Raw genomic sequence first — 43,934 nt, forward strand, 5'->3', positions numbered from 1 at the left:
GGTTGGAGGAGCGGTTCGGCACATAGACGCGCGGCAGCGCGCCCAGCGTGGCCGGGCCGAGATGGCCGGCGCCGGTATGGCGGTAGATGTTGACGGGCGGCGTGGGCTCGCTGCAATCTTCGGGACAACTGTCAGCCCAGGCCCGGACAGGCAGCAGCGCAAGCAGCAGGACTGCCGCACGGGTACTGGTGTGACGCAAGAACGTTCTGATCATCGGGATGGCTTGTCGTGAAGGCCGGCCGAAATTGCCGCCGCGACCCATAGCTTGGGTTTTGCCGCCGATCCAGAGGCTTTTCTTAAGGCTCAGGCGGGGTACACGGCTCAGCGCCGTCCCAGCAAACTCTTCATGCGGTTGCGCAGCAGGCGGGCCATGTTGCGGGTCTCGCGGTAGAGGTGCAGCTGCGAGGCGGCCTGGCGGGCGAGGCGGTCGGCATCCGGCGTCAGCCCGATCACCAGCGAGCCCATCGGCTTGCGCTCGCTCCACAGCCGGCTCATCACCGGATGATCGGGCACGGCGCAGGAATCGGTCATCATGATGTTGGGATCGTCGAGATGCTGCTTGGTCACCTCGATCATCAGCAGCGTGCCCGGCGAATAGGTCGCCAGCGTCTCGTCATAGGCGGTCTTCCAGGTGTAGGCGACGCCGGCCTCGACGAAGACCACCAGGCAGGCGATGGTGCGGCCGTCCAGCGTCAGCGAATGAATGCGACACATGTCGTGCTCGGCCAACCGGTGCACGGCCTCGCGGGCGAAAGCGGCGCGGAAGCGGTCGATGGCCATGGCGGTGCGCTCGCGGCCTTTCCAGCCGGACGCTTCAAGCGTCAGAAAACTTTCGATGGCATGGCGGATTTCGTCCGGGCCGCGCGCCACGATGTGTTCCAGTTTGCCGAGATCGCCCAGGCGGCGCTTCAGGCGGCGGAATTCGCGATGGTGATGCGCGCGCAGCGACGCCTTCAGATAGGCCTCGCCGTCGAGCGTACTTTCGAGCACCGGCCGGTCCGCCTTGCCGGTGGTAACCATGGTCAGGCCACGCGTCTCGGCAACGGTGGCAAGCACGCTGGCCAACGGGCCGTCGAGCCGCATGTCGGGCAGCACGAAGACTTTCGGCAGCTTCAGATGCGGCCGCGACAGCATGCCGAAGAAATCCTCGACGACGCCGATCGGGTCGTCGTGGTCGACCAGCGGCGTGCCGATCGGGCCGAACGGGCTCGACCATGTGCGCATCACCGGAACGCCGAGCGGCACGGCCGGCCGTTCGACCGAGAACGGCACCAGCAGGCGCAGGCGGTTGCGGTATTCGTCGCCGTCGCGGATCACCGCCAGCTTGACCTCGCGATCCTCCAGCCGGGGCATGGCCGGCGCCAGGAAGCGTGGGTTGAAGAAGACGTTGGGTTCGATCGTGCGGGTGCACAGATAATCGAGCTCTTCGACCAGCTCGAAACCGGCCGAAGCAGGATAGATCGCCAGCTTGCGCTGCGGCCGGTTGTTGGCGAGGATTTCCAGATGCGCCGGATCGGCGTCGCGCGCCAGGCCGGCAAGGCCCGACACCATGGCGCCGGCGGGACCGCCACTGGTTTCCTCGATCAACGGGATGGCGGCCATCAGGCGGCTCTCTTGGCTGCGGGAACGAAGATCAGCATGACGATACCAAGCTTGCGCCAGACGGTGAAGGACAGAGCGCTCGCCTCGAAGACCATGGCGAGGCTGGTGGCGATCGCGGCCCCCCACAGGCCGAAGAGCGGGATCAGCACGATGTTGAGGCCGATGTTGAAGGCCAGCGTCATGGCGTAGACGGCGGCGCAGATGTTCTGGTTGCCGCTCATCGTCAAAAGGCTCTCGCACGGGCCGACGGCGGCGCGCGCCACGACGCCGAACACCAGCAGGAACAGCAGCGGATAGCCGGCGGTGAATTCGGGACCGAACAGCACCAGCATCGGCTTGCCGAGCGCCAGCACCAGCAGCGCCATCAGCAGCGAGGGCCAGAACGTCCACGACACCGTCTCGCGGGCAAAGGCGGCGAGCTTGTCCGGCTCGCCGTGGGTGAACTGCGCATAACGCTGGGCAACGCCGGCCTTGACTGAGAAGTACACGAAATGCACCAGCGCCAGCGTCTTGACGGTGGCGAAATAGACGGCGACGTCGTTGGGCTGGAGATAGGCGCCGACCATCAGCACATCGGCATTGGTGAGCAGGAAGAAGAAGCTTTCGACCAGGAAGATCGGCAGCGAGACGATGAACCACTCAGCAAAATGCACCTTCATCGGCCCGGTCGGGATGTTCTTGCCCATGCGCGAGGTGACGCCGATGAGCTGACCGAGCGTGGTGGCGTAGGTGGCGGCGATCGAGGCGAAGATCGCCGTCCTGGCGTCGGGCGCATAGCCCATCGCCAGCATCAGCGCCATCAGCGCCAGGATCAGCACCGGCCGCACCAGATAGGTCGGCGAGAGCGCAAACAGTGCCCAGGAATTGGCCCGCGACTGGCCTTGCAGCAGGTCGCCCATGGCAATCATCGGCAGGCAAAACAGGCCGAGGATGAAAGGGATGACGTAGTAGCTCTCGATCCAGTCCGCGCTCAGCCACACCCCCAGTGCGCCAAGGCCTGCGATTGCGGTTGAGGCAATCAGCACGAACAGGCGGCTGGCGACCACGATGCCGCGCAGCTCGTCCAGCATGTTGCGTTCGCGGTATTCGGGGATGAAGCGGATGACCGAGGTGTGGAAGCCGAGGCAGGCGAGGTTGCCGACGATGACCATCGTCACCCACACGAGGACGAAGATGCCGTATTCGAACGAGCCCATCCAGCGCGCCATAAGCACCTGGCTGATGAAGGCGATGACGGCGCTGACGATGCGGATGGCAAAGGCGATAAGCGACATGCGCCCGGCTTCGCCGCGCTCGTCGGCGGTGAGCAGCACCGCATCGATGCGCCCAAGCAGCGGCCCCATGCGCAGCGCCAAGCGCTGCGGCAAGAACCGCCCGGCCGTCGTCGCCGCGGAAAAGCGCACCCCGATGTCTCTCCGTTTTCCGCCTGTTCCCAAGGTTTTCGGTGTATCCGAAACACCTTAAGAAAGGGTGGGCAGGGACTTCCTTCTCCCCGTCACTATACGGGGAGAAGGTGCCGGCAGGCGGATGAGGGGCGGCGCATTCAGTCGGGGCAGGCGTCGTGCGTGATTTTCGTGGTGCGATGGTTGGCCGAGCCGATAAGGGCCTCGTTATCACCACTGGAACATTTACCGCGGATGCCCGGCGTGAGGCGGTGCGCGACGGAGCTCCGGCCATCGACCTGATCGATGGCGACGGACTGTGGGACCTGCTCAAGGAGCAGAAGATCGGTGTGCGAGTGAAGATGGTCGAGGAAGTGACCGTCGACGAAGGTACTTTCGCAGGTTTTTGACATCAAGCTCGCACGATCTCTCTCTGGCTTGCTGGCCATTCGCCAACGGCAGCGCTGCCCCTCATCCGCCCTTCGGGCACCTTCTCCCCGTGAAACGGGGAGAAGGCTTAAAAAAAGGCGAGCGCACGCCGGGGAAGACTGGGGAGCCGGTCGGCGTTGCGCTCGCCCCTCCCCCCGCCAAGGGGGAAGGCTGGAGCATGATCCCGAAAAGTGGAAACGGTTTTCGGAGAAGATCATGCTCAAACAGAGAGATAGAGCCCCATCCCGATACCATCGGGATGGAACAGGCTCTGATACCGGGGTGTATCCGGTGCCCGAGGTGCTACATGAGGAGCGTTACATCCCCTTCATTGCGTCGCACGACACGTTCGGGTTCATGTCGCCGAAGGCGCCGGTCGGGTTCTGTTTCCAGGCCCAGACATGCAGTTCGTAGAACGGGCCGAGGCCGTAGCGGTTGGGGGCGCTGTTGAAGTTGAACAGCTGGCCTTCGAGCGAGGCCGGACCTTTCGAGGTGATGTATTCGACCGCTATCAGCTTCAGACTGCCATCGGCCATCGGCTCGTACATCACCGCCTCGGGCTTGGCGACGTCGACGGCATCGTCCTTGAGATAGGCGCCGTTGACATAGTGGATGCCCATGGCGCCTCCGGTGATGCCGCTGGCGCAAGGGATCGGTGCATAGCCTTCGGCTGTGGCAGCCGCCACATTTTCGAAACGGCTGTTGGCGGCGCGCACCTTTTCGGCCAACGGATTGGCGTCGTGTGCCTGGGCGGCGGCACCGGCCGCGATCGAGATGGCGGCCAAGGCCGCGAAGCGTGTCGTCCAAAGAGTTATGGTCATGGTCTTTCCATTCGTTTGTTGATGCTTGAGGCGATGGCGGCCGATCGGGCCTGCCAAAACGCCGGCAGCGTTGGTTCAAGGATTTGGGGACCGAGTTTGTCCGTCCCGGTTCATGTAATGGGTTGTGCGGCGCCGGTTGCCGAGCTTCCGGCCGCCGCGTGCAAAATCAACGATCCCAAAAGTAGTACTGCCAATATTCCTGCGGCACTTCCCGTTCCGAGAGCCCGATGTCGCGCCTCAGATAGTCGCCTTCCGGGGGCAGGCGCCGCCTTTCAGACAGATACGCAGGCAGCTTCTTCGCGAACCGCCATAGACGGCGGAGCAGGGAGGCTGGCCGTCCAGCCTCTCCCACGACAGGCGCGGTTTCACTGCCCGGCATCCCGTCAGGCAGTTCACGAATGCCGCCAAGGGAGGTTTGATGGCCATCGTTGTACCAGCCAAGCGGACGGTCAGAGGTAAAAGTATGGGTCAAGAACCCGCACCTCCGTGATCTTGTCGACCGGCAGCGAGTTTTTCTGGGCGGTGCTGCGGATCGCTTCGGGCGAGGGCGCTTCGTAAATGCAGAAGCTGCGCTTCTTGTCGGGCGTGACGAAGGACTGGATCCAGGTGACGCCCTTTTCGGCATTGCGCATGACGACGCCGCCCACCGCTGTGGCGCCGATGTCGGTCATCGGTATGTTGAGGCCGTCCGGAAATGTGCGTTCAATCAGATAGCGAGGCATGGAAGGCTTCCTTTTCCATTGATTCACGCTCGATCGGAGCGCGGCTGGACGTTGACCATGCCGGCCCGGCCCGCGCATCGGAACGATTCCCCATATTTGGCGGGACGATTCCCTATATTGGCGTCGTTCTTTGTGGAAAGGGGCACGGTAATGTGTGCAAAGTCACATTGCTGCGCTTTCTTCACGGGCTATCGTGAGCGGCCCGCCATGGTGGGAAAACTCCGATCATACGAGACGACGATGATGCTTCTGGAACGGCAGATGCAGCTGCAGCAGCTGGAGACCTTGCTTGGCGATGCAATAGGCGGCCATGGCCGCGTCGCGGTGCTGGCGGGGGAGGCTGGCGCCGGCAAGACGGCGCTTGTCGAGGCGTTCGCGGCCCGTGTCGGGCAGAGCGCGGCGACGTTGCGCAGCGCCTGCGAGGACCTGTCGATCCCCGATCCGCTGGGCCCCCTCTACGATCTGGCCCGCGAGGCGCAATGGGCGCTGCCGCGCGCCATCGACGCCCGGCATGGGCAGAGATTGCCGCTGTTTTCCGACGCGCTCGACGCCTTCGCGGCAAAGGGACCGAGCCTGCTGGTGATCGAAGACCTGCATTGGGCCGACGATGCGACGCTCGATTTCGTGCGCTTCCTCGGCCGGCGTATCGCCAACACCCAGATTCTGCTCCTGGTGACCGCGCGCGACGATCGCAGCGAAGCCCAGGTCCGGGTTCGCCGCGCGCTGGGCGAAATCCCGGCCGGCAGCGTGGCGCGCATCGACGTGCCGCTGCTCAGCGAGGCGGCCGTGCTGTCGCTGGCCGATGCGGCCGGCCGCGATGGCGACGCCATCTACCGGGCGACCGCCGGCAATGCCTTCTTCGTCACCGAGTTGTTGTGCGCTGAAAACGAAACGGCGTTGCCGGCAAGCGTGCGCGACGCGGTGCTGGCGCGTGCCGAGCGGCTGTCGCCCGGGGCCCGCGCAATGCTTGACGCGGTCTCGGTGTTTCCGCGCCGGGCCGACGCCTGGGCTTTGCAGGGCCTGTGCGGCGTCGCCAGCGCCGGCCAGCTTGCCGAATGCGTCGCCAACGGCCTGCTCGACGATCTCGGCGACGGCTACGCGTTCCGCCACGACATCGCCCGCCGGGCCGTCGAAATGATGCTGACGACATCGCACAGGCGGCAGTTCAACCAGCGTGCCCTGGCGGCGCTGCTCGAAAATGGCGACGTCTCCACGGGCCGCCTGGTGCATCATGCGGTCGAGGCGCACAATCTGGACGCGGTGCGCGAACTGGCGCCGATCGCCGCGCGCGAGGCATCGCGCGTCGGCGCCCATCGCGATGCGGCCGGCTACTACGAGATCGCCTTGCAGCAGGCCGACAGCCTGCCGGTCGTGGAACGCGCGGAACTCTATGAAAGACATGCCTTCGAATGCCACCTCATTGGCAAGATCGCCGACGCGCTCGTGTCGCAGGGAGAGGCACGCCGGTTGCATCAGGCCGACGGCAACAGGCTGAAGGAAGGCGACAGCCTGAGATGGCTTTCCAGGCTGAGCGAAATGAGCGATGACCGCGATGCCGCTGTCGCCTTCGGCGCCGAAGCGGTGGCAATGCTGGAAGCCGCCCCCGCCGGTCCGGAACTTGCGATGGCCTATTCGAACCTTTCCCATCTGGCGATGCTGTCGGAAAGGGTGGAGGACACGCTGTTCTATGGCGAGAAGGCAGCTGCGCTGGCCGAGCGCATGAACCGCCCCGACATCGCCTCGCATGCCCTCAACAATGTCGGCTGCGTCGAGCAGTGGCTGGATCCAGCTGCCGGCCGCCTGCGCCTCGACCAAAGCCTTGAAATTGCGCTGCAGGGCAATTTCCAGGAGCACGCCGCGCGCRCCTTCACCAATCGCGCCTGTTTCGAGATCACCCAGATGAGCTACGACGCGGCGCGGCCGGTGCTTGAAAGCGGCATCCACTATTGCACCGAAAACGACCTCGGCACCTGGCGCGACTATCTCAGGGGCATGCTGGCCGATGTACAGCTGCGCCAAGGCCAATGGGACGAGGCCGCCGCGACAGCAACCGACGTCATCGACAACGAGCGGACAACCACGGCGGGCCGGCTCCCGGCGCTGCTGGCGCTGGCGAAACTGCGCCTGAGGCGCGGCGATCCGTCGGCCGAGCCGCTGTTTGCCGAGATGGCGCGGTTCGTCGGAAGTGGTGCGGACCTGCAGATGGTGAGTTCCTACGCAGCGCTGATGGCGGAGCAGGCATGGCTGGGGCTGGGCGACAGGCAAGAGGCACTGGCGCTGATCGCCCGCGCCGAAACGCCGGTGCGCTCGCGCGCCCATGTCGGCGAACTGGCGCTATGGCGAACATTGCTCGCTCCCGACATGCCTGCCGGCGATACTGCCGATATGGCAACGCCATACCGGCTGCTTTTGACCGGCGACTGGCGTTCGGCTTCGGCATTGTGGGTCGAATTGAATGCGCCCTACGAACGCGCTCTGGCGCTCACCCTTGGCGACGATGAGGGGCAGCGGCTGGCACTGGAGATATTCGATGGTCTGGGGGCAAAGCCGGCCGCCCAGCGGCTGCGCGAAATCATGCGCAAGAACGGCATTGGCGGCATTGCCCGCGGCCCACGCCGCTCGACGCGCGCCAACCTCGCCGGCCTCACCTTGCGCCAGATGCAGGTGCTGCAGCTGATCGAACGCGGTCTCTCCAACAAGCGGATCGCCGAGCAGTTGACGATTTCGCCGAAAACGGTCGATCACCATGTCTCGGCGGTGCTGGGCAAGCTGGATGCGGTGTCGCGCGGTCRGGCGACGGCGGCGGCGAGGGATTCTGGGTTGTTGTGAGGGTTGTTTAGCCAGCTAGATTAGCGACCGGTGGCGCTGCCCCTCATCCGGCCCTGCGGGCCACCTTCTCCCCGTGAAACGGGGAGAAGGGAAGGTGTGTCAGGCAAACGCGCCGTGGCAGTGCTTGTATTTCTTGCCGGAGCCGCAGGGGCAGGCTTCGTTGCGGCCGACCTTGCCCCAGGTCGCCTGGTTGTTCGGGTCGCGGTCTTCGGGAGCGACGATGGCATTGCTCTCCTGGCGGACCAGAAGCGCGGTCTCGCCGCCGCCAAAATCGTCCTCGCCGGTGGTGCCGTCAATGTGGCTGCCGAACATGTCGGGCGCCTCGGGTGGCGGGGCTTCGGCCGCCTGGCGGACCAGTTCGACGCGCATCAGCTGCGCGGTGACGGCCTGGCGCAGATTGCCGAGCAGCGCCTGGAACAGCTCGAAGGCCTCGCCCTTGTATTCCTGCAGCGGATCGCGCTGGGCGTAGCCGCGGAAGCCGACGACCGAACGCAGATGGTCGAGGTTGACGATGTGCTCGCGCCACAGATGGTCGAGCGTCTGCAGCACCACCGAACGTTCGACATAGCTCATCACGTCGGGGCCGAAACGCTCGGCGCGCTCCTTGGCGGCGGAGTCGGCGGCCTCGGTCAGGCGCTCGCGGATGTCGTCCTCGGCAATGCCTTCTTCCTTGACCCAGTCCTCGACCGGCAGGTCGAGATTGAGGAATTCGGCGACCTCGGACTTGAGGCCGGCGACGTTCCACTGCTCGGCATAGGCATTTTCGGGGATGTTCTTGGTGACGATCTCCTCAATGACGCCTTCGCGCATCTCGGCGATCGTCTCGGACAGGCCTTCGCCGTCCATCAATTCGATGCGCTGCTCGAACACCACCTTGCGCTGGTCGTTCGAGACGTCGTCATATTTCAACAGGTTCTTGCGGATGTCGAAGTTGCGCGCCTCGACCTTCTTCTGCGCCTTTTCCAGCGCCTTGTTGATCCACGGATGGATGATCGCCTCGTCTTCCTTGAGGCCGAGCTTCTGCAGCATGCCGTCCATGCGCTCGGACCCGAAGATGCGCATCAGGTCGTCCTGCAGCGACAGGAAGAATTTCGAACGGCCGGGGTCGCCTTGTCTTCCTGAACGACCTCTAAGCTGGTTGTCGATGCGGCGCGATTCATGGCGCTCGGTGGCAAGCACGTAGAGGCCGCCGGCGGCCAGCGCCTTGTCCTTCAGGCGCTCGACATCGGCGTTGATTTCCTTTTCGCGCGCCTCGCGCTCGGGGCCGGCAGGCATGTCGCCCAGTTCGTCCTCGATGCGCATCTCGGCATTGCCGCCAAGCTTGATGTCGGTGCCGCGTCCCGCCATGTTGGTGGCGATGGTGATGGCGCCGGGCTTGCCGGCCTGGGCGACGATGGCCGCCTCACGCTCGTGATGGCGGGCGTTCAGCACCTCGAAATCCTTGAACCCTTCCTTGCGCAGGCGCTCGGCCAGCTGCTCGGATTTTTCAATGGATGTGGTGCCGACCAGCGTTGGCTGGCCCTTGGCGCGCGCTTCCTTGATCTCCTTGACGATCGCCTTGTACTTCTCCTCGACCGTCCGGTAGACCTCGTCGTCCTCATCCTTGCGGATGACCGGCAGATTGGTCGGGATCTCGGTGACTTCGAGGCCGTAAATGTTGCCGAACTCCTCGGCCTCGGTCAGCGCCGTGCCGGTCATGCCGGACAGCTTCTTGTAGAGGCGGAAATAGTTCTGGAAGGTGACGGAGGCCAGCGTCTGGTTTTCCGGCTGGATCGCCACATGCTCCTTGGCTTCGAGCGCCTGGTGCAGGCCTTCCGAATAGCGGCGTCCCGGCATCATGCGGCCGGTGAACTCGTCGATGATGACGATCTCGCCATTGCGGACGATGTAGTCCTTGTCCTTCTGGAACAGCTGGTGCGCCTTCAGCGCGTTGTTGACATGGTGAACGATCGCGACGTTCTCGACGTCGTAGAGCGACTCGCCCTTGAGCAGGCCGGCCGCGCGCAGCAGGTTCTCCAGCTTCTCGGTGCCTTCCTCGGTGAAGATCGAGGTCTTCTGCTTCTCGTCGATCTCGTAGTCGGCCGGGCCGAGCTGCAGCATGAAGGCGTCGATGGTGTTGTACATTTCCGAACGGTCTTCGRGCGGACCGGAAATGATCAGCGGCGTGCGCGCYTCGTCGAYCAGGATGGARTCGACTTCGTCGACGATSGCGTAGTTGTGGCCGCGCTGCACCATCTGGGCGCGTTCATACTTCATGTTGTCGCGCAGATAGTCGAAGCCGAGCTCGTTGTTGGTGGCATAGGTGACGTCGGCGGCGTAGGCGACGCGGCGCTCCTCGTCGGAGAGACCGTGGACGATGACGCCGACCGAAAGGCCGAGGAATTTGTAGACGCGGCCCATCCATTCGGAGTCGCGCGTGGCGAGATAGTCGTTGACGGTGACGACGTGGACGCCCTTGCCGGCCAGCGCGTTGAGATAGACAGGCAGGGTGGCGACCAGGGTCTTGCCTTCGCCGGTGCGCATTTCAGCGATGCCGCCATTGTGCAGCACCATGCCGCCGATCAGCTGCACATCGAACGGGCGCATGCCGAGCACGCGGCGCGCCGCCTCGCGGGCGGTGGCGAAGGCCGGTATCAGCAGGTCATCGAGAGTGGCGCCGTTGGCGATGTCCTGGCGGAATTTCTCCGTGCGAGCCTGCAGCTCGGCATCGGACAGCGCCCGCATCTCGTTTTCCATGGCGTTGATCGCCTCGACACGCGGCCGGGTCGCCTTGACGCGGCGATCGTTGGAGGAGCCGAAAACCTTACGGGCGAGACCGCCGAGACTGACCATCCAATGGTCCTTTCGATAGAATTCTCAATCTAAGATGGGCACCGGCCGGCCCCATCAATTCCGCGTGAAACGCAGACAAACGCAAAAAGCGCCCGGAAAACGGTTCTGGACGCAAAGTCGTTGGACAGATAAGAGGGGGCTCAACTGATGTCAACGCCGCGTTAGCCCTATGGGCAGCGCCAAATTCCGCCACAATCCGGCTGATCTGCAAGCCCGACCAATCCCCCTTGGAGTTAATCTTGATGTCCTTACTGTTTCGCCGTGCGTCGCTCGCCAGCCTTGGCCTGGCCCTCGGCCTGTCGGCTCTGTCGCTGTCTCCTGTCATGGCCCAGGAAGCCGCTCCCGCCGCGGCCGATGCTGCTGCAGCCGCGCCGGCAGCCGCGCCCGTCGATCCCAATGCGGTGATTGCAACCGTCAATGGCGAGAAGCTGACCGAGGCGGACCTTGGGCTTGCCGAGGGTGAGCTGTCGCAGCAGTTCGCGCAGTTGCCGCCCGAGCAGCGCCGCGCCGCCGCCCTTTCGGCGGCCATCGAGATCCGCGTCATGGCCGCCCAGGCGGTCGCCACCGGGCTCGACAAGGATCCCGAATTCCAGCGCCGCATGGCGTTCCTGCAGCAGCGCGCGCTGCATGGCGAAATGGTCGAGAAGGGCGTCGTCGACAAGGTTACCGACGCCGAGGTGCGCGCCCGCTACGACCAGGAAATCGCCAGCACGCCGCCTGTCAATGAGGTTCATGCCCGTCACATCCTCGTGAAGACGAAGGAAGAGGCCGAGGCAATCATCAAGCAGCTCGACGGCGGCGCCGATTTCCAGAAGCTCGCCAACGAGCACACCAGCGATCCCTCGGGCAAGACCAATGGCGGCGATCTCGGCTGGTTCGGCCCGGGCCAGATGGTGCCGGAATTCGACAAGGCGGCATTCGCGCTCGACGTCGGCAAATACACCAAGGAGCCGGTGCAATCGCAGTTCGGCTGGCATGTCATCAAGCTCGAGGACAAGCGCGTCAAGCAGCCGCCGGCGTTCGACGACGTCAAGGACCAGGCCAAGCAGGCGGTGATCCGCGACAAGTATTTCGCGCTGGTCAAGCAGCTGCGCGCCGCCGCCAAGGTCGAAATTCCCGACGCCAATTTGAAGAAGGCCGTCGACACGATGGAAGCCGGCAAGTAAGGCCAGCCTCGAAAAGCATGCAAAAGGGCGCCGTTTGGCGCCCTTTTTTTTGTTTCGAGTCTTCCGGCGGAAAGTCAGCGATAGTGGGTGGACGCCTTGAACGCCGCCGGATCGCCGGCAGCAAGGGCGCCGCTGAATTCGGGAATGCGCAGCAGAAGCATCATCGCCCAGAACAGCGGCCAGTCCGTCCAGCGGCAAAACGCCGTGCCGACGGCCTGTGCCGTCTGGCGGTTTTCCTTGAAGGACGTTTTCACCGCCCGCCAGGCGAGGCCAAGCCTCGAGCGCCGCCCTTTCGTCAGCAAATCCATGCGCGCGAACTGGTAGCCCTTGTTGCGCCTGACGTCCCAGATGAAACCCAGCCCCTCATAGGCGTGGATCGAGACCGCCTCGGTGGCTACTTCCATGGTCACGCCATCCCTCAGCATTGCGTGCTGCCGCAGATGCGAGGAGACGAAAGGCCCATGATCGGCTTCGAAGCGATAGCGTTCGAGAACCGGTCGCCGGTACAGCGCGCCATTGTTGCTGACATGGATGATCTGGCCGCTGCGGTTGCGGCGTTCGATGAAGCCGCGGTCGAGCAGCGACATCACCCGCATCATCATGGTGTCCTTGTCGTAGGTGGTGCGGCCGGAAATCGCATCGATCTCAGGATTTTTCACGACAGCTTCGTAAAGGATCGCCAGCCATCCGGGCCGCGTCAGGCAATCGGCCTCGACCACGGCGACGAGGTCATGGCGGCAATAGGCGAGTGCCGCGTCTTTCAGTTGCGAGGACTCGTCGCTGTCATGCGTCGCGACGATCACCGAAGGGCAGGAAAAGGCCGGTTTTCCAGATGGTGCGGCCTCGATTGCCGATGCGTGGCCATGCGGCAGCATGATGATGATTTCGCTAGGCACGCCGCGCGCATCACGCGCATAGGCGCGCACTGCCCGGCGCAGTTCGTCATCGCCATCGGGTGTCAGATAGTCGGAAACGATGATCAGGCTGACGGGCAGAACCGGTACGGCGTTTTCGGTCAAGTTGCCCCCCCGGCGGTTGTCGGCGATCAGCGAGAGATGCCTGACGTCACATAGCGGACGGTGGCGCGGATTGTCACCTCGTCTTCGTCGAGACGGTTGGTCAAAAGGTGTTTCCAGGCGTAGGAAGCCACGAGGTCGGCGACCAGCGCCGCATCGACATCGGCCGCAACCTCGCCTCGTACCTTGGCGCGCTCGATGATCCGGGCGGTGTGGGACCGACGTCCATCGGCATAGCCGGTCAGGGCCACGGCCGCCGCTTCATCGGACTGCGCTTCGGCCACCAGCGACCGGAACACGCTGCCCGAGGATGTGTCGCGCCAGTGCGAGAAGAGGTTTTGAAGGAAACCGACGAGATCGTCTTCGAGATTGCCGGTATCGGGGACGGCGACGCGCTTTTGCCGCTTGTAGACCTCCAGCAGCAAGGCCGCCTTGCTCGGCCACCAGCGATAGATCGTGGGCTTTCCGGCGCGTGCGCGCCGCGCCACGGCTTCGATGGAGAAGCCGGCATAGCCAGCCTCCACCAGCACGGCCTCCGCGGCTTCGAGAATGGCCTCGGCGCTGTCGGGATTGCGCCGCGCCCCGATCGATCTGCGCGCCGGATCCTCGCCCATTGATGTCCTCGCCAACTGCTTTCGCCGGCAATATAGGTGAGCCGGCAGTCAAACGAAACGGCCCGTTTCCAGCGAGTTGTGGAAGCAGGCCCACATTCGCCCTTCGAGGAAATTCAGTTCATCGCTTGCGAGGTTTCGGAGGCGATCCGCCATTGGCCGTCGCTTTTGACAAGGCCGAGCGTGACCTTGGCCTTGCCGGTCATACGCGCCAACGATTTGTCCTTCGGCTGGTAATCATAGCTCATCGCGAACACGGCTTCGGCGCGGTCCTCGCCCTGTGGCGTCACGCCGAGGCTGCCGGGCTCGAGGCTGAACGACCAGGATGCAAATTGCGCGAACCAGTCGGTCTTGAGCTTGACGACGGCGTCGCTGTCGTAGCGCGTGCCGAAGATGGTGGCGGAAGGGGCATAGAGCCGCTTGACGGTCTCGCCGATCGCCGCGGCATCGGGCGCCAGATAGTCGTCACGCAGGAATTTCTCGATGGCGGTCTTGTCGTCGCCGACGGAGCGTTCGAGTGCCGCGACCTTTGTCTCGGGTGCCGGAGCGACCGGGGGCTTCTGCGCAACCGTTTCGCCGCCAGGCACGAACTCAAACCGCTCGAGCAGCGAACCCTGTTCCCAGGGGCGCTGTCCCTCGCGGGTTTCGGAAACCACGTCGCGGCGCACCGCGATCATCATGTCGTTGATGCTCTGGCCAGGTTCGGCCATGTGCCGCAGCAGGGCGGCGGCAAACGGTGAATTGCGCCCGGTTCCGTCCATGGCGACAGCGCCCGGCGCGGTTGAGAAGGCGATGAAGGAGCCGCGCGTCGAATCGAACTGCGCCAGGCCGGCAAGCGCCGTCGCCGAGCGCGTGGTGGCGGTGCGGCTGAGACTACGGGCAAAGGGATTGTTGCGGCAGGCATCGAGAAACACCAGGCTGACCTTGGTCTGCTGTTCCATGATGTCGAGGACTTCGTCGATGGGCACGGCTTCGAGCTGCAGCTTGACCGGCATGTCGAGCCGCGCGTCGACCGGCACGATGTAGTTGCGCCCTTCGACCTGCAGGCCGTGGCCGGCATAATAGAACAGCCCGACGCCCGCACCTTGCAGCGCATCGGAAAACTCGCCGATCTTGCGCTCGAGCTCGCGCTTGCCGAGATCGTTGCCTTCGATAACGTCGAAGCCGATCGAGCGCAGCTTGCCGGCAATGTCGAGGGCGTCGTTGACCGGATTGGCGAGCGTGCCGGCTTCGGCATAGGTGCCGTTGCCGATCACCAGCGCCACGCGCCGTTCCGGCTGCGCATCGGCGCTCAGGACCAAAAGCCCCATAAGCGCCATCGCCAAGATCACCAGCCTGCCCATGGCCGATATCATAACGCCAGAGGCCCCGGTGACGCCAACGGATTTGAAATGCAAGCTTAATCCAAGCTGGCTTGCCGGCACCGGCGGCCAAGAAAACGCCCTTGCGCCGGGCCGTGGTATCGGGCAAACCGGCCTTCCCCAGCGTTTTTCCGTCGCCCGAGGTCCCCAATGTCCGCAACGATTTCGCCGCTCGCGCCGAAGAAATATCCCAAAATGCCTGCCATTGAGGGCGTGCGCATCGCCACCGCCGAGGCCGGGATCAAATACAAGAACCGCACCGACCTTTTGGCCATGGTCTTCGACGCCGGCACCGCTGTCGCCGGCGTGTTCACGAAATCGAAATGCCCCTCGGCGCCGGTCGATTTCTGCCGGCAGAACCTTGGTTCCGGCAAGGCGCGGGTGCTGGTCGTCAACTCCGGCAACGCCAACGCCTTCACCGGCAAGAAGGGCCGCGCCTCTACCCAGCTGACCGGCGAGGCGGCGGCCAAGGCCGCGGGCTGCACGCCTGGCGAAGTGTTCCTCGCCTCCACCGGGGTGATCGGCGAGCCGCTCGACACCACCAAATTCAGCCATTTGCTCTCCGGACTGGTCAAGGACGGCAAGCCGGACCTGTGGACCGAAGCGGCCAAGGCCATCATGACCACCGACACCTATCCGAAAGTGGCGACCGCGACGGTCAAGCTCGGCGACGCCGACGTCATCATCAACGGCATTTCCAAGGGCGCAGGCATGATCGCGCCCGACATGGCGACGATGCTGTCCTTCATCGCCACCGACGCGCCGATCGCCGCCCCGGTGCTGCAAGATTTGTTGTCGCGCGGCACCGCCAAGACCTTCAATGCGGTCACCGTCGACAGCGACACTTCGACCAGCGACACGCTGCTGTTGTTCGCCACCGGCGCTGCGGCCAAGCGCGGCGCGCCCACCATCAGCGATCCCAAGGATGCGCGCCTCGGCGCCTTCCGCCGCGCACTTGGCAAGGTGCTGAAATCGCTGGCGCTGCAAGTGGTGCGCGACGGCGAGGGCGCCCGCAAGCAGGTCGAAGTCACCGTCACCGGCGCGAAATCGGCGCGCTCGGCCAAGCGCATTGCGCTGTCGATCGCCAATTCGCCGCTGGTCAAGACAGCGGTTGCCGGCGAGGACGCCAATTGGGGCCGCGTCGTCATGGCCGTCGGCAAGGCCGGCGAACCGGCCGATCGCGACCTTCTGTCGATCTGGTTCGGCGACAACCGGCTGGCGCATGAAGGCGAGCGCGACCCCAACTATTCCGAGGAAGCGACCTCGGCCTATATGAAGCGCGACGACATCCGCATCCGCGCCGATATCGGCATCGGCCGCGGCAAGGCGACGGTGTGGACCTGCGACCTCACCAAGGAATATGTCGCCATCAATGGCGATTACCGGAGCTGATGGAATTGGCTTCCAGGCATCCGGCAAGCATGCTCGCCATCGTGCGCCGCTACGAGGCGGCGGGTTTTCGCGCCTGGCCGGCGGCGGCCGTCCACTATGACGGCACCTGGGTGGTGCGGCTGACGGCCGGCCATCCGGCCAAGCGGCTGAACTCGGTCAACCCGCTCGATCCCGGCGATACCCAGCACATAGCCGAGCGCATCGGCCGCGCCAGCCGGCGCTTCGACGCCTATGGCAGGCCGCTCACCTTCCGCATCTCGCCGCTGTCGGGGCCGGACCTGGCCAGGCATCTCGACAATGAGGGCTGGAGCACATTCGACGAATCGCTGGTGATGCGGCTGCCGCTGGCGGATGCGCAGCTGGCGCCGGCCATGGACCAGATTCCGCTGAAGGACATCAGCCGCTTTCTCGGTGCGTCGCTCAAGGTCAGCGGCTCGGATCCATCGCTGCGGCCGGGCCTTTCGGAAATCATCGGCGCGATTCAACCCGAGGTCGGGCTGTTTGCGTTCGAGGAAGCGGCCGACCCGCTGGCTGTGTTGATCTGCGTCCATGACGGCGATCTTGCCGGCCTGTTCGAGATCGCCACCGACAAATCGGCGCGCAATAAGGGCCATGGACGCAACCTGATCCTGTCGGCGCTGAAGTGGGCCAGGCTGCGCGGGGCGCGGGAAGCCTGGCTGCAGGTCGAGGCCGGCAATGTGCCGGCGCTGGCGCTCTATCGCTCGCTCGGCTTCGAGGAAGTCTATCGCTACCACTATCGCCGGCCGCCAGGCGCATGAGCGAGATTGCCAAAGGTAAACGCCTGCTGCTGGTCGCCGCCTGCGCGCTGGTCGATACCGATGGCCGCGTGCTTCTGGCGCAGCGGCCCGAGGGCAAGCAGCTTGCCGGCCTGTGGGAGTTTCCGGGTGGCAAGGTCGAGCCCGGCGAGACGCCGGAACAGTGCCTGATCCGCGAGCTGCAGGAAGAGATCGGCATCGAGACCGACATACCCTGCCTGGCGCCGCTCACCTTCGCCAGCCATTCCTACGATGATTTCCATCTCTTGATGCCGCTCTTCGTCTGCCGCCGCTTTCGCGGCATCGCACAGCCGAAAGAGGGGCAGGCGTTGAAATGGGTGCGGCCAAAGCAGATGCGCGACTATCCGATGCCGCCGGCCGATGCGCCGCTGATCCAGTTCCTCATAGACCTGTTGTGAGCAGAAGCCGTTTCGCCGGCCTGATTTAGCCAGCGTTAATGGAAGATTTATCTCATCGTGAAAAATTGTCACGAAGCGGTGTCTGGCCGCCTATCGATTTCGCTGGGGAGCGATTGCATGAGCCTCGACAGGGAGTGGGATTCGATCCGGCCGGATCGCAGCTTTCGCGCCGCCAATGCCGGCATGAGCGTATTGCGCATCACGCTGCTGTTCGGCTCGGCCGCGGTGGCGCTGGCCCTGATTGCGGTTCCCGTCCTCGACAAACAGACGCGATCGTCCAGCCGCGATGCTGTTGCAAACGGGCTGGACACGATGAGCACCGGTTCGATCGGCTCGCGCGCCACCTATACGCTGCGCAGAAGCGTGCTGCAGCCCTCACCCAACTCGGTCTGCGTCATCCGCGCCGATGGCCGGCGCAGCGGTGACTGCTGACGAAGAAGGTCAACAAAAGCTTATTGATTTCCTTAACGCAGGCCCCGTTTCATCGCCTGTTAAGCTTATGCCGTTAACCTTTCTTAACAGGTCGGCGGTATGGTCGTGACAAGAGGGATCAACGATCATGAAGACATTGTTGCAGCGATTCTTGGAAGACGAAACAGGCGCTACGGCCATTGAATATGGCCTGATTGTCGCCGTGCTGTCGCTTGCCATCGTCGGCGGCATCGGCAAAGTCGGCAATGCGATCCAGTTTCTGTTCAGCGACACCAACAGCAAGCTTGCCAACGCCTTCGCCGAGCACTGATCCGGAGCGCCGTCACCGCCCGTCGGGATTTTCCAGTATCGTTTTCAGCGAGACCTTCGCCGAGCCCGGTTTCAAGGGCTTTTGCTGCGAGGCATCGGGTGCCCAGCCCGACATCCAGACAACAGAGAAACTTGCCCTGATCCGACCGTCGGCGTCCGAAAAGCGTTCGGCATAGATTTCGGCGGCACGGCCAAACAGCTTCCGCGCACCCGGCCGTCGGCTGCGATCGGTCAGCGCGCTGGTTTCGCCCATCGCCCTGAGATCGGCAGCGAGATCGAACAGAGTGTCGTAGCGGACGGTCAGCGTTTCGACGTCGGCCACCGGCAGCGCAAGGCCGGCGCGCTGCAGAAGTGCGCCGGCGTCGCGGACATCGGTGAAGGGGATGACACGCGGGCTGGCGCCGCCATAAAGCTCGGTCTCGGCGGCGAGCAGGCTTTCGCGCAGTTCTGAAAGTGTGCCGACGCCGGCGAAGGCGCCAAGGAAAAGCCCGTCGGGCCTGAGCGCCCGGCGGATCTGCACCAGCATGCCGGGAATGTCGTTCATTGCCTGCAACGACAGCAGCGAGACGGCGAGGTCCAGGCTTTCCGGCGGAAACGGCACGGTCTCCAGCGGTGCCAGCAGCCCTGGCCGGCTGTCCAGAAACATTGGGTCCGCCTCGACGCGCACGATCTCCGCTGCCTTGCCGCTCGCAGCAACCACATCCGTTGCGGCCGGCGTCTGGCAAAACAGCACGGCGGCCTTGCCGAATTTGCGCTCGACCGCGCCGAGCCGGTCAGCGAGGTCTTCCGCTGCCCGCCGCATCAGAAAATCGGCGCCGGCCACGGGATGGCCCAATGCCCGGCGCTTGTGTGTCAGCCAGAGCTCTGTATCGATGATGGGCTGCAAGGCAAACATCCCTGTTTGTCCGCCTTGTGATATGGTGGCGCGGACGACAAACCACGTGGCCGATCCGGTGATGGAGATCAAGAGCCTCGCTCAAACCATGTTGAAACGGGCGGTGTTGGACTGGCCGGCACGGATGCTGTTCCCGCCGGTCTGCGCCGGCTGCCGCAGGCATGTCTCGCAGCCGGGCGTTTTGTGCGGCGCCTGTTGGCCCAAGCTCAGGTTGCTGGAGCGGCCGTGGTGCGCGGTGATGGGCACGCCATTCACCCACGACATGGGCGAGKGGTTCCTGTCGGCCGAAGCGATCGCCGATCCGCCGCCTTTCGAGCGGGCGCGGGCGGCCGTGGCCTATTCGGGCGTCGCCCGCCAGATGGTGCAAGGGCTGAAATACCAGGACCGCACCGATCTGGCGCCATGGATGGCGCGCTGGATGCTGCGCGCCGGCGCCGAACTGATCGCGGACGCCGACGTCGTCGTGCCGGTGCCGCTGCACTGGCGGCGCTTTTTCAGGCGCCAGTTCAACCAGTCGGCGGAACTGGCAAGGGCTGTTTCGCAGCTCAGTGGGTTGCGTTTCTCTCCCTCGGCGATCCGGCGCGTCAAACTCACGCGCCAGCAGGTCGGGCTGGAGCGGCAGGAGCGCGAGGACAATGTGCGCGCCGCCTTTCGTGTGCCCACGGAAGCGGAAATCGAGATCGCCGGCCGCCGCGTGCTTCTGGTCGACGATGTCTACACCACCGGCGCCACCGTGCGCTCGGTCGCCAAGGCATTGAAAAAGGGCGGCGCCGCAGGGGTCGACGTGCTGACCTTCGCGCGTGTCCTGCCGGGGGACTTTCGGGCCGACGAGTCCGCGACTATATAAGATCGGGGAAAGACAGGATTGCAGGCTGATGCTCGATGTGACGATCTACACCCGCATGATGTGCGGCTATTGCGCGGCGGCCAAGCGGCTGCTCGATCGCAAGGGTGTTGCCTACACCGAGCATGATGCTTCCTTCTCGCCGGAATTGCGCCAGGAAATGATTTCGCGGGCGCACGGGCGAACCACCTTTCCGCAGATTTTCATCGGCGACACACATGTCGGCGGTTCCGACGAACTCCACGAACTGGAGGCGCGGGGGCAGCTGGACAGGCTGCTTGCCAACGGCTCGACGGCACGGACCGGTTCGTAGAACCGCTCCGTTTTTTGTTTTACGCAATTCCGGACGGAAAACCGCGACACACTTTTCCTGGAATTGCTCAAAAGGGACATGACAATGGGTGTTTTCAAGGCGGCGGCGATCCAGATGCGTTCGGGCGAGAGCCCCGAACGCAACGCGGTCGATCTGGAACGGCTGGTGCGCGAGGCGGCAAGCCTTGGTGCCACCTACATCCAGACCCCGGAAATGACCGGCGCGCTGATCCGCGACAAGGAAGCCAGGGCGGCCTCCTTCACGTCGGAAGACAAGGACATTATCGTTTCGACCGCGCGCAAGCTTGCCAGCGAACTCGGCGTCTTCCTGCATATCGGCTCGACCGCCATCCTGCGTGCCGACGGCAAGCTCGCCAACCGCGCGCTGCTGTTTGGACCGGACGGCGCCACGCTTGCCACCTACGACAAGATCCACATGTTCGATGTCGATCTCGACAATGGCGAGAGCTGGCGCGAATCCGCTGCCTATGAGCCGGGCACCGAGGCCGTCGTTACCGAGATAGATGGCGCCAGACTTGGCTTCGCCGTCTGTTACGATCTGCGTTTTCCGCAGCTGTTCCGCGCCGAGGCGCAGGCCGGCGCCGATCTGCTTTCCGTGCCCGCCGCCTTCACCCGCCAGACCGGCGAAGCCCACTGGCATGTTCTGCTGAGGGCCCGCGCCATCGAGAACGGCGCCTATGTCGTCGCCGCGGCGCAAGGTGGTGTGCACGAGGACGGCCGCGAGACCTATGGCCATTCGCTGATCGTCGATCCATGGGGCCGCATCATCGCTGAGGCGGCGCATGCCGAGCCTGGCGTGATCGTTGCCGAGATTGACACCGCACAATCTTCGGCTGCGCGCAAAAAAATCCCCAACCTCAAGAACGCGCGCGATTTTGCCGTCAATGCCGGCACGGCAGAAGTGCCGCGGCTGAGGGGCGCAGCTTCGTGATCCGCTTTGCCCTGATCTGCGAGCATGAGCACGAGTTCGAGGGCTGGTTTCGCAGCAATGACGATTTCGACACGCAGAAAAAGCGCGGCTTCGTCGATTGCCCGAGCTGCGGTTCGCACAAGGTGCAAAAGGCGCTGATGGCGCCGGCGGTCTCCACCGCCCGCAAGCAGGAAACGATCGCGCTGGCCATGGGCGAAGCGCAGAAGCAGGCTTTGGCGCAGCTGAAGGCGATGGCCGAGAAGGTGCGTGAGAATGCCGACTATGTCGGCGACAAATTCGCCGAGGAGGCGCGCAAGATCCATTTCGGTGAAACCGATGCGCGCGGCATCTATGGCGAAGCGACGCTGGACGAGGCCAAGAGCCTGGCCGAGGACGGCGTCGAGTTCATGCCGATCCCGAGTTTTCCCGACGAGCGGAACTGAGCGATCAGCTCACGGCTTCGATCAATTTGCCAAGCAACCGGGCAAGCGTCTGACGTTCATCGCCGCTGAGGCCGGCGAGGATTTCGTGCTCGTTGGCGACGTGGGCGGTCAGGGCCTCGTCGATCAACGCCAGGCCCTTTTCGGTGAGTTGAACGACGATGCCGCGTCGGTCGTTGGGGTGGGGGCCGCGCAGGATCAATCCTACCTTTTCCAGCCGGTCGAGCCGGTTGGTCATGGCGCCCGACGTCACCATCGTCGCCTCGTAGAGAGCGGTTGGTGTCAGCGCATAAGGCTGGCCGGAACGCCGCAGCGTTGCCAGCACGTCGAATTCGCCGGCCTGCAATCCGAAACGGGCAAATAGCGGGGCGAGGCGGTCGCGGGCGACCAGCGACGAGGCTTCATTCAGCCGTCCAAGCACCAGCATTGGCGAGACGTCCAGATCCGGCCGTTCGCGTTTCCATTGCTCGACCGCCTTTGCCGCGCGATCCATTTGTCTTACCATTAAATATCTTTACGTTAAGAATCTTTGTGCTATGCTACCTCAAGATACAAGACCGGCGCAGCGCCGCAAGTGCCAATTTCGCAAGTGAGTGGACGGGACTATCCGATGAAATTGCTCTGGGAATCGGCGCTCGGCCTGCTGGTCGTCACCGGCGGCCTGCTCGGCCTGACCCTGCCTTTCGGCAAGCTGGCGACGGCTGCCGGCGTTCCGGCCATGGTCTGGGCCTTCGTCATATCGTTCGGCGCCGGCACCGTGCTGCTGTGTGCTTTGCTTGTCAGCGGCCAGCGCGTGCGGCTCACCCCGCACCGGCTGCGCTATTTCTTCATCACGGCCGCCGTATCCTATGCCGCGCCCAATTTGTTGATGTTTTCGGCTATCCCGCATCTCGGCGCCGGCTACACCGGCATCATGTTCACGCTGTCGCCTGTCGTCACGCTGGTGTTTTCCATCCTGCTCGGCGTCCGGCGGCCCAACATGCTCGGCATCATCGGCATCGCCGTTGGCTTCATCGGCGCGGTCATGGTGGCGGTGACTCGAGGCGAGGCCGGCCAGCCGGCTGATGTCTTCTGGGTTCTGGTCGGGCTCATGATCCCGGTCAGCCTTGCTGCAGGCAACATCTATCGCACCGTCGACTGGCCTGAAGGCACCGGCCCGATCGAGCTTGCGGTCGGCAGCCATCTGGCCTCGGCAACGCTGCTGCTGATCGGAATTCTGGCACTGTTCGGCGTCGGCGCCTTCGCCCCGCTCGCCAGCGTGCCGCTGGTCGTCGTCGCGCAGGTTGCGTCAGCTTCGGCGATGTTTGCTTTCTTCTTCCGGCTGCAGGCGGTCGGCGGACCGGTCTATCTCAGCCAGATCGGCTATGTGGCGGCGGCCGTCGGGCTGTTTGCCGGCACGATCTTCCTCGGCGAGCACTATCAGTTGCTGACCTGGGCCGGTGCGGTCATCATCACCATCGGCGTGATCATCACCACCAAGGCACAAAGCCAGAAGGCGTAGCGGGTTAGATCTCGTTCGCGTCGAAGCGTTTGCGCAAGGTGGGCGGGGCGACATTTCGCCAGGCCGTTCGAATTGCGCTGCGAAACGTCTGTTCGTCGCAGGCTTCGAGCATGATCGACGTCCAGCCCTTTTGGCCCCAACCGCCGGGCACCGGCCTGAAAACCGACGGTTCGGCCGCCGCCATCATCTCTTGCTGGTCGCGGTCGAGCTTGACGACGGCACGGTCGGCTTCGGGCAGCGACACGAAGATGCGGTTGCGGACGCGGAAGTCAGCCTTGCCGAAATGCGATTTCTCGACCGTTTCGGGAAGATCGAGCGCGAGCTTTCGGGCCTTCGCTATGTCCACGGCCGCCAACGCTCCTTCGTTCAGACCGACCCCTTCTCGGCCAGCACCATGTAGTTGACGTCCATGTCCTTGGAGCGCTGCCAGCGGTCGGCGAGCGGATGGTAGATGACGCCGGTGCGGTCGATGACGGTCATGGCGGCGCTGCCCAGCGCCTTTTCCAGCTCTTCCGGCCGCACCAGCTTGCCGAACTGGTGGGTGCCGCGCGGCAGCCAGCGCAGCACATATTCAGCGCCGATGATGGCCAGACCGAGCGCTTTCAGCGTTCGGTTGATGGTGGCCACGAACATGATGCCGCCGGGCTTCACCATCTCTGCGCACTTGCCGATGAACAGGTCGATGTCGGCGACATGCTCGACCACTTCCATGTTGAGGATGACATCGAATTTCTCGCCGGAATCGGCAAGGTCTTCCGCGGTCGTCGCGCGGTAGTCGACCGTGACGCCGCCTTCGGCCGCGTGCAGCTTGGCCACCTCGATGTTGGTTGCCGACGCGTCGGCGCCGACCACTTCGGCGCCCAGCCTGGCCATCGGCTCGCACAACAGCCCGCCGCCGCAGCCAATGTCGAGGAAGCGCAGGCCTTCGAAGGGCCGCGCCGCGCGCGGATCACGGCCGAAACGCGCCGCCACCTGGTCCCTGATATAGGCCAGCCGGACCGGGTTGAACTTGTGCAGCGGGCGGAATTTGCCGTTCGGGTTCCACCATTCGGCGGCAAGGGCTGAGAAGCGTTCGACTTCTCCGGCATCGATCGTCGATCGACGGGGCTCTGGCATGGGGCGGGTCTCCTAGAGCTCTTTATTCGGGCGCAATTTCGGACGGAAAACCGGTTCCCACTTTTCCTGGAATTGCTTGGGAGCGTTAGGAAGTCGGGTGTGAGGCCGCGAATGTCAAGGCAACAATTTTCCTTGCTGACATGGCGGCACACCCTGTCAGGGGCATGTCAGCTGCCAAACGCCGCGATGAAACACGGTTGGCCTGGCGGGCGAAAGAGGAGCATCGTTTTTGAAATCGAATTCGATGGAGTGGATCCATGACATTAGCGCCAGCATCGATTCTTTGGTGTCGGCTGGATGTAGAGGGCCACGATTCCTGCCTGCTTTCGCAGGCCGAGGACGGCTACAGCCTCAAAGGGGCAGGCCATTTTCGTCCAGGATGACAAGCCATGCTGCCTTGCCTATGAGGTGGTCTGCGATGCCGGCTGGCACACAAGGGCAGCCCGGGTGGATGGCTTTCTCGGCCTGCGCGAACTGCACTTTGTCATCGAACGGGATGCCGCCGGCCAGTGGACGCTGAACGGTGAAGTCCAGCGGGACGTCGCCGGCCTGGTCGACGTCGATCTCGGTTTCACGCCGGCATCGAACCTGCTGGCGATCCGCCGGTTCGACCTCGGCGTCGGCCAGGCAACACCGGCGCCGGCCGCCTATCTGACCTTCCCCGAGCTCAAGCTGACGCGCCTTGAACAGAGCTACCAGCGGCTCGATGAAGGCCGCTACGCCTATGCCGCGCCGATGTTTGGTTACAACGATATCCTCGTGGTTTCAGCGGCGGGCTTCGTCGTCAGCTACCCCGGCCTGTGGACAAGCACGGCTGCTTCGGCCTGACGGCGGCTGAGCCGCCGCCTATTTCGCGTCCAGCACGTCGCGCAGTTTTGTCGCCAGTTGCTCGATGTTGAAGGGCTTGGCCAGGAAATGCACGTCATGGTCGAGCACGCCATTGTGGACCACGGCGTTCCTGGTGAAGCCGGTGGTGAAGATCACCTTCAGCTGCGGCAGGCGCGCGACCGCTTCCTCGGCGAGCTTGCGGCCGTTCATCACCGGCATGACGATGTCGGTGAACAGAAGTGCCACGCCCGGATTGTCCGCCAGTTTCTGCAAAGCTTCCTGGCCGCTGCCGGCATGGATGACGGTGTAACCGAGTTCGCGCAGCGCATCCGTGGTCGAAGCGCGCACGCGGGCGTCGTCCTCGACAACGAGGACCGTCTCGGTGACCGCGGCGAGATTGTCACCTCGGGCGGTTGGCAGGACCGCCTCTTCCGCACCGAAGAAGCGCGGCAGATAGAGCTTGATCGTCGTGCCTTCGCCGGGTTCGGAATAGATCTTGACGTGGCCGCCCGACTGTTTGACGAAGCCGAAGACCTGGCTCAGCCCCAGCCCAGTGCCCTTGTTGACCGGCTTGGTGGTGAAGAACGGCTCGAAGGCCTTCTCCATGACGTCCGCCGACATGCCGGCGCCGGTATCGCTGACCGCGATCATCACATACTGACCGGCTTTGACCTCGGCATGGGTGACGGCGTAGCTGTCGTCGAGATGGCTGTTGGCGGTCTCGATGGTCAGCTTGCCATTGTCGTCCATGGCGTCGCGGGCGTTGACCGCCAGGTTGAGGATGGCGTTCTCGATCTGGCTTGGATCGGCATGGGTTTTCCACAGGCCGCCGGCCAGCACGGTTTCGATGCGGATGGTTTCGCCGAGCGCCCGCCGCAACAGGTCCGACATCCCGGTAACCAGACGATTGGTGTCGACCACTTGCGGCGCCAGCGGCTGCTGGCGCGAGAAGGCAAGCAGCCGGGACGTCAGATTGGCGGCGCGCATCGCCGCGTCGGCTGCAGCCTCAATGAATTTCGCGACGTCGTGCTCGCCGCGCGCGAGCTTGCGCTGGGCGAGGTTCATGGCGCTGATGATCACCGCCAGCATGTTGTTGAAATCGTGGGCGATACCGCCGGTCAGTTGGCCGACCGCCTCCATCTTCTGCATCTGGCGGATCTGCGATTCGGCCGTCTCGCGCGTCCGGATCTCGTTGCCGAGCTCGATGTTCTTGCGCATCAGCTCTTCCTGGGCGAGGGCTACCTCGCGGAAACGGCGGCGCGACAGCCGGATCGTGTAGGCGCCAAGCAGAAAAATCGCCAGCAGAGCTGCAAATGAGCCGATACGCAGCCAGTTTTCGACCCGGTCGGTATGTTCGTCGCGGGCAGCGATTGCCGCGCCGCCGATGCGCCGGATGGTGTCCATGCTGGCCCTGATCTGGTCCATGGCCGCCTTGCCCTGGCCGCCGCGAACCAGTTCCAGCGCTTTGGCCGCATCCCCGCGATCGTAAAGCGCAATCGTCTGCGCCAGTTCGGCCTGCTTCAGCGAAAGCACGTCCTTGATGCGATTGATCTGCTGGACGAGTTCGTCGTCCGGCGCGGTCATGCTGTCGATGCGGGCAAGCTGGCCCGGTATGGCTTCGACCGCCTGCCGATAGGGCTGAAGGTAGGATTTATCGCCGGTCAGGAGATAGCCGCGCTGGCTGGTTTCGGCGTCCTGCGCCAGCGACAGCAGGCCGGACAGGGATTCCTGGTATTCGATGGCCTCGCGCGCCGCTTCGCGATTGGCCCTCTGCCCCTCGACCAGCACGGCGCGCGTGCCGACGATCAACGCCAGCACGGCGAAGCCGATGAAAAGCGGCAGCGATTGCCATCTCATGGCACGCCGAAGACGAGCAATCATTTGATATGCCGGACCAAAAGCAGTTCCCCGCGGGCAGCTTTTGGTAAGCGGCGGCGGGGCGGAACGCAATATGCCGTCGTCATGAAGCCGGCAATCCGTGGCCAGCCTTGCGAAACGGTGATCATTTGGCTAAGGAGGCCGCGCATTCAGCGGCCGGCTTCTGTCGGACGCTTTCTTCCCCTTTCGGCCCCGGGCCGGCTTCAGTCAAAGGCATTTCGCTTCCATGGCGCGCATCGTGATGAAATTCGGCGGGACCTCCGTCGCCGACATCGCCCGCATCCGCAATGTGGCGCGTCACGTCAAACGCGAGGTCGATGCCGGCCATGAAGTGGCCGTGGTGGTGTCGGCCATGGCCGGCAAGACCAATGAACTGGTCGGCTGGACGCGCGAAGCCTCGCCGATGCATGACGCGCGCGAGTATGACGCCGTCGTCGCCTCGGGCGAACAGGTCACCGCCGGCCTGCTGGCGATCACGCTGCAGAATATGGGCGTGCATGCTCGCTCCTGGCAGGGCTGGCAGATCCCGATCAAGACCGACAATGCGCATGGCGCGGCGCGCATCCTCGACATCGACGGCGCGTTCCTGATCAAGCGCTTCGGTGAGGGCCAGGTGGCGGTCGTCGCCGGTTTCCAGGGCATCGGCCCGGACAATCGCATCGCCACGCTCGGCCGCGGCGGCTCCGACACCAGCGCGGTGGCCATCGCCGCGGCGGTCAAGGCCGACCGTTGCGACATCTACACCGATGTCGACGGGGTCTACACGACCGATCCGCGCATCGAGCCCAAGGCGCGGCGGCTTAACAAGATTTCGTTCGAGGAAATGCTCGAAATGGCCTCGCTCGGCGCCAAGGTGCTGCAGGTGCGGTCGGTCGAGCTTGCCATGGTGCACAGGGTGCGTACTTTCGTGCGGTCGTCCTTCGACGATCCCGATGCACCCGGAATGGGGGATTTGCTCAATCCTCCGGGAACGCTCATTTGCGACGAGGAAGAGATCGTGGAACAGCAGGTCGTCACCGGAATTGCCTACGCCAAGGACGAAGCGCAGATTTCGCTGCGCCGCGTCGGCGACCGCCCGGGCGTTGCCGCCGGCATTTTCGGCCCGCTGGCCGAGGCCAACATCAATGTCGACATGATCGTCCAGAACATCTCCGAGGACGGCAAGTTCACCGACATGACCTTTACCGTGCCGTCGGGCGACGTCGACAAGGCGCTGGCCGTGCTCGAGCGCCTGAAGGCCTCGATCGGCTATGACGTCGTGCAGTCCGAGGCCGGCATGTCGAAGGTCTCGGTCATCGGCATCGGCATGCGCAGCCATGCGGGTGTCGCCGCCACCGCCTTCAAGGCGCTGGCCGACAAGGCCATCAACATCCGCGCCATCACCACCTCCGAGATCAAGATTTCGATACTGATCGACGGTCCCTACACCGAACTGGCGGTTCGCACTTTGCATTCCGTCTACGGTCTGGATAAGCAGTAGCAAGACTGAATCAGTTGTTGCGTGAGTGCCGGGCGCAGCCGAAACTGCGCCGGCAAGAAGCCCATTGGAGAAGAAGCCGCGATGCGTGATACGGCCAGTGGCCCGCGCGTTCTGCTGAAACGGCTCCGCGAGCTCATGCAGGAGCCGCTGGAGCCGCAGGAGCGGCTTGACCGGATCGTGCGCGACATCGCCTCCAACATGGTCGCCGAAGTCTGCTCGCTCTACGTGCTGCGCGCCGATTCCGTGCTCGAACTCTACGCCACCGAAGGTCTGAACCCGAACGCCGTCCACTTGGCGCAGCTGCGGCTGGGGCAAGGCCTGGTCGGCACGATTGCCGCCAGCGCGCGGCCGCTGAACCTCTCCAATGCGCAGGAACACCCGGCCTTTGCGTACCTGCCGGAGACGGGCGAAGAGATCTATAATTCTTTCCTCGGCGTGCCGGTGCTGAGGGCAGGGCGCACGCTGGGCGTGCTCGTGGTGCAGAACAAGACCATGCGCCACTACCGCGACGACGAGGTCGAGGCGCTGGAAACCACCGCCATGGTCATCGCCGAGATGATCGCCACCGGCGATCTGGCGCGCTTGACCCGGCCCGGGCTGGAACTCGACCTGCGCCGTCCCGTCAGCTTCACCGGCCTGTCCTTCAACGATGGCGTCGGCCTAGGCCATGTCGTGCTGCACGAGCCGCGCATCGTCGTCACCAATTTGTTCAACGAGGACAGCGAGGAGGAGGTCCGCCGGCTGGAGACCTCACTCGGGTCGCTCAGGCTTTCCATCGACGACATGCTGGAGCGCCGCGACGTCGCCTTCGAGGGCGAGCATCGCGAGGTGCTCGAAGCCTATCGCATGTTCGCCAACGACCGCGGCTGGGTGCGCCGGCTGGAGGAGGCGATCCGCAACGGCCTGACGGCGGAAGCAGCGGTGGAGAAGGTGCAAAGCGACATGCGCGCCCGCATGCTGCACATGACCGATCCCTATCTGCGCGAGCGGATGAGCGATTTCGACGACCTCGCCAACCGGCTGCTGCGCCAGCTGATGGGCCGCGGGCCGGAGGATGTCGCGGCGTCCTTGCCGAAGGACGCCATCCTGGTTGCCCGCTCGATGGGTGCGGCCGAACTGCTCGACTATCCCCGCGACAAGCTGCGCGGTGTGGTGCTGGAGGACGGCGCCGCGACAAGCCATGTTGTCATCGTCGCGCGCGCCATGGGCATTCCGGTCGCCGGCCAGATGAAGGGCGCCGTTTCCATGGCGGAAAACGGCGATGCCATCATCGTCGACGGTGAGGAAGGCACGATCCATCTCAGGCCGCAGCCGGACCTCGAAGCGGCTTATGCCGAAAAGGTCCGCTTCCGGGCGCGCCGGCAGGAAGTCTACCGCGAGCTGCGCAAGAAGCCGTCGATGACCAAGGACGGCGTCCAGGTCGATTTGCTGATGAATGCCGGGCTGGCCGTCGACCTGCCGCAGCTGGCCGAGGCGGGCGCTGCCGGCATCGGCCTGTTTCGCACCGAATTGCAGTTCATGGTCGCCTCGACCTTCCCCCGCGCAGAGGCGCAGGAAAAACTCTACCGCGACGTGCTTGATGCGGCGCGCGGCAAGCCGGTCACTTTCCGCACCATCGACATTGGCGGCGACAAGGTGCTGCCCTACTTCAAGGGCGCCATCCAGGAAGAAAACCCGGCGCTCGGCTGGCGCGCGATCCGCCTGACGCTCGACCGGCCCGGCCTGCTCAGGACGCAGATTCGCGCTCTGCTCAAGGCCTGCGGCGGGCGCGAACTGAAGCTGATGCTGCCGATGGTGACGGAGCTCGGCGAAATCGCCCAGGCGCGCGAGATCATTGACCGCGAAGTCAGGCATCTCTCGCGCTTTGCCCATCATCTGCCGACCAGCCTGAAACTCGGCGCCATGCTGGAAGTGCCGTCGCTACTGTTCCAGCTCGACGATCTGATGAAGGCGGTCGATTTCGTCTCTGTCGGCTCCAACGATCTGTTCCAGTTCGTCATGGCGGTCGATCGCGGCAACACGCAGCTGTCCAACCGCTTCGACACGCTGTCGGCACCGTTCCTGAGGGTGCTCAAGCAGATCGCCGACGCCGGCGCGCGCAATCACACGCCGGTGACGCTGTGCGGCGAACTCGCGGGAAAACCCATCTCCGCCATGGCGCTGATCGGCCTCGGCTACCGCTCGATCTCGATGTCGCCGGCCTCGATCGGCCCGGTCAAGGCGATGCTGACCGAACTGCCGCTGGAGGAATTGCAGGCCTTCTTCGACGACAATCTGATGGCGCCGGCGCATGGGCTGCCGATGCGGGCGCTGCTGCAGGCCTTTGCCGACGACCGCTCGATCCCGCTATAGCATCCGCCATGGTCAATCTTCCCCGCGAACGTATGGATCAGGTCGTCAAGCGTTTCGAGATGCTCGAAGCGCAGATGTCGGCCGGCCCGGCGGCCGATGCCTATGTGAAGATGGCGTCGGAGTATTCCGAGCTGCAGGAGATGGTTGCCAAGGTCCGGGAATTGCGCTCGGCCGAGCATGAGCAGGCCGACCTCGAAGCGATGCTTGCCGATAAACGCACCGATGCCGAGATGCGGGCGCTGGCCGAGGCCGACCTGCCCGGGGTCGAGGAGCGTATCGAGGAGCTGCAGAAGGATATCCAGATCCTGCTGTTGCCCAGGGATGCCGCCGACGACAAGAACGCCATCCTCGAAATCCGCGCCGGCACCGGCGGCGATGAGGCGGCGCTTTTCGCCGGCGACCTGTTTCGCATGTATGAGCGCTATGCCGCCGAACGCGGCTGGCGCTTCGAGACGGTGTCGGCCAGCGATGGCGATGCCGGCGGGTTCAAGGAAATCATCGCCACCATTTCCGGCCGGGGCGTCTTTGCCCATCTGAAATTCGAATCGGGCGTGCACCGGGTGCAGCGCGTGCCGGCGACCGAGGCCAGCGGGCGCATCCATACCTCGGCGGCGACGGTGGCCGTGCTGCCGGAAGCCGAAGAGGTCGACATCGACATCCGCGCCGAAGACATCCGCATCGACACGATGCGGGCCTCAGGTTCCGGCGGCCAGCACGTCAACACCACCGATTCGGCGGTGCGCATCACCCATCTGCCGACCGGCATCATGGTGGTGCAGGCGGAGAAGTCGCAGCACCAGAACCGGGCGAAAGCCATGCAGATCCTGCGCGCGCGGCTCTATGACATGGAGCGCAGCAAGGCGGACGAAGAGCGCTCCGAGGCGCGCAAATCGCAGGTTGGGTCAGGCGACCGCTCGGAGCGCATCCGCACCTACAATTTCCCGCAGGGGCGCCTTACCGATCACCGCATCAACCTGACGCTCTACAAGCTCGACCGGGTGATGATGGGCGAGCTGGACGAGGTCATCAATGCGCTGATCGCCGACCACCAGTCGAAGCTGCTCGCCGATATCGGCCTCGATGGCTGACATCCTGCCCGGCACGCTCGGGCCGCTGCTGCGGGCAGCACGGGAGCGGCTTGCCGCGGCCGGCATCGCCGATCCGGCGCTGGACGCCAGGCTGATCGTCGAACATTTTTCCGGTACCGACCGCACGCAGGCCATCGCCGAGCCGCAAAGGGCGGTCGACGCCGGTGCGCTCGCTGCAGTTGATGCCGCCTTGCGCCGCCGCCTCGCCGGCGAGCCGGTGCACCGCATCCTCGGCTATCGCGAATTCTACGGCCTGCGTCTTGGGCTGTCGCCGGAAACGCTGGAGCCGCGGCCGGATACCGAAACGCTGGTCGAGGCGGTCCTGCCTTTTGCCAGCGAAACGGCCAAAAGGCTGGGGGAATGCCGCATCCTCGATCTCGGCACCGGCACCGGCGCCATTGCGCTGGCCTTGCTCAGCTTGGTCCCGGCGGCGACCGCTACTGGTGTGGATATCTCGCAAGACGCGCTCACGACCGCGGCCCGCAATGCCGAGCAACTCGGGCTGGCCGGCCGGTTTGAGGCCCTGCACTCCGACTGGTTCGCAAAAGTTTGCGGCCGATACCATGTAATTGCCGCAAACCCTCCCTATATACCGTCTGAAGACATTGGAAATCTGCAGGACGAGGTCCGCGATTTCGATCCGCACAGAGCCCTCGACGGCGGTGTGGACGGTCTTGGCCCCTACAGGATCATCGCCGCCGAGGCGGCAAGGTTTCTGGAAGCACAAGGCAAGATTGCAGTCGAGATCGGCCACACGCAGCGCAATGAGGTCAAAGACATATTCACGGCAGCCGGCTACAGGCTGGCCGGGGCATTTGTCGATCTCGGCGGAAACGACAGGGTTCTTATGTTTGAACAGGGAAAGCCTTGACGCAGTGCAAAAAAGCGCTTGGCAATGCCGGGGAATGCGGCTAGGGTCCGCCTTAACCGGATGAGACGAAGCAGGCAGTGCTCTTAGCGATTCGGTTTTCCTTGGAAATAGCTGCCTTCTTGCGCAAACGACGCCCAAGCTTCGTGCGGGAATCGTCCGGCAAGTGATGTAACCGGAACAGGATGACACGTGGCGCCAACGCAATTGATGCGGGCGAACGCCGGTGAAGAAACGAAACGGCTGGCTGCATGAGCGCCTCCGTTCGTGAAACGTTTTTCGAAAATTTCAAAATGAAGAGAGTCTTATGAGGCCACAACAGCAGAACAGGCGCATGCGCGGTCGCAACAACAATGGCGGCGGCGGTGGCAACAACAATAACAACAACAACAACCGCAAGGGCCCAAATCCCCTGACGCGCAACTACGAGAGCAACGGCCCGGACGTGAAGATCCGCGGATCGGCTCAGCAGATCGCCGAAAAATACGCCACTCTGGCCCGTGACGCGCAAAGCTCCGGCGACCGGGTTATGGCGGAAAACTACCTCCAGCACGCCGAGCACTACAATCGCATCATTGCCGCCGCCCAGGCGCAGTTGCCGATCCAGAATGCTCAGCAAAACCGCGACGATTTCGACGACGACGAAGATCGCGACGATTTCGACAATGCCGGCAACAACAATGGCGGCGAGACGCAAGCTCCGCAGGCCAACCACGGCAACGGTCCGCAGCCGACGATCGAAGGCACGCCGGCCGAGCTGGCGTACGGCCAGGAGAACGGCCGCGAGAACAACAATGGCCGTGACAACAATGGCCGCAACAACAACGGGCGCGACAACAATGGCCGCAACCGCGACCGCCGCCCCAATGGTTATGGCCAGAACGAGCAGCGTGGCGACTATGCCCAGCGCGGCGAGCAGAACGGCCAGCGCGGCGAGCAGCAGCGCTTCACCGAAACCCCGGTGCAGGCGGAGGCCGTTTCCGCGGTCGAGCCCGAAGCCGAGACCGGTTTCTCGGAGCCGGCGCCGCTGTACGAAAACCTGTCGCCGGCGGCTCTTGCCGCCCGGGCCGAACTCAATGAGGCTGCTGCCGAGAACGGCGCCGCCCGCCGCCCGCGGCGTCCGCGCCGCCCGCGCACCAATGCCGATCAGGTCGGTGACGATAAGTCTGGTGGTGACTTGGTTGGTGCCGACCAACCGAACCGCGCCAGCGAGACCGCCGCAGCCACCGAGGTGGTGGATGCGGCGCCGGCTGAAAGCCCTGCCGTCGACCCGTTCGTCGTCGACGCCAACAACTGACCGGACAAGACGTCAATCGATGCAAACGGCGGAGAGAAATCTCCGCCGTTTTCGTTTGCTTAAAGCGCGTCGCGCTTTAAGTTTTTTGTTTTAATGCATGTCGTTGTCCCAGAACCGCCGGACACTTCTGGGCGACATGCATTGGGCATGCAATATCCTGTGCGGCAAGTCTTGAGCGGCAATGGCTTGCGCCCCATATCTGGCGTGAACTGGACCCGGCTCGGATGAGCGGGTCCGTCACCGCAATCGGATCCGGTGCCGCAAAGCGGGCCGGTGATGGAAGGAGACAGATATGAACCTCGAGAAATACTCCGAGCGCGTCCGCGGATTCATCCAGTCCGCCCAGACCATGGCGCTCTCGCGCAATCACCAGCAATTCACCCCCGAACACATGCTCAAAGTCCTCGTCGATGACGATGAGGGTCTGGCCGCCTCGCTGATCGAGCGCGCCGGCGGCAATATCCGCGACGTCAAGCTCGGCGTTGAAACCGCACTTGAGGCCATGCCCAAGGTGGAAGGCGGCAACGGCCAGCTTTATCTGGCGCAGCCGCTGGCCAAGGTGTTTTCGACGGCGGAAGAACTGGCCAAGAAGGCCGGCGACTCCTTTGTCACCGTCGAGCGGCTGCTGCAGGCGCTGGCCATGGAGAAATCCGCCAAGACGGCCGATATCCTGGCCAAGGCCGGTGTCACCGCGCAGGCGCTGAACCAGGTCATCAACGATGTCCGCAAGGGCCGCACCGCCGATTCGGCGAGTGCCGAGCAGAGCTACGATGCGCTGAAGAAATACGCACGCGACCTCACCGCCGATGCTCGCGCCGGCAAGCTCGACCCGGTCATTGGCCGTGACGACGAGATCCGCCGCACCATCCAGGTGCTGTCGCGGCGCACCAAGAACAACCCGGTGCTGATCGGCGAACCCGGCGTCGGCAAGACGGCGATCGCCGAAGGCCTGGCGCTGCGCATCGTCAATGGCGACGTGCCGGAATCGCTGAAGGACAAGCAGTTGATGGCGCTCGACATGGGCGCGCTGATTGCCGGCGCCAAATATCGCGGCGAGTTCGAGGAACGGCTGAAGGCCGTGCTCAACGAAGTCACCGCAGCGGCCGGCGGCATCATCCTGTTCATCGACGAGATGCACACGCTGGTCGGCGCCGGCAAGGCCGATGGCGCCATGGACGCGTCCAACCTGTTGAAGCCGGCGCTGGCGCGCGGCGAACTGCACTGCGTCGGCGCGACCACGCTCGATGAATACCGCAAGCATGTCGAGAAGGACGCGGCCCTTGCCCGCCGTTTCCAGCCGGTTTTCGTCGACGAGCCGTCGGTGGAAGACACGGTTTCGATCCTGCGCGGCCTGAAGGAAAAATACGAGCAGCACCACAAGGTGCGCATTTCGGATTCGGCGCTGGTGGCGGCGGCCACCTTGTCCAACCGCTACATCGCCGACCGTTTCCTGCCGGACAAGGCGATCGACCTCGTCGACGAAGCCGCGTCGCGGCTGAGGATGCAGGTCGATTCCAAGCCCGAGGCGCTGGACGAGATCGATCGTCGCATCATGCAGCTCAAGATCGAGCGCGAGGCGCTGAAGGTCGAGACCGACGACGCCTCGAAGGACCGGCTCGCCCGTTTGGAAAAGGAACTTGTCGGCCTCGAGGAGGAATCGACCGAGATCACGACCAAATGGCAGGCCGAAAAGCAGAAGCTTGGGCTCGCCGCCGACCTGAAGAAGCAGCTCGAAGAGGCCCGCAACGAGCTTGCCATTGCCCAGCGCAAGGGTGAATTCCAGCGCGCCGGCGAGCTTGCCTATGGCAAGATCCCGGAGTTGGAGAAGAAGCTGAAGGAAGCCGAAGCCCAGGACGGCAAGGCCGGCATGGTCGAAGAGGTGGTCACGCCCGACCACGTCGCCCATATCGTTTCGCGCTGGACCGGCATTCCGGTCGACAAGATGCTGCAGGGCGAGCGCGACAAGCTACTGCGCATGGAAGACGAGATCGGCAAGCGCGTCGTCGGCCAGGGCGAGGCGGTGCAGGCCGTGTCGAAAGCCGTGCGTCGTGCCCGTGCCGGATTGCAGGATCCGAACCGGCCGATCGGCTCGTTCATGTTCCTCGGGCCGACCGGCGTCGGCAAGACCGAACTGACCAAGGCGCTTGCCAATTTCCTGTTCGACGATGAGAGCGCCTTGGTGCGCATCGACATGTCGGAATACATGGAAAAGCACTCGGTCGCCCGGCTGATCGGCGCGCCTCCCGGCTATGTCGGCTATGAGGAAGGCGGCGCCCTGACCGAAGCGGTGCGGCGCCGGCCCTATCAGGTCGTGCTGTTCGACGAGATCGAGAAGGCGCATCCCGATGTCTTCAACGTGCTGTTGCAGGTGCTCGATGATGGACGGCTCACCGACGGGCAGGGCCGCACGGTCGACTTCCGCAACACGCTGATCATCATGACGTCGAACCTCGGCGCCGAATATCTGGTCAATCTCGGCGAAGACCAGGATGTCGACGCCGTGCGCGACGAGGTGATGAATGTCGTCAAGGCGTCGTTCCGGCCGGAGTTCCTCAACCGCGTCGATGAGGTGATCCTGTTCCACCGGCTGCGCCGGCAGGATATGGGCCGCATCGTCGAGATCCAGCTCAAGCGGCTGGAAAGCCTGCTCGTCGACCGCAAGATCACGCTGTCGCTCGACCAGGAATCGATCGACTGGCTGGCGGCCAAGGGCTACGACCCGGCTTATGGCGCGCGGCCGCTGAAGCGGGTGATGCAGAAGGACCTGCAGGACCCGCTGGCGGAAAAGATCCTGCTCGGCGAGATCCTCGACGGCTCGACCGTGAAGGTCACAGCCGGCTCCGACCGGCTGAATTTCCGGTCCAAGCCCACCGTGGTGGCGACCGAAGCCGCAGCCTGATACCGCGCCGCGCGTCCTACCGGGACGCGCGGCATTTTCCTATGAAATAACAATCCTTTGGCGGGTGCAGATGACGCTGGACGACTACAACAGCCTCTGCGCCTCGCTGCCGCAGACCACCCATGTCGTGCAGTGGGGTGGTGCCCATGTCTGGAAGGTCGGCGGCAAGGTCTTCGCTATCGCCGGCCATGACCGGGAGGGCCAGGTCTTCGTCACCTTCAAATGTTCGGAAATGGCCTATGACATTCTGAAGGACCAACCCGGCTGCCGGCCGGCGCCCTATCTAGCCTCGCGCGGTATGAAATGGATCCAGCGTCAGACAAGCCAAAGCATGGATGATGATGCGCTGAAGGACTATATCGGCGAAAGCCATCGCCTCGTCGTCCTCAAGCTGACGAAGCAGATGCGCAAGGAACTGGGCCTGTAGCGAACCTGAAATCCGCCATCTTCATGCCCGGTTCATGTTGGAAAGCTTATGTTCTGGTTTGCTGGCGAAGGGGTTTGCCTGCAGGCTTTTGACGGTCAGGGCGGTCCTTGTGCATCCAAACGGTGGCGAGAGCGTTCTGAAGGGATACTGCCGGGGCGGCGGCAATTAGGGACCGGAGAGTTTGACCACCATGTTCCGCACGATCTTTGCCTTTTCGGTGCTCGCCTCGGGGCTTGCGTCCAGCGCCATGGCATCGCCGACGATGGATAATGCACTGCCGGTGGTTCGCGCTGCCGATACCGCCGGCATTGTGCTCGCCCAGGAAGGCAATCTCGACATCTACTACGACGCCAGAGGCAACCGCGTCATTGTCGATGCCGACACCGGCAAGGTCATCGCCATCCAGCCGCCGCAGACCAGGCTCGACCGCCGTGCGCTGCGTCGCCAGATGCGGGCGCGCGAACTCGGACGCGCACCGGTCGAGGATGACGACCGCTATTATCTCGACGATCCCGAGGACATGGCGCGTTTCCGCCGCAAGCAATTGGAAGAGCAGGGGCAAATCCCCGGTCCGCCGATTGAGGAATACGATCCCAACAGCGACCGATTCCTTGGCGGCTATCCGCAGGATGACGCCACTGATGATGGCGACGTCTATCCGGAAGCGCCGAAGTCGGCCGAGCCGCGCCCCGTCAAGCGCCAGCCGCTGAACGAAGCCTCGATCGACCCGGCGGCGCCCGGCGACCAGGCCGCCCTGCCGCCCAAGACCGATGGCGGCAAGACTGTCGTCGATCCCTCGCTTTCACTCGGCGCGCGCCAGGATGTGGCTGCCTTGCAGGTGCTGCTCGACCGCGCCGGCGCCTCGCCCGGCGTCATCGACGGACGCTTCGGCTCCAATGTCGACAAGGCGCTGGCCGCCTACAACCAGATCACCGGCAGCAATCTGCGCTCGACCGACGCGGTCGGCATCCAGGCCGCGCTGGCGCAAACCGGCGGCGATGCTTTCGCCAATTACACGATCACCCCTGAGGACGCGGCCGGCCCCTATGTCGCCTCGATACCGGAAGACTACAGCCAGAAGGCGCAGCTCGACCGCATGGCCTACACCTCTGTCACCGAGGCCTTGGCCGAACGCTTCCATATGGACGAGAATTATCTGAAGGGACTCAATCCCGAGGCCGACTTCAACCGTCCCGGCACCATCATCAAGGTCGCCAATTTCGGCAGGCTGGTCTCCACCCCGGTTGCCCGCATCGTCGCCGACAAGGACAAGAAGCAGGTGTTCGCCTACGACGCCGGCGGCAAGCTGGTCGCGGCCTATCCCGCCACCATCGGTTCGGCCGACACGCCATCGCCGACCGGCACGCATACGGTGTCGCGCGTCGCGCTCGATCCGAACTACACCTACAATCCCAGCATCAATTTCAAGCAGGGCCAGAACGACAAGATCCTGACCATTCCGCCGGGGCCGAACGGTCCGGTCGGCTCGGTGTGGATTGCGCTGGACAAGCCGACCTACGGCATTCACGGCACGCCCGATCCCTCCAAGATAGGCAAGACCGAAAGCCATGGCTGCGTGCGCCTGACCAACTGGGATGCGCGCGAACTGGCCAAGCTCGTCTCGCCGGGCGTGACGGTGGAATTCGTCGGCGGACCAACAATCGCAGATGTCGGCGGCGGGACCTCAACCGATGAGTTTACGCAGCAGTGAGGCGCGCGGCGCGGCGGCATAGATGAGCTGTACCAGCAGGATGAAACCGATGCTGAGCAGCGGCGTGATCAGGCACAGCGCCGCGCCGGCCGCCCACAGCGCCTGTGCCTTGACGATACGATTGTAGACCGTGCGGCGCGCTTCAGCGTCCACATCCTCGGCGATCATGCCGTTCCTGTCGGCATACCACCAGCTGGCGAACAGCGTCACGCCCAGCATCAACAGGTTCAGCCAGTAGGCGATCACCGCCGTTTTGAACTCGAGGAAATCGGCCAGCAGGTCGGTCGAGAACGGCAGCAAGGCGATGAAGGCGAGAAAACACAGGTTCAGCGTGGCCAGCCGCCGGTCTGACCTGGCGATCAGCCCGTGCTGCGCCTGCTGGCCGAACCAGAAGATGGTCAGCGTCAGGAAGCTCAGCGCATAGGTCAGGAAGCGGGGCGCGAGTGCTGCGATCGCCGAAAGCAGCTCGCCCTCGGAGTGGACCGCTTCGTGCGCCGGCACGCGAATCTCAAGCACGATCAACGTGAGCGCGATGGCAAAGACGCCATCGGTGATGCCGACAACGCGCCCGCGCGCCTCCACCGATGGTTCGAGCGGTCGTTTCATGCGGCTTCCCCTTGCTTTGCGCGTTGCAAGAAACTTAACACGCCATGTGCCGGTTGCATCCATTGAGGTGGTTCCTGCCCATGCGGTCAGGTCGAATCTGGTTTCAAGGACTGCGGAGCTCTGGCTGGTTGTTGCCAGGGCATCGGCGGTCTAAGCAGGCGCTCATGAAGTCTCCCAGCGAAGCCGCAGCCGTTCCCCTGACCAGCTCTCTTTCCAATGGTTCACTTTGCCCGCCGGCGCAGCGCAAATTCGTGCTGGTCGCGGCGATCCTGGCATCCGCCCTCGGCTTCATCGACGGTTCGATCCTGGCCATCGCCATGCCGGCCATGCGCGTCGACCTCGGCGCCAGCCTGGCCGAGGCGCAGTGGATTTCCAATGCCTATGCGCTGACGCTGTCGGCGCTGATCCTGGCCGGGGGTGCGGCCGGCGACCGATTCGGCCTGCGCCGTGCTTTCGTCGCCGGCATCGCTTTGTTCATTGTCGCTTCGCTCGCCTGCGCGGTGGCGCCGAATGCGCTGGTGCTCATCGCCTTTCGCGCGGTTCAGGGCATCGGCGCGGCGATCATGGTGCCGGGCAGCCTCGCCATCATCGCCAAATCCTATCCGAAGAACGAGCGCGGCCGGGCGATCGGCATCTGGGCCGCCGCTTCGGCGCTGACGACGGCGCTCGGTCCGGTGCTGGGCGGCTTTGTCCTGGCGGCCTTTGGCGGCGGCATCTGGCGGGCGATCTTCGCCGTCAATTTGCCGCTCGGGCTGATCTCGATCTATCTGTTGTTGGCCAAGATTCCCGCCGACGCGCCAACGGAGAAGCGCAGCCTCGATCTCGGCGGGGCGCTGCTCGCAACGCTTGCCTTCGGGGCTCTCGCCTACGGGCTGACCGCGATGAGCGGTGAAGGCGGTGGACTGATGTCGGGGCCGAGCATCGCCGCGGGTGCGGTGCTGCTCGTCATCTTCATCGTCTTCGAGCTTCGGCAGCGCGAGCCGATGATCGATCTCAAACTGTTTCGGATCGGCGCCTTCGCCGGCGCCAACGTCGCCACCTTCTTCCTCTATTTCGCGCTGTCGGCCAATCTGTTCTACCTGCCGATGCTGTTGATTGCCGGATGGGGGCTGAGCACCAAGGAAGTCGGCTTCATCTTCCTGCCGCTGTCGGCGTCGATCGCACTGCTGTCGGGACCCGTCGGCCAATGGTCGGACCGGATCGGTCCGCGGTTTCCGATCGCCAGCGGCTGCCTGGTCGTGGCCATCGCCTTTGCCGGGCTGGCTTTGCTCACCCATGCCGGCATGCACAACTTCTGGACGGGCACGTTTCCGCTGATGGCGGTGATGGGGCTCGGCATGGCGCTGGTGGTGTCGCCGCTGTCGACGGCGATCATGACGGCGGTCGAGGACAAGGATACCGGCGCTGCCTCGGGCATCAACAATGCGGTTTCGCGCATCGGCGGGCTGATCGCGGTGGCGGCGATGGGGTCGCTCGCGGCCTGGGTCTATTCGACGATGCTCGACACCAGCGTCAGGCCAGGCATTCCGGGGTTCGGCGAACCGGCATTGGCGGGCCTTGCGCCCGAACTCGATGCGACACGGCTCGCCGCCAGCGATGCAGCGTTCGCGGCGGTGTCGACGGTGACGGCCGTGCTTTGCCTGCTCGCTGCCATCATCGCCTGGGCGACCGTTTCGGGGCAAAAACTGCCCTGGTCGCAAGGCAGGAAGAATCGGCAGCCCTAATTCGGGGGGGGTGATTCGAATTGCTCTGATTCGAGGCGACCTGGTTCGGCGCTCGCGGCCGCGAAAACTCAGCCTTCGATCTTGGCGCTCGCCACCTTCAGCGGATTGCTGTCTTCCTGCTTGAGCAGGTCGTCGATGCGCTCGCGTTCGCGCTTGAAGGCGACGAGGTCGTCGCCCTTCAGCACCTTGCCGACCGGCAGGCGCACGCGCATCGGGTCGACCTTGGTGCCGTTGACGATCAGTTCGTAATGAAGATGCGGTCCGGTGGCGAGGCCGGTCTGGCCGAGGAAGCCGATGGTCTGGCCCTGGCGGACATGAACGCCCGGCTCGATGCCTTTGGCAAAGGCGCTTTGGTGATTGTAGGAGGTCTCATAGCCATTGGCATGGCGGATGATGATCTGCTTGCCGTAGCCGCCGGCCCAGCCGGCCTTTTCGACGGTGCCGTTGCCGGCGGCAATGATCGGGGTTCCGATCGGTGCAGCCCAGTCGACACCGGTATGCATGCGGACATAACCGAGGATCGGATGGCGGCGGGCGCCGAAGCCGGAGCGAAATTTGCCTGCGGGCAAGGGATTGCGCAGCAGGAACTGCTCGGCGCTCGAACCGTCCTCGTCGAAATAGTCGGTCGAACCGTCCTGCATCTGGAAGCGGTAGAAATTGYGCGTCTGGCCGCCGAAGGTCGACGAGACATAAAGAAGTTCCGATTCGTCGGAGGCCTGGTCGTCGCCGTCCGGTTGCGAGAACAGGACGTCGATGCGGTCCGACGGGTTGAGCCTGGACTGGAAGTCGACGCCGGAGGCCAAAAGCTTGACCAGTTGCTGGGTCAGCTTCTTCGACATGCCATAGGAATAGGCGGCGCGGTAAATGCCGTCATAGACGTTCGGCAGATTGCCGCGCACCACCACCGGCGCCGACGAATCATCGAATGCCGTCAGCAATTCGGGGTTAGGCTCCGGCTCCTGCGCCGGCACATACTGGCCGTGATCGTCGAGCGCGATGGTGACGATATGCGTGGTCTTGTCATAGACGCTGGTGCGGACGACCTTGGCGGCGTCGCCATGCACTTCGAGCCCGACGCGCAGCACGGTCCCGGCCTTCAGCGCCGGTGCATTGAGCAGCTTGCCGATCGCTTCGGCCATGCCGGTCGCGTCATCGCCCGTATAGCCCGAATCGGCAAAGGCCTCGGCAATGTCGCGGTCTCTGGTAAAGGGGATGATTTCCTCGGCGAAAGCCGGGGTCTGGTCGTCGATGGCGACGCGCGGTGCCACCGAGACGTTTTCCGGCACGATCTTGACGTCGTAGGAGCCAGCCATCGATTCGGCGAAGGCGTCGCCGAATCGCTGCGGGTCGACATAATGCAGCGAAGCAACCTGGATAGCGCCGTCGCTGAGATCGGTGCCGGCCTCACGCACCACCTTTTCCACCTCGTCGGCGGACAGGTCGCTCTTTTCGTCGAAGGAGGCCGTCTCGATCGGGAAATCGACCGTCTTCAGGCTCATCTCGCTTTCGACCTTGGCGCCGTAGATCTGCCCGCCAACCGCGGAAGCCGTCGCCGGCTGCGCCGGCGTTGAGTCGCCGTCGTCGCCGAACACCTGCATCGGATCGAAGGGCGGATAGGCGCGGTTGGTGGTGTGGCCGGCGGCCAGCGCCATCTTGATCTGCACGAACGGCATGGTGTGGATAACGTCGCGGTCGCCGACCTTGGTCACCATCGACACTTCCATGCGCCGGCGATCTTTTGCCTTGGCGATCTGGCGCGGCGCCACCAGCCTGGTGGTCTTGGCGACCTCACCGGAATCGCCGCCGCTTTCGAGCTGGGCCAGTTCGGCGATTTCGGGCGGGGTTGCCAGCTGCTGGCGGCCGTCAAGGGCGGCAAACAATGCCACGCCCATCAGCACGCTTGAGGTCACGCCGGTAAGAAAGGTGCCCGACAGCCAGCGCGCCGAAACCTCGCGCCGGTCGGGCGGGCCGCTGCGGCCATCCGCGATCAGCGGCGGCTCATTGCCGAGTTCGGCTATGACATCTTCCGTGTCTGGCATCCAGAAAGGCTGCTTCTTCCCCGGGCGGAACGGCTTTTCGCTTCTGTTGGGCCATGACATTTGCCTGTCACGGCGGGTGAAGTCAACGAAGCGGCGAAATCCCCACTCACACGCTCTGTTTTACGACGCCTTATAGAGAGGCGTCTTTAGTCTCTTATAGAAGGTTCAAACCGGTGATGCGCAGGCCCCGTTTGGTCTCTTATAAGAAGGCGCCGCGCCGTTCGCGTGGGGGCCTTCTTTGTTGGCCTTGGTGTCGAACGGTAATGCGGCGGCAATAGGGCTCCTTCGTGGCAACCCCAACGTTCCCCTGGGGCAGTCCGCCGGCTCCGAAACTTCTGTCGCAAAAAGTTCAAAAACATCGTTGATGGCTGTTGACAGTTTTGGTTGGTGGCGACTATATACGCCTCACGAACGAGGGCGGTGCGCCGCTGGCGGCGAAGCAGTTTGCTTCTGAATAAGCCCTTGTGAGAATTCAAGAGAGCCGCGTAAGCGACACTCGGACGGCCCCGAAGCCACAAGCGTAACGGGCCACGACACCGCGTCTGCGGCGTCTGTTCTTTGAAAATTGAATATTGAAGAAAGAGAAACGTGGGCGGCAG

At 64.1% G+C, this 43,934-nt stretch carries 38 protein-coding genes and 2 pseudogenes; 23 read left to right on the forward strand and 17 right to left on the reverse strand.

All coding sequences use genetic code 11. The annotated features are described in order from the left end of the window. From AC1DYJ_RS31100 to AC1DYJ_RS31110, 3 genes and pseudogenes are all read right to left on the reverse strand, one after another. Positions 1 to 214, reverse strand: a pseudogene (locus AC1DYJ_RS31100) (hypothetical protein); the annotation flags it as partial. A gap of 107 nt (positions 215 to 321) precedes the next feature. Further along, positions 322 to 1,602: a GNAT family N-acetyltransferase gene (locus AC1DYJ_RS31105; protein ID WP_477283403.1), complete on the reverse strand. Its 1,281-nt coding sequence runs from the start codon at positions 1,600 to 1,602 to the stop codon at positions 322 to 324. Beyond that, positions 1,602 to 3,005 carry a lipopolysaccharide biosynthesis protein gene (locus tag AC1DYJ_RS31110; RefSeq protein ID WP_477283402.1) on the reverse strand — a complete coding sequence of 468 codons (1,404 nt, stop codon included), beginning with the start codon at positions 3,003 to 3,005 and terminating at the stop codon, positions 1,602 to 1,604. Before AC1DYJ_RS31110 ends, AC1DYJ_RS31105 begins: the two co-directional genes overlap by 1 nt. A gap of 143 nt (positions 3,006 to 3,148) precedes the next feature. On the opposite strand from AC1DYJ_RS31110, the pseudogene AC1DYJ_RS31115 reads away from it, so the two are divergent. Beyond that, a pseudogene (locus tag AC1DYJ_RS31115) lies at positions 3,149 to 3,394 on the forward strand (restriction endonuclease); the annotation flags it as partial. Between the two features lie 336 nt (positions 3,395 to 3,730). Here the strand turns inward: AC1DYJ_RS31115 and AC1DYJ_RS31120 are convergent. The 3 genes from AC1DYJ_RS31120 to AC1DYJ_RS31130 all read right to left on the reverse strand — a co-directional run bounded on the left by AC1DYJ_RS31120 (position 3,731) and on the right by AC1DYJ_RS31130 (position 4,956). Then, positions 3,731 to 4,234, reverse strand: a complete 504-nt coding sequence (locus AC1DYJ_RS31120; RefSeq protein WP_477283400.1) for a hypothetical protein — start codon at positions 4,232 to 4,234, stop codon at positions 3,731 to 3,733. A gap of 166 nt (positions 4,235 to 4,400) precedes the next feature. Further along, positions 4,401 to 4,706, reverse strand: a complete 306-nt coding sequence (locus tag AC1DYJ_RS31125; RefSeq protein WP_477283398.1) for a hypothetical protein — start codon at positions 4,704 to 4,706, stop codon at positions 4,401 to 4,403. Then, positions 4,684 to 4,956 (reverse strand): DUF4242 domain-containing protein, encoded by a 273-nt coding sequence (locus AC1DYJ_RS31130; RefSeq protein ID WP_142866399.1) that lies wholly within the window; start codon positions 4,954 to 4,956, stop codon positions 4,684 to 4,686. Before AC1DYJ_RS31130 ends, AC1DYJ_RS31125 begins: the two co-directional genes overlap by 23 nt. A 240-nt stretch (positions 4,957 to 5,196) precedes the next feature. Between AC1DYJ_RS31130 and AC1DYJ_RS31135 the strand changes: the two genes are divergently transcribed. Continuing rightward, a complete protein-coding gene (locus AC1DYJ_RS31135; RefSeq protein ID WP_477426365.1) occupies positions 5,197 to 7,785 on the forward strand; it encodes a helix-turn-helix transcriptional regulator in 2,589 nt (862 codons plus the stop codon). Between the two features lie 99 nt (positions 7,786 to 7,884). On the opposite strand, the gene secA is transcribed toward AC1DYJ_RS31135, so the two are convergent. After that, positions 7,885 to 10,617: a preprotein translocase subunit SecA gene (gene secA, locus AC1DYJ_RS31140; RefSeq protein ID WP_477426367.1), complete on the reverse strand. Its 2,733-nt coding sequence runs from the start codon at positions 10,615 to 10,617 to the stop codon at positions 7,885 to 7,887. A 242-nt stretch (positions 10,618 to 10,859) separates the two neighbouring features. On the opposite strand from secA, the gene AC1DYJ_RS31145 reads away from it, so the two are divergent. Further along, positions 10,860 to 11,783 carry a peptidylprolyl isomerase gene (locus tag AC1DYJ_RS31145; RefSeq protein WP_477283392.1) on the forward strand — a complete coding sequence of 308 codons (924 nt, stop codon included), beginning with the start codon at positions 10,860 to 10,862 and terminating at the stop codon, positions 11,781 to 11,783. 74 nt (positions 11,784 to 11,857) lie between these two features. On the opposite strand, the gene AC1DYJ_RS31150 is transcribed toward AC1DYJ_RS31145, so the two are convergent. The 3 genes from AC1DYJ_RS31150 to AC1DYJ_RS31160 all read right to left on the reverse strand — a co-directional run bounded on the left by AC1DYJ_RS31150 (position 11,858) and on the right by AC1DYJ_RS31160 (position 14,753). After that, positions 11,858 to 12,802 (reverse strand): glycosyltransferase, encoded by a 945-nt coding sequence (locus AC1DYJ_RS31150; RefSeq protein WP_477283390.1) that lies wholly within the window; start codon positions 12,800 to 12,802, stop codon positions 11,858 to 11,860. Positions 12,803 to 12,828: 26 nt separating this feature from the next. After that, the gene (locus AC1DYJ_RS31155) at positions 12,829 to 13,413 is read right to left on the reverse strand and encodes a TetR/AcrR family transcriptional regulator (RefSeq protein WP_477283943.1); all 585 of its coding nucleotides are present in this window, start codon (positions 13,411 to 13,413) and stop codon (positions 12,829 to 12,831) included. A gap of 113 nt (positions 13,414 to 13,526) precedes the next feature. Further along, positions 13,527 to 14,753, reverse strand: coding sequence for a caspase family protein (locus AC1DYJ_RS31160; RefSeq protein WP_477283388.1), 1,227 nt, complete (start codon positions 14,751 to 14,753; stop codon positions 13,527 to 13,529). Positions 14,754 to 14,921: 168 nt separating this feature from the next. Here AC1DYJ_RS31160 and argJ point away from each other — a divergent pair, with 168 nt between their 5' ends. From argJ to AC1DYJ_RS31185, 5 genes are all read left to right on the forward strand, one after another. Beyond that, a complete protein-coding gene (gene argJ / locus AC1DYJ_RS31165; protein ID WP_477283386.1) occupies positions 14,922 to 16,163 on the forward strand; it encodes a bifunctional glutamate N-acetyltransferase/amino-acid acetyltransferase ArgJ in 1,242 nt (413 codons plus the stop codon). A gap of 29 nt (positions 16,164 to 16,192) precedes the next feature. Continuing rightward, positions 16,193 to 16,942 (forward strand): GNAT family N-acetyltransferase, encoded by a 750-nt coding sequence (locus AC1DYJ_RS31170; protein WP_477283941.1) that lies wholly within the window; start codon positions 16,193 to 16,195, stop codon positions 16,940 to 16,942. Then, positions 16,939 to 17,358, forward strand: coding sequence for an 8-oxo-dGTP diphosphatase MutT (mutT, locus tag AC1DYJ_RS31175; protein ID WP_477283384.1), 420 nt, complete (start codon positions 16,939 to 16,941; stop codon positions 17,356 to 17,358). Before AC1DYJ_RS31170 ends, mutT begins: the two co-directional genes overlap by 4 nt. Before the next feature lie 117 nt (positions 17,359 to 17,475). Beyond that, the gene (locus tag AC1DYJ_RS31180) at positions 17,476 to 17,790 is read left to right on the forward strand and encodes a hypothetical protein (protein ID WP_477283382.1); all 315 of its coding nucleotides are present in this window, start codon (positions 17,476 to 17,478) and stop codon (positions 17,788 to 17,790) included. A gap of 127 nt (positions 17,791 to 17,917) precedes the next feature. Next, positions 17,918 to 18,100 carry a Flp family type IVb pilin gene (locus tag AC1DYJ_RS31185; RefSeq protein ID WP_477283380.1) on the forward strand — a complete coding sequence of 61 codons (183 nt, stop codon included), beginning with the start codon at positions 17,918 to 17,920 and terminating at the stop codon, positions 18,098 to 18,100. A gap of 12 nt (positions 18,101 to 18,112) precedes the next feature. Here AC1DYJ_RS31185 and AC1DYJ_RS31190 read toward each other — a convergent pair whose 3' ends face one another. Next, positions 18,113 to 18,985, reverse strand: coding sequence for a class I SAM-dependent methyltransferase (locus AC1DYJ_RS31190; RefSeq protein ID WP_477283378.1), 873 nt, complete (start codon positions 18,983 to 18,985; stop codon positions 18,113 to 18,115). Positions 18,986 to 19,040: 55 nt separating this feature from the next. Between AC1DYJ_RS31190 and AC1DYJ_RS31195 the strand changes: the two genes are divergently transcribed. From AC1DYJ_RS31195 to AC1DYJ_RS31210, 4 genes are all read left to right on the forward strand, one after another. Beyond that, complete coding sequence (locus AC1DYJ_RS31195) at positions 19,041 to 19,841, forward strand: ComF family protein (RefSeq protein WP_477426369.1); 801 nt, start codon at positions 19,041 to 19,043, stop codon at positions 19,839 to 19,841. 28 nt (positions 19,842 to 19,869) lie between these two features. After that, positions 19,870 to 20,151, forward strand: coding sequence for a glutaredoxin 3 (gene grxC, locus AC1DYJ_RS31200; RefSeq protein ID WP_477283374.1), 282 nt, complete (start codon positions 19,870 to 19,872; stop codon positions 20,149 to 20,151). Positions 20,152 to 20,235: 84 nt separating this feature from the next. After that, the gene (locus AC1DYJ_RS31205) at positions 20,236 to 21,102 is read left to right on the forward strand and encodes a carbon-nitrogen hydrolase family protein (protein ID WP_477283372.1); all 867 of its coding nucleotides are present in this window, start codon (positions 20,236 to 20,238) and stop codon (positions 21,100 to 21,102) included. Further along, the gene (locus AC1DYJ_RS31210) at positions 21,099 to 21,524 is read left to right on the forward strand and encodes a DUF1178 family protein (RefSeq protein ID WP_477283371.1); all 426 of its coding nucleotides are present in this window, start codon (positions 21,099 to 21,101) and stop codon (positions 21,522 to 21,524) included. Before AC1DYJ_RS31205 ends, AC1DYJ_RS31210 begins: the two co-directional genes overlap by 4 nt. Before the next feature lie 4 nt (positions 21,525 to 21,528). Here the strand turns inward: AC1DYJ_RS31210 and AC1DYJ_RS31215 are convergent, their stop codons facing one another. Then, positions 21,529 to 22,014 carry a MarR family winged helix-turn-helix transcriptional regulator gene (locus tag AC1DYJ_RS31215; protein WP_477283369.1) on the reverse strand — a complete coding sequence of 162 codons (486 nt, stop codon included), beginning with the start codon at positions 22,012 to 22,014 and terminating at the stop codon, positions 21,529 to 21,531. Between the two features lie 117 nt (positions 22,015 to 22,131). Between AC1DYJ_RS31215 and AC1DYJ_RS31220 the strand changes: the two genes are divergently transcribed. After that, complete coding sequence (locus tag AC1DYJ_RS31220; protein ID WP_477283367.1) at positions 22,132 to 23,022, forward strand: DMT family transporter; 891 nt, start codon at positions 22,132 to 22,134, stop codon at positions 23,020 to 23,022. 4 nt (positions 23,023 to 23,026) lie between these two features. On the opposite strand, the gene AC1DYJ_RS31225 is transcribed toward AC1DYJ_RS31220, so the two are convergent. Both AC1DYJ_RS31225 and ubiG read right to left on the reverse strand, forming a co-directional pair. Beyond that, complete coding sequence (locus AC1DYJ_RS31225) at positions 23,027 to 23,368, reverse strand: MmcQ/YjbR family DNA-binding protein (protein ID WP_477283365.1); 342 nt, start codon at positions 23,366 to 23,368, stop codon at positions 23,027 to 23,029. A 20-nt stretch (positions 23,369 to 23,388) separates the two neighbouring features. Next, positions 23,389 to 24,138 (reverse strand): bifunctional 2-polyprenyl-6-hydroxyphenol methylase/3-demethylubiquinol 3-O-methyltransferase UbiG, encoded by a 750-nt coding sequence (gene ubiG / locus AC1DYJ_RS31230; RefSeq protein ID WP_477283364.1) that lies wholly within the window; start codon positions 24,136 to 24,138, stop codon positions 23,389 to 23,391. A 366-nt stretch (positions 24,139 to 24,504) separates the two neighbouring features. Here ubiG and AC1DYJ_RS31235 point away from each other — a divergent pair, with 366 nt between their 5' ends. After that, positions 24,505 to 24,966, forward strand: coding sequence for a putative glycolipid-binding domain-containing protein (locus AC1DYJ_RS31235; RefSeq protein ID WP_477426377.1), 462 nt, complete (start codon positions 24,505 to 24,507; stop codon positions 24,964 to 24,966). A gap of 18 nt (positions 24,967 to 24,984) precedes the next feature. On the opposite strand, the gene AC1DYJ_RS31240 is transcribed toward AC1DYJ_RS31235, so the two are convergent. Next, a complete protein-coding gene (locus AC1DYJ_RS31240; protein ID WP_477283362.1) occupies positions 24,985 to 26,823 on the reverse strand; it encodes a CHASE3 domain-containing protein in 1,839 nt (612 codons plus the stop codon). A 247-nt stretch (positions 26,824 to 27,070) separates the two neighbouring features. Between AC1DYJ_RS31240 and AC1DYJ_RS31245 the strand changes: the two genes are divergently transcribed. The 8 genes from AC1DYJ_RS31245 (at position 27,071) to AC1DYJ_RS31280 (ending at position 38,966) form a co-directional block, all read left to right on the forward strand. After that, on the forward strand, positions 27,071 to 28,324 hold the full coding sequence (locus AC1DYJ_RS31245; RefSeq protein ID WP_023685777.1) for an aspartate kinase: 1,254 nt from the start codon (positions 27,071 to 27,073) through the stop codon (positions 28,322 to 28,324). An 81-nt stretch (positions 28,325 to 28,405) separates the two neighbouring features. Next, positions 28,406 to 30,676, forward strand: a complete 2,271-nt coding sequence (gene ptsP, locus AC1DYJ_RS31250) for a phosphoenolpyruvate--protein phosphotransferase (protein WP_181061960.1) — start codon at positions 28,406 to 28,408, stop codon at positions 30,674 to 30,676. 8 nt (positions 30,677 to 30,684) lie between these two features. Continuing rightward, positions 30,685 to 31,764 carry a peptide chain release factor 1 gene (gene prfA / locus AC1DYJ_RS31255; protein WP_477283360.1) on the forward strand — a complete coding sequence of 360 codons (1,080 nt, stop codon included), beginning with the start codon at positions 30,685 to 30,687 and terminating at the stop codon, positions 31,762 to 31,764. Beyond that, a complete protein-coding gene (gene prmC, locus AC1DYJ_RS31260; RefSeq protein ID WP_477283358.1) occupies positions 31,757 to 32,635 on the forward strand; it encodes a peptide chain release factor N(5)-glutamine methyltransferase in 879 nt (292 codons plus the stop codon). Before prfA ends, prmC begins: the two co-directional genes overlap by 8 nt. Positions 32,636 to 32,939: 304 nt before the next feature. Beyond that, complete coding sequence (locus tag AC1DYJ_RS31265) at positions 32,940 to 33,929, forward strand: DUF4167 domain-containing protein (protein WP_477426371.1); 990 nt, start codon at positions 32,940 to 32,942, stop codon at positions 33,927 to 33,929. A gap of 292 nt (positions 33,930 to 34,221) precedes the next feature. Beyond that, positions 34,222 to 36,828, forward strand: a complete 2,607-nt coding sequence (clpB, locus tag AC1DYJ_RS31270) for an ATP-dependent chaperone ClpB (RefSeq protein ID WP_477426373.1) — start codon at positions 34,222 to 34,224, stop codon at positions 36,826 to 36,828. Between the two features lie 70 nt (positions 36,829 to 36,898). Further along, a complete protein-coding gene (locus AC1DYJ_RS31275; RefSeq protein WP_477289482.1) occupies positions 36,899 to 37,255 on the forward strand; it encodes an MmcQ/YjbR family DNA-binding protein in 357 nt (118 codons plus the stop codon). Positions 37,256 to 37,445: 190 nt separating this feature from the next. After that, positions 37,446 to 38,966 (forward strand): L,D-transpeptidase family protein, encoded by a 1,521-nt coding sequence (locus AC1DYJ_RS31280; RefSeq protein WP_477289484.1) that lies wholly within the window; start codon positions 37,446 to 37,448, stop codon positions 38,964 to 38,966. Here AC1DYJ_RS31280 and AC1DYJ_RS31285 read toward each other — a convergent pair. Further along, entirely contained in the window at positions 38,940 to 39,635 is a 696-nt protein-coding gene (locus AC1DYJ_RS31285) for a TMEM175 family protein (protein ID WP_477289486.1), read from the reverse strand. The two genes, AC1DYJ_RS31280 and AC1DYJ_RS31285, sit on opposite strands and share 27 nt — an antisense overlap. Positions 39,636 to 39,736: 101 nt before the next feature. Between AC1DYJ_RS31285 and AC1DYJ_RS31290 the strand changes: the two genes are divergently transcribed. Further along, positions 39,737 to 41,296 carry a DHA2 family efflux MFS transporter permease subunit gene (locus AC1DYJ_RS31290; protein WP_025583822.1) on the forward strand — a complete coding sequence of 520 codons (1,560 nt, stop codon included), beginning with the start codon at positions 39,737 to 39,739 and terminating at the stop codon, positions 41,294 to 41,296. A 68-nt stretch (positions 41,297 to 41,364) separates the two neighbouring features. Here AC1DYJ_RS31290 and AC1DYJ_RS31295 read toward each other — a convergent pair whose 3' ends face one another. Beyond that, a complete protein-coding gene (locus tag AC1DYJ_RS31295) occupies positions 41,365 to 43,335 on the reverse strand; it encodes a M23 family metallopeptidase (protein WP_477426375.1) in 1,971 nt (656 codons plus the stop codon). Positions 43,336 to 43,934 lie beyond the last annotated feature (599 nt).

It is taken from the genome of Mesorhizobium sp. P2_B11 (genome assembly GCF_056404855.1).

Bases quoted from the DNA above. Each gene is read 5' to 3' on its own strand.
- AC1DYJ_RS31170 (WP_477283941.1), top strand. From the start codon at position 16,193: ATGCTCGCCATCGTGCGCCGCTACGAGGCGGCGGGTTTTCGCGCCTGG.
- AC1DYJ_RS31290 (WP_025583822.1), top strand. From the start codon at position 39,737: ATGAAGTCTCCCAGCGAAGCCGCAGCCGTTCCCCTGACCAGCTCTCTT.
- grxC (WP_477283374.1), top strand. From the start codon at position 19,870: ATGCTCGATGTGACGATCTACACCCGCATGATGTGCGGCTATTGCGCG.
- AC1DYJ_RS31130 (WP_142866399.1), bottom strand. From the start codon at position 4,956: ATGCCTCGCTATCTGATTGAACGCACATTTCCGGACGGCCTCAACATA.
- AC1DYJ_RS31265 (WP_477426371.1), top strand. From the start codon at position 32,940: ATGAGGCCACAACAGCAGAACAGGCGCATGCGCGGTCGCAACAACAAT.
- argJ (WP_477283386.1), top strand. From the start codon at position 14,922: ATGTCCGCAACGATTTCGCCGCTCGCGCCGAAGAAATATCCCAAAATG.
- AC1DYJ_RS31285 (WP_477289486.1), bottom strand. From the start codon at position 39,635: ATGGATGCAACCGGCACATGGCGTGTTAAGTTTCTTGCAACGCGCAAA.
- AC1DYJ_RS31220 (WP_477283367.1), top strand. From the start codon at position 22,132: ATGAAATTGCTCTGGGAATCGGCGCTCGGCCTGCTGGTCGTCACCGGC.
- prfA (WP_477283360.1), top strand. From the start codon at position 30,685: ATGGTCAATCTTCCCCGCGAACGTATGGATCAGGTCGTCAAGCGTTTC.
- prmC (WP_477283358.1), top strand. From the start codon at position 31,757: ATGGCTGACATCCTGCCCGGCACGCTCGGGCCGCTGCTGCGGGCAGCA.
- AC1DYJ_RS31275 (WP_477289482.1), top strand. From the start codon at position 36,899: ATGACGCTGGACGACTACAACAGCCTCTGCGCCTCGCTGCCGCAGACC.
- AC1DYJ_RS31160 (WP_477283388.1), bottom strand. From the start codon at position 14,753: ATGGGCAGGCTGGTGATCTTGGCGATGGCGCTTATGGGGCTTTTGGTC.
- ptsP (WP_181061960.1), top strand. From the start codon at position 28,406: ATGCGTGATACGGCCAGTGGCCCGCGCGTTCTGCTGAAACGGCTCCGC.
- AC1DYJ_RS31240 (WP_477283362.1), bottom strand. From the start codon at position 26,823: ATGAGATGGCAATCGCTGCCGCTTTTCATCGGCTTCGCCGTGCTGGCG.
- AC1DYJ_RS31180 (WP_477283382.1), top strand. From the start codon at position 17,476: ATGAGCCTCGACAGGGAGTGGGATTCGATCCGGCCGGATCGCAGCTTT.
- AC1DYJ_RS31205 (WP_477283372.1), top strand. From the start codon at position 20,236: ATGGGTGTTTTCAAGGCGGCGGCGATCCAGATGCGTTCGGGCGAGAGC.
- ubiG (WP_477283364.1), bottom strand. From the start codon at position 24,138: ATGCCAGAGCCCCGTCGATCGACGATCGATGCCGGAGAAGTCGAACGC.
- AC1DYJ_RS31185 (WP_477283380.1), top strand. From the start codon at position 17,918: ATGAAGACATTGTTGCAGCGATTCTTGGAAGACGAAACAGGCGCTACG.
- AC1DYJ_RS31245 (WP_023685777.1), top strand. From the start codon at position 27,071: ATGGCGCGCATCGTGATGAAATTCGGCGGGACCTCCGTCGCCGACATC.
- AC1DYJ_RS31120 (WP_477283400.1), bottom strand. From the start codon at position 4,234: ATGACCATAACTCTTTGGACGACACGCTTCGCGGCCTTGGCCGCCATC.
- AC1DYJ_RS31215 (WP_477283369.1), bottom strand. From the start codon at position 22,014: ATGGATCGCGCGGCAAAGGCGGTCGAGCAATGGAAACGCGAACGGCCG.
- AC1DYJ_RS31105 (WP_477283403.1), bottom strand. From the start codon at position 1,602: ATGGCCGCCATCCCGTTGATCGAGGAAACCAGTGGCGGTCCCGCCGGC.
- AC1DYJ_RS31280 (WP_477289484.1), top strand. From the start codon at position 37,446: ATGTTCCGCACGATCTTTGCCTTTTCGGTGCTCGCCTCGGGGCTTGCG.
- clpB (WP_477426373.1), top strand. From the start codon at position 34,222: ATGAACCTCGAGAAATACTCCGAGCGCGTCCGCGGATTCATCCAGTCC.
- AC1DYJ_RS31145 (WP_477283392.1), top strand. From the start codon at position 10,860: ATGTCCTTACTGTTTCGCCGTGCGTCGCTCGCCAGCCTTGGCCTGGCC.
- AC1DYJ_RS31155 (WP_477283943.1), bottom strand. From the start codon at position 13,413: ATGGGCGAGGATCCGGCGCGCAGATCGATCGGGGCGCGGCGCAATCCC.
- mutT (WP_477283384.1), top strand. From the start codon at position 16,939: ATGAGCGAGATTGCCAAAGGTAAACGCCTGCTGCTGGTCGCCGCCTGC.